Here is a 50,010-nt window from a genome sequence, read left to right on the forward strand (position 1 = left end):
TTATCCCATCATAAAGATGTGCTACCGACTCTCAATAAATATTGAACCTTCTTACATAATCTTAAATGCCTCTCATCAAATTTATCATTGAAGCAATAAAACGTCATAAGAAAATCCTAACGTGCAAAATATATACCTTTTGAAAGCCTTCTTCTTTAAAGAGGACGAACCTAGACACTTCGATCTAGGTTTGAAAATCCTTCTACGCACATTGAGATCAATCAAAAAATAACCATATAATTAGAAACTATAGCGTACACCTAAAATACCCTGAAGGGACTGTTTTGTTTTACGTCCTTTAATATAATGTGCCTCACCATATAACTTTAACTTCTCACTCACCAAACTGCTCAAACCTACTCCTAACTTACCTGCATTCCCCGATAAGTCTGTGGTAAATGAATGCCGTTGATTAATCAATGTATGGTTGTCATCTTTATTCTCACGCAACCATGCTGCTGTAATATACGCAACTGATGAGGAATCCATGCGAGATCCAAATTCATATCCCAAAGACAAGCCAACCTCACTGCGTAATGAAGTGAATGGACGCATGTCACCCATCATGTCATTCGATAATTTGATTTCTTTACCCTCAACTTGCAACCATGTAAATTGTCCATAAGGCTGCAACCAACTGCTCTTTGACGTCTGAACTCGATAACCTGCTTCAAAGGAAGTGCCCACCACCCATTGCCTATAACTTCCTTCAATTGCTAAACCATTCGTTGAAACTGCCTTTAGAGTATTCTGATAATGATTGTATTTTAAAATACCATCTAAATACCATCCACTATGATCCAAATAAGTGACATAAGCACCAATGCCATAAGTATTGATACCACTCATACCACCCCGTGCATGCGCAATGCGTGCGCGGTCATAACTGCCAAAACCACCTATATAAAATTCTCCATTTTCCCACTCGCTTAAACTATTGACCCCTAAAACAATACCTGTCTGATCCAACTTAAAATCTATATGCTCTGTAGCAATACTCTCTTTAGACTTGATCGCATAGCTCCATAAAGCTGCATGCTTTTTACTTTTATCTAGAATTCCTCTGCCCGCACGCACGGTTTGCATTTCATTGTGAAACACCATCGCTGGAGCCACAGACATAGACAATACCGCATCTGTAGAAGGCGTTGTTAAAAAATGAGAAACTGAAAGTGCCTCTCTCAATTGTGGAGAAGGTTGTTCTTTATGAACTGGACGCAAAATCATTTGATCAGCTAAAGATTGGAAAGATTCTGAAACAGCAATTTTTTGTTTTCCATCAGAAAGATGAAGAGGACTTGCTGGAGGAGACTTCACATGAGTCCGATTTTCTTCAAAGGAAGATACCGAAACACTAGAGACATTTTGTGTTTCTCTTAAATGACGTGGAGGTCGTGGTTTAGCTGGTTGTTTTGCAGTAGGTTTACGAGAGCCGGTATTTTTTCCTCTAGAAGAAGCACCTTGATCAGACAATACAAGAGGAATCTTCGTTTTCTTGTTTACACACTGTGTTTCAGTATTCGAACGTGTCGTACCTTCAGAGGCTGAACTTAAATACCAAATTGTAGAATAACCACTAGAATCAGCACACCTTTCTCTCTTTCGTAAAACATACTGATAGGCTCCACCATCGACAGCAGTAATGTCCGTACCCGAAAGATCTTCCAGAGTAAACCTAGCACCTCCAACTTTATCAGTAACTAAATTAATCTCTGTGGCCCAACCATTTTTCTGTGAGAGAAAACCTGTAATTTCACGACCAGAATCTGCAACGCTTATTTTGTGATTACCTGCGCCCTCATCAATCGACAAGTAATCACTCGAATCCCCCATAGCACTAATATTAAATCGAAAATGTAAATTCCCTGAAAGTTTCTCAACATGAAGTGAAATATGTCGTGGATCATACGGGATAGAAGTAAAAATAACAGTCCCATCTTGCCCCCCTAAATCTTCAATTTCAATCTGAGGTTTTTCTCCTATATTTCGTTCACCAACCTCAAATATTGTTTCTTCAGCTCTTCTTTCTATAGGAATTTTTTTCTTAGTCGTATGATTTGTCCTATCACCAGCAAATAAATAAAGTTCTCCGTGATCATTGACCCTTACTTCTCCAAGGACATCTTGTATCCCAACATGGAGCCACGATTTAGCAGAGCTGTTAATAGTCAGACCATCCACAAACCCTTGAGGGTATACGACTTGAATAGCGTGATCTTTCAAAGTAGTAGCATAAGATTCTCCTAACGCTAAGACGTGCTGTCTCCCATTTCCAGAGACCTCAGCATATATTGATTTCCCCCCCTCCTTTCTTTCTCCCGAGTAAAGATTTTGTTCTCCGTTATTTCCCACTTTCGTATTCCAAACCCACGCTCCATCATACACATTCTGCTGTCCCACTGCCCCTCCACCACCAGAAACTGTGGAATTATATGCACTACTTTTTCTCTCCTCGCTTGTAAGATCAAGACCTTTTTCTTCATGAACAAACTGCTTACCACCAAGGATTTTAGCATCTATTGCATTTCCTCCGCGTGTAACTATTTGCATCCCTCCTTTTTCAATAGTAGAATCTATAGAAGTTGCTCCATTTTCAACAATCTCAACACTGCCATCTCTAATTTTACTCTTACTCCTAGGCAAATTATTTGTAATCAGTGCTGAACCTTTTGGTATCTCTGCTCCATTTCCTACATGTTCTACTATTGTTAACTCTCCATTCCTGCTTTCAACTGCACTTGCAACTTGTACAAGACAACTACTGATCATCAATACTGAGAAACTTAACTTATGTTTATACTGCATTATCGACACTCCACTCTCAATTATTTAGAAAAATATCCCACGGCTACGTAGGTAACTCGCCCTAGATTGTATCGTAATGTGTTTTATTTATGTTTAAAAACACTTTTAAAGTGTATTTTTTAACATAAACAACTTTAAGTTATTTCTTTATGAGCAGTTAGAAAGTTCTAACTTAAGGCAGAAAATATGAATAAAATTCAAATTGTTAACTTGAGTTCAAGGAACAATTTGCAATATTTGAAGTTAGATGAAAAAAATGCTCGTGCCTAACGAGATCACGTCCTTCACGGAACACAGAACGCCATTGGGTTGTACATTCACGCGCTTGTTTTAAAGAGACACCTCTCAACGCACCCAAACCTATTTTGCGACGTCATCCATGAATGGGTATACCGGTAAAGCCATTGAGCCCCCAATCTTTACGCTTATGAAGAAGCGAGCCGATATCATCATACACTTTGTCATCCCAATGTTGTGACAGCCCTTGACACTAGAGACGATTCATAAGAGACATTTTTACTCCTTTCTTGTATAGTTTTTATCTACACGTTCATCCTGCTTGTGATGTGCCAAGTAATAATTTTGATTGATTCAACATAAACCGATTTGGAATAAGAGAATCCTATGATACTCGGGACTCTCATTCAACATGCATAGAAATGAATTATTATTATAAATTCAGTATGTTGCCTTCAAAGGCGAGTATAAAGATATCCTTACTGTTTGAGAAGATCTCTACACTCTCGAGAAGACAAAATCGAGCGTTATCTGTTTAATCTTGCAAAGCAATTACATTTGTAAAATTAATCAGCCGTGCACATACATATTTAGAAACTATAGCGTAATCCTAAAATACCTTGAAGAGCATTCTTAATCTTATGTCCTTTTAGATAATGTGCTTCCGCATAAAGTGTTAGTTTATCATTGACCGTACCGTTTAAACCAATTCCCAATTTACCCGCACTACCTGATAAATCTGTAATAAATTTATACTGGTTATTAATTGTCGTATAATTATTATTTATATTCTCACGCAACCAAGCTGCCATAATGTAAGCTGTTAATGAAGTTTCTGAATTCACAAAAAATTCATGCCCTGCAGTTAATCCAACTTCACTGCGGAATGAAGTTAATGGGCTTAGATCACCTATCATTCCATTGGAAAGTTTTATTTTTTTACCTTCAACCTGCAAACCTGTTAGCTTGATATAAGGCTGCATCCAAGTATTCTGTGCCGGTTCAAAATAACAACCAATCTCAAATGATCCACCTATCGCCCACTGATTGTAATGACTTTGAATAGCTAAATTATTCGTTGAGATGGCTTTCAAATTATCTCGGTAATAATTATATTTCAAAACACCATCCATATACCATCCACGATGATCAAAATAAGTTGCGTAAGTTCCAATACTATAGGAGCTCAAATCGCTGTCACCACCTCGTGCATGAGAAATACGTGCTTGATCATAACTACCGAAACCACCGACATACAACTCTCCATGCCTTAATTCATTCAACTGATCAGCACCAAAGACTAAACCTGTTTGCCCAAGCTTAAAGTGTGTATGGCCTGTCGCAACACGTTCTCTGCTCTTAATCCCATAAGTCCATAGTTCGATATCTTTCTTATTTCTGTCCCAAATTTTTCTACCATTCCGTACAATTTGCAACTCATTGTTAAAAATAAGTCCAGGAACTACGGACAATGTTAACACTGCATCTGTAGAGGGAGTTGTTGATGTTTCACCAGGGAAAAAAGGATTTTTCGGATCTGGAATAGAGGTTTCTGGTCCACTGAGACGATCTGCCGATAAAAACCAAACTTTTCCATTTTCATCCTTTCTTTCTTTCAAATCATACATATAAGTTCCACCATCAATGGCGTTAATTTTGTCACCCTTAAGATCTGTTAGTGTAAAATGCGCTCCACCACTTTTATCCGTAATTAAATCACGCTTATTTGAAAAAGGATCCGTGATTTCAACTCCAGAATCAGCAACACTTATTGTATGTCTTCCAGAGCCTTTCTCAACCAAGAGATAATCACCACGATTATGGGCAATCGTCGTATTGAACGCGAAATGTAAATTTCCTGAAAGATTATTCACATGAAGCTGAGAATAATATGGATCAGAACCTGTAAACGAAAAAATAACACTCCCTTCACCACTTAATTTTTGTATCAAAGAACTTTTTCCATCAAACTCATCAGTAATAGAGTACAGTTTTGTATCTTTTCCATTTAAAATAATATCTTCTACTGTGGTACGATGTTGATCATTCCCAGCATAAAGATGAATCTGCCCAGAATGGTTTACCTGTGTCTTGCCTTCTAATGTTGCTCCAGCATGCACCCATGATTTTGTTTGATCATTCATTGTTAGATTTTTTACAGATCCATCAGTATATATTTCCTGAATAGCACTCTCATTTAAAGTGACTCCAATAGCCTGACCGCCTTTTAAGATACGTTGTTTACCACCACCAAAAACTTCTGTGTCAAATGCAAAACCACCATTTTTCGCACTTTGAGATTTTTTGCCAACCTCTTGGACACCCCCTCGCATAACTTTCGTATTCCAAACTTTTCCGCCATCATATACTTTTTGTTGGCCTAGAGTTTCATCTTGACCATAAATGACAGTATGAGAAGCACTACTCCCTTTAACCTCTCCTCCAATATCCCCCTCGCCGAAAACAAGCTGCTCGCCACCATAAACTTTAGTCCCCTCTACTTTTCCTCCATTTCCAACACTTTGGTGCCCGCCTTCTTCAACAACAGCATTTTTCGAAAAACCTTGTTTCCCCTTTAAAGCCTGAACATTTTCAATTCCACCATGTTCAATTTTACTATTCTCACTGAGCCCTCCTGCATACACATAAAGCTCTGCACCATTCCTTACTGTGTTATTAATGGATCGCCCTGGACTATCACTCTCACCATCATTTGAAATGTATGCTTTACCTTCATTATCAAGGACATAATTTTCTAACATTGCCCCATCTTTAATAAAGATAAGTTCAGGTTTTTTAAGAAACGCAATATTTTGTTCTTGTGCATTATATCCAACATTGTCACGATGACTGCTGCCAAGCTCTTGTTGAATCGCAAACACTCTAACGCCCTTATCCTCAACAAAATCGCTAGGCTTTTTTAAAAAATCTAATTCATTGCGCGTTCTTATCATGGCATCATTAGAGGCTCCAAGTATGCATCTACCTGTTTTCATATCCTCATTGTATTGATCTTGAAATACTTTATCATTTTCATAACTTGAAGATTGACAAAAAAGTGCTGTATCACCCTCATTTGCAGCAGCAGCTTGCACAAAACAGCTGCTCAACATGAGTATCCAACAATGTCGTTTCCATTTATATTGTAGAGCCATATCCTCCCCCCTTCACGCCTGCATAGACACTAAACGTAATTAGCTCTACAAAACATATTTTCAACCTTAGATTGTAAACAATCCTTCTTAAAAATCCTCCTTATCTCGTAAAAAACTGTTCTTTACAGTTTTTTTAATACTTTTTTGATCAAGAATATAAGGGCGTTTTTATAGTGCTTCTTTAGCATTTTCTCGGAGTTTTCTTATCAAAGAAAAAAGCAATGCATAATAAAGTATATAAGGGTATACAGCTTATCATGAAAAGCGTACCTGCATGCTCTGAAAAATTGTTCTATGAGCTTTCATTAAAGACCTTTAAAAACAATCATACATTTAAAGATAACTAAAAAATAACCATATAATTAAAAACTATAGCGTACACCTAAAATACCCTGAAGGGACTGTTTTGTTTTACGTCCTTTAATATAATGTGCCTCACCATATAACTTTAACTTCTCACTCACCAAACTGCTCAAACCTACTCCTAACTTACCTGCATTCCCCGATAAGTCTGTGGTAAATGAATGCCGTTGATTAATCAATGTATGGTTGTCATCTTTATTCTCACGCAACCATGCTGCTGTAATATACGCAACTGATGAGGAATCCATGCGAGATCCAAATTCATATCCCAAAGACAAGCCAACCTCACTGCGTAATGAAGTGAATGGACGCATGTCACCCATCATGTCATTCGATAATTTGATTTCTTTACCCTCAACTTGCAACCATGTAAATTGTCCATAAGGCTGCAACCAACTGCTCTTTGACGTCTGAACTCGATAACCTGCTTCAAAGGAAGTGCCCACCGCCCATTGCCTATAACTTCCTTCAATTGCTAAACCATTCGTTGAAACTGCCTTTAGAGTATTTTGATAATGATTATATTTTAAAATACCATCTAAATACCATCCACTATGATCCAAATAAGTGACATAAGCGCCAATACCATAAGTATTGATACCACTCATACCACCCCGTGCATGCGCAATGCGTGCGCGGTCATAACTACCAAAACCACCTATATAAAACTCTCCATTTTCCCACTCGCTTAAACTATTGATCCCTAAAACAATACCTGTCTGATCCAACTTAAAATCTATATGCTCTGTAGCAATACTCTCTTTAGACTTGATCGCATAGGTCCATAAAGCTGCATTCTTTTTACTTTTATCTAGAATTCCTCTGCCCGCACGCACGGTTTGCATTTCATTGTGAAACACCATCGCTGGAGCAACAGACATAGACAATACCGCATCTGTAGAAGGCGTTGTTAAAAACTGAGAAACTGAAAGTGCCTCTCTCAATTGTGGAGAAGATTGTTCTGTATCAACTGAACGCAAAATCATTTGATCGGCTAAAGATTGAGAAGATTCTGAAACAGCAGTTTGTTGTTTTCTATCTGAAAAATGAAGAGAACTTTCTGGATATGCCCCTTCAATAACTTGACTTCCAAGAGTTAAAACAGTCAGAGATACAGAAGCTGGAGATTTTTGCCTTAATTTTTGGCGGTTTTTTCTTCGATGTGGCAATTTAATAGCATGCTCTTGTGATGCTGCAATCGTTGAAAGAAAAGAAACCTGTTGATTTTGATTTAAATGCCGCGCAGACCTGCTCCTACTACGTGGCAAACTATTGAGAAATGAAACATTATCAATAAATACTGCAGATAAATACCAAACCTTTTCACCCTCAGCCTCATCAATTCTCTGTTTTAAACCATACGTATAGGTTCCGCCATCAATGGTTTTAATATTTGCACCAGAAAAGCTTCTCAGGGTAAAATGTGCTCCTCCACTTTGATCAACAATTAAATCAAGTTCTGTTGAAGAAGGATCAACAATTTCAATACCGGAATCTACAATACTTATTGTGTGAGAACCACGGCCATTCTTGATAAAGAGATAATCACCCTCTCCTTCTGCAAGGCTGACATTAAAATCGAAATGTAGACTCCCAAAAAGATTATCAATATAAAGCTTAGAGTAATGTAAATCGGATTCTGTAGAAGTAAAAATAATATTTCCCACACCGCTTAGCTTCTTGATATAGGTTTCTGTATTTCCGTATCCAGTAGAAATAGAGTATAATTTAGCGTTTTCTCCCTCTAAATTAATATCGTCTACTGTTGTCTGATAATTGTTATATTCAGTATAAAAACTATTATTTCCAGCATAAAGATGGACTTGCCCCAAATCATGAATCTTTATTTTTCCTTCCAACATCGCACCAGCAAAAACCCATGAATTGGCTCCTTCTTTAATTGTTAGATTTTTTACAATGCTACCAGAATGAACTTCTTGGGCAGCATGGCGGTGTAAAGTCACAATATCCGCCTCTCCCCCTGTTAATACCCGCTGTACCCCACCCGCGAAAACCTCAGTATTCACGGCTAATCCACCACTCTTTTGTATAAAATCATCATCATCTGCGAACCATCTAGCAAGAGTTTGTATTCCTCCTCTCATCACTTTTGTCTCCATAGCCATCCCACCATCATATACATTCTGCTGTCCCGGCGTGTCACCTTGACCATAAAGTGTCGTGTTATAAGCGCTGCTCCCCACAATTCCACCATTTACATAACCATCTCCGAAAACAAGCTGCTCCCCACCATAAATTTCAGCTCTCAATGCAGATCCTCCTCCCTCCACTCTTTGTTTTCCACCCTCGTAAATAATCGTAAGTTCTGAGATCCCCTGTTCCCCTACAATCTCTGAACCACCATTTTCAATTGTTGTATTCTTACTAAAACCACCAGTCTCAACATAGAGTGTTGCAGTTTCTGGAACTGTATTATTAATGGATAATTTAAAATCATCCATTTCTCCATCACCAGCAATATAAACTATGCTATTGTCACCGAGTATGGAGTTTTGCAAAATTTTTTCACCTGTAGCAGTAATGAAATCCTCTGCATAAAAACTGAAATCACCTGTATCAAAATTGGCTATAGAATCTTCCGAAGGAGAACTATACTTTTCTTGCTCAAAAGATTTATCTATAGGCAACTCCGTATGAGATGGAGGAAAGATAGGAGTAGAAATTTTTTCCGATGTAGATGGTGTCGATAAAGACCAAATCTTTCCACCGTTATGATTTCTTTTCTTGAGAGCGTACATGTAGACTCCATTATCAACAGTAGCTATCTCCTCACCCAAAAAATCTATCAGAGTAAAATGCGCATTTCCGCTTTGATCATGAATTAAATCAAGCTCCAAAACTAAGTTCTGATTTTGTAGAAGAGAATTGGTCATTTCAACACCAGAATCGATAACGCTTATAGTGTGATGACCTGCTCCTTTTTTTATAAGAAGATAATCACCGCGCTGTTCTGCAAAATTAGTATTAAACCTAAAATGTAAATTACCTGAAAGATTACCAACCTCAAGTTTAGAATAATGTGGATTAAACACGGTAGAAGTAAAAATAACGCGTCCATTCCCGCTTAAATCCTCAATCAAAGAGCTTTCACCATCCATCTTGGAAGCAATAGAGTATAATGTGGTATCTTTGCCATTTAAAACAATCTTTTCTACTTCAGTACGAGATCGCTCAGCACCAGCATAAAGATAAATTCGTCCAGAATCATGAATAATGGTGTTTCCTTCTAATGTTGCACCAGAATGTAACCACGATTGTGCTTGATCCTTCATCGTTAAATCTTTTACATAGCCCCCTAAATCTATTGCTTGGAAAGCATTTCCTTGTAAGAGAACACCAATCGCGATTCCTCCCGCTAAAACGTGTTGTTCTCCACCAGAAAAGATCTTCGTATCAAATGCAAAACTGCTATAATGGTCTAGATCTTCTTCCACAAAAAGATTTTGTCCCCCTCCTTCCATGATCTTTGTGCTAAAAACCTCTCCATCATCATACACATTCTGGTATCCTAGCACTCCATTTTTACCAGAAACGACAGTGTCATAAGCGCTACTCCTTACCATCTCACCTTTGATATCAGACTTTCCTGAAACAAACTGCTCACCACCGTAAATTTTAGCCCCTTCAGCTTTCCCCCCATCTTCAACCTTTTGCTTTCCCCCTCTCTTAACTGTGCTATCCTGTGAAAGACCCTGCGTTCTGATAAGCTCAGTACCGCCTCTTTGAATTGTCGTATACAAACTAAAACCACCGTTATAAATGGAGAGCTTTCCACCATCTTTAACTATATTACTAATTGAAGTTTCTCCATTGCTATCAACTTTCTCACTGTTACTATTGAAGCTAGGATCAGCAATCGTAACAATCATTCCCTTTTCAATTGTGCGTTCTGTGAGATCATTTGATAATGAAGCCATAGCAGATGGTTGCAAGCTAAAATCAGAAAATAAAGAGGTATTTGTCTCATCAAGGGCATAATTCGCATCTAAATACCAAATTTTACCATTGCTCTCATTTTTTCTCTGTTTCAAACTGTACATGTAGGTTCCGGCATCAATAGCTCTGATTTTTTCACCAAAAGTGTTTGTTAGAGTAAAATGAGCGTTTCCACTATGATCGGAAATTAATTTAAGCTTTTTGTGGGAAGGGGCTGTAACCTCACCTCCAGAATCAATAATACTGACTGTATGATAACCTGAACCACTTTCTTTAATGACAAGATAATCACTAAGATGCTTGGCGAAGTTTACATTAAAATCAAAATGTAAAGAACCTGATAGATCATCAATATTAAGCTTAGAGTAATGCTTATCAGCTCCAGAAGACGTAAAAATAACCCTGCCACTTCCAGTTACATTCTGGATATTAACCTGAGATTTTTTGCCATTATCTTCAACAGCAATAATGTATAGCTTGGCATCTTCTCCATTTAAAATAAGCTTTTCTACTTCCGTAACCGCTTCACCATTCCCAGCATAAAGATAGAGGGTGCCAAAATCATTAACATTTGTATCCTTATCTAATATTGCACCAGCAAAAACCCATGATTGTGCTTGATGATTAATTGTTAGATTATCCGCGTATCCAGAATCATATATCTTCTGAGTAGCTCTATCATATAAAGTAACTTCGCTTGCATTCCCTCCTGCTAAGATATTCTGCGCACCATTTTTAAAAAGTTCGGTACTAAGTGCAAAAGCCCCCTCATTGATTGTAAAATCCTCATTTTCTATACCAGCTGTATCAGTGTCTCCTAAGAATCCATTATTAAAATTCTCTTTACCATCAAGATTCTGGATACCTCCTTTCATAACCTTTGTGTCAATAGCCATCCCCCCACTATAGACACTTTGTATTCCTAGCATTCCATCTTCAGCATAAATTTCGGTGTTATAAGCACTACTTTCTTTATCTTTACGTGACAAACCATCTCCCAAGATTCCCTTACCAAAAATAATCTGATCACCACCATAAATTTTAGTACCTTCTGAATTTGCACCACTCTCAACAATTTGTTTACCACCTTTTTTAACAGTGGCATATTCTGAAATGCTCAGGTTTTGTACAAACTCAATCCCACCACTCTCAATTGTCGTATCCCTGCTAACACTTGCTGCATCAATATAGAGTTTTCCACCTTCTTGAACCGTATTATTGATGGAATAGCCTGCATCTTCATAATTAAAGCTATTTACTTCAGAATTTTCAGAGTCACGGTCCGTAATATAGACAGTAGCACCATCACTTATTATTGAATTTGTGAGTACTTCAAAGAATAGGTTTTCTAATCTCTTCCTTTCCTCCTCTGAAAACGTCCTTCCTTCTACTATCTGTTTATTCTCTATCCTTTTTGATCCCCCCCTTTTTTCTTTTAATCCCCTCACTTCCGATAACAACTTTCTTGTCTCTTCTAGATGTTCACTGATACTTACTGGAATGAATAACTTTTCTCTTGGTATCGCCCCTCCATCTGCACTCGCAATCTTGATAAAAAAACCACTGGTCATTAATGCATAAAAACTTAATTTAAATTTGCGCTGCATTATTCGCACTCCATAATTTCAAATTTAAATTTCCCCATTTAGAAAAAAGTGCATAGACCAAAACAACATAATGTAATTGCTCAACCTCATGTCTTTTAAGATAACAAAGCATTCGATGGATTAAGCTCTGACAGATCAAATATACACCATGTGTTTTAAAATCCATACGCAACTAAAAGATTTAATTTGCTTTAGATACACTTTAAAAGTGTTGTAATTACATCCATGAAAAATTTTTTAATCTTTTGAGACACTAAACACTGATCTGCGAATAAGGTTGATTCTTTAATGGATAAAAATGGCATCAAGCTTTAAAGGAAACAGCAATGTGAATGAGAGCTGCATTTATGCCCATCTATTGCCATATGCTACAGCATTTAAAGCAGTGTCTTTATTTTATTCAATTTGGATAATATATAGAATACTTCTTCATACTCATCATCCATAATCTTTGTTCTAATATATAACGAAGTGTCATAATATTGACTCGACACTGATTTGAAATTTCTATAGTTATAGTCAGTTAACTCGTCATTTGATTTGTCATATACTGAAAGGGACATTCTATTCATGTCTATAAACTCAGAAATGAAAGCTACAAGCAACAGAAACTCCCCTCGTCGGATCTTATTTGCAAGCCTTATTGGCCCAACAATTGAATTCTTTGATTTCTATGTCTTTGGCACTGCCGCAGCTCTTATATTTCCTCATGTGTTTTTTCCAACACAAAATGATCAGACTGCCATTTTACAATCTTTCCTAATATTTGGAGCAGCCTTTTTTGCCCGCCCTTTTGGATCAGTTGTTTTTGGGCATTTTGGAGATAAAATTGGAAGAAAAGCGACACTTATCGCTTCTCTTCTCACAATGGGTCTCTCAACAGTCATTATTGGTTTTCTTCCCACTTATGAAATAGCTGGGTGGTTTGCCCCTTTCCTCTTAACCTTGTGCCGTATTGGACAGGGAATTGGATTAGGAGGAGAATGGGGAGGAGCTGTTCTGCTCGCAACAGAAAATGCCCCTCCAGAAAAGCGCGGCTGGTATGCGATGTTCCCCCAATTAGGCGTTTCAATAGGTTTGTTTTTATCTATTGCTGTTTATTTAGGTCTGTTGCATTTCCTTGATCGTGCAGAACTTTTAGCCTGGGGATGGCGTATTCCTTTTATTGCTTCAGTTGTTTTTATGATTATAGGATTATGGGTCCGTCTTTCAATCAATGAAACTGTTCAATTCAAAAAAACTCTTGAAAGCAAAGAGCATGTCAAAGTTCCTATCATAGATGTCTTTTTAAAATGTCCACGAATCCTATTTCTTGGAATCTTTTCTGGTATGGCAACTTTTGTTTTGTTTTACTTGGTTACTACATATTTATTAAGCTATTCAACAAACCATTTGCAATTGCCATTTCATCAAGCTCTTCAAATCGAAATTGTCGGTGCTATTTTTTGTGGGATTTTTACTGTCATCACTGGAAGACTCGCTGACCGTATTAGACGTAGAACTTTGATGATTTTGATTACAATCATCACCGGTATTTATTCTTTCGCAATTCCTTATTTCTTAGATTCTGGAGTTATAGGGGTCCTTGCAATGTCTGTTATTGGTTTGTCTCTCATGGGAATGATATACAGTCCTCTTGGTGCTGTTTTGGCTTCACCATACCCAACAGCAATTCGATATACCGGTTCTTCTATCACTTTCAATTTATCTGCTATCATAGGAGCATCTCTCGCTCCTTATATTGCAGAATATCTGGTGCAACATTTCGATACATCTTATATCGGTTATTATTTGCTTCTTGCTTCTTTTATTTCACTGATTTGCTTCGTCGGATTTACAGATGATGAAATATCCAACTAAAATATAATAACGAAAAGTAAAATAAGGACTGGCGGCAAAAATGCTGCCAGTTTCGTTTTTAAAGACAGGGGTTGCGGTATTTTCCACCACAATATTCCCGCGAACAAGGCACTCAAAAAGAAAAATAAAAAATCTGCAATATTACTCATATAAGCAACAGCAAACATTTCTGATAAGATATGCGTTGTCCCCAACCACGAAACGCAAAAGAAGGCCAACATCACAGCCCATAAAACAAGCAAAATTCGATCAATAATCATCATCATTATGGCGTTTCGTTTTTTTAATTATAGGCCATATCTTTAGCATGCCTAAAAGAAAAATCACAATAAAAACCCAACGCCCTCCCCCTGAGCCTTCCGTAATAAAAAGTGCTGGATTTACTATTCCCAGCAATCCTATAAAAATCAGAACAACAGAGATGAGACGCATTAAACCTGTTTTTCCCAACGACGATCTTCAGTCTGTTGCCAATACGTTAAATTATGATTTTCCATTTTATATTTTTTCCACTGTGTACGAACGAGATTCAACTGCTCTTCACTGCTACCATCAAATATCACGACAAGCCGTTGATAAGCATCAATATCCGAACAAACAGCTCCCTCTATGAGAAAACGAACCTTTGAATCATTCGGATTTTCTTGTCCTGTTGTCAGAAATACAGGCTGAAAGTTTGAATATTGATCACACTCAGTTCCGTGTCCAATAAATGATTCATCCGCATAAACCCATAAATGCATATCCATAGAATCGCGTTGTTCTTCACTTACACATTGTATTGTTACCTTACAAAAACGAGCCAATGCACGCTCTACAAGCGTCGGCAAAATATCTTTTAGCGTTGACTGCGTCAAATGATAGAATAAAATATCCAACCTCTTAAGCCTTCATCATTCTTTATAAAAAAGCTAACATCTTTTTAGAAAAACTTCTATATCCCTAATACAAAGGAAACGGTTCAAGATATAAACCCTCTTTTTTGATTAAGATGCATCACCTTTTTGCACGTGTCCTTTAAAAGACAAAAGTTTTTATTTTCAACGTTAATAAAAAAAATTAAGTTATTTTCTAGATTCTTTGTAGACTATAGTTGAAAATAAAATATAATGTGCGGAAAATTTAAAGAGGACCTCATAGGCAATTTTATATTATTTATTTGGTAAAATATCCAATTCATGAAAGGATATTTTTTCAAACTTTATTACATTTTAACCGAAAGCAGTAAAAATATTTGCTATCGAATTAAAAACTGAGGATTTTCCCCAATTTATGCGTATTATTGAGTTCTACATCCTGAAACGTGTCCTTGTTTTGTTTAGTTCTGTCATGATTGCTGCAGTGGGCGTTAGTTGGACTATACAAATTCTTGCACGGATAAACTTTCTCACAACAAGTAAACAAACACTCCTTACAGTCTTACAATTTTCACTCTCATTGGTTCCTTCTGTTATTTTTCTTGTCATTCCATTTGCATTAGTGATCGCAGTTACAACCATCCTCTCAGCAATGCATCAAGACTCAGAACTTGCTGTCATAAATGCCTCTGGTTTTCCTAAAAGTACTGTTTGGAAACCTATCCTTCTTCTTGCTATTGTTGCATCCTGTATCTCCTTTTCTATAGCTAATTTTGTTGTTCCTCAAGCGCGTCTTCATATGCGACAAATGCTAGCAAGCGCTCATTTTGATCTTATTAATCTATTCATTAGTGAAGGAAGCTTTCAAAAACTCGCCAATAACCTTTACATAGAAATTGGCGAACGAAATCCAAATGGAACACTTGAACGCCTTTTCATTGCCGACCAGCGTGATCCTAAGACTGATCTTTTTTATTATGCAACAGACGCATCCATTGTGAGCAATAAAAACGGCAGTTTTCTGGTTCTCAATAACGGTGAAATAGAAAGAGTCAACCATCAAAATAACAGTGTTTCAATCGTGCAATTTAGCTCATATACTTTTAGCCTAGGAGAGTTTATCCCCAGTGATAAAACACCTACTCTTTATCCAAAAGATCGGTCTCTTTCTTATTTACAAAACCCTGACCCAAAAGATCCCTACTATCAACGAAAACCACTCCAATATAAAGCTGAATTTCACCGCAGATTAACACAATGGCTCTACCCTATTGTTTTTTCACTTATTGCATTAGCAGCGGCAGGGGATGTACGCTCCCATCGACAAGCGCGTCATTCCGCAAATCTCTCGGCAATTGCCCTTTCTTTTCTGGTGTATTGGATGGGATATTTTTTCGCAGAAAAATCAAAGAACGATCTTGCATACGTTCCTCTCCTTTATATTATGCCCATAGGAACAAGTGCATTTGTCTTTTTTATGCTTTTAACGAATCATAAAATTGGGCTTCCCACAAAAGTTAATGAGATACTTCAAATCGCTTTTCAAAAAATAATGAACAAATTTGAACATCGAAAATCTCAAGATTCCTCGGATGAAATATCATGATTGGGTGGACACTTGGACGATATTTTTTTATACGTTATCTTAAAATAACTTGTTATTTCTGGGGAAGCATTTTTGTTCTTGCTCTTTTAATCGATTTCACAGAGAATTCCGGTAGGCTATCTTCCCTTCCGCATTATACAGCAAAAGATGCATTTTTCCTCTCTGTTTTACGCATCCCTTTTATCATGCAACAACTTATCCCTTTCATTGCACTCTTTTCTGCAATGGCAACGCTTATCTCGCTCAACAAAAAACTTGAACTTGTGGTGACTCGTTCAATCGGTGTTTCTGCATGGCAATTTCTTATGCCAGCTTGTTTTGGTGCTTTTCTTTTGGGATTATTTTCAATTCTTCTCATTAATCCACTTGCTGCATGGGGATTTTCTCAAGCAGAAAAAAAGATGACTGAATGGCGCAATAACAATGTACTAACACCTCTTCACAATACAAGTATTCACTGGTTAACACAGCGTACAAATTTAGGCAGAACAACCATTGGTGCCAAATCTATCACCGATCAAGGGCTTTCTCTTCTCGATGCAACCTTTGTACAATACAATGACAACGCAACCGTCAAAAATTGGATTAACGTCCCAAAAGCAACCTTGACTAATGGATTTTGGCTATTAACAAATGGAACAATCTATAAAATAGGGCATCCTCCTGAAAAGTTTACCGTGTTGCAAATAAAAACCAATCTAAAACCTGAATTTTTAACGGAACGTTTAGTGAATCCCGCAACCATTCCATTTTACCAATTGCCAAAAAAAATTATGATTGCACGTTCATTTGGCTATTCTGCTAATAATTTTGATATGTATTTCCAATCTTTGATTGCATTACCAGCATTGCTTGTAGCAATGACCCTCATTGCAGCAACTGTATCTTTAAATTTTACACGTTTTGGGCAATCTAGAATGTTGATTCTTGGTGGCGTAATAGCTGGGTTTATGCTTTATGTTATTTCCGTACTTGTTCAAGCTTTTGGTAATGCTGGATATATTCCACCAATTATTGCAGCTTGGACACCCGTTGTTATTGCGTTATTCTTAGGAATCTCTTTTTTACTTCATAAAGAGGATGGCTAAGTGAAAGCATTAACACTTAAAAAAACTATTTTAACAAAATTAGGTGCTCTCGCTTTTAAAAGTGCTATGGGGGTTATTTTAGGAGGTGCTTTGTCCTATTGTGCGCACGCTCAAAGCCTTCTATCTCCTTCTCAAAGTCGCCTTCAAAATCCGGAATCTCCTCTTTTGCTCTCTGCGGATGAACTCATCTACAATCGTGATGAAAACACTGTTTCTGCACACGGTAATGTCCAAATCGAATATGATGGCAATAAAGTTGTCGCTCAAAAAATTATTTACAATCAAAAAACAGGGCGGCTTATAGCACAAGGGAACGTTGAAATTACTCAAAAGGATGGTAATAAAATTTATTCCAACCAAATTGATATGACCAAAGATCTGGGCGAGGGTTTTGTAAATGCCTTACGTATTGATACAGCCAACAACGTTCACTTTTCAGCCCAAAATGCTACACGCAAACACAATCACATAACAGTCTTTGAAAATGCAACCTATACAGCCTGTGAACCTTGCTCTTATAAACCAGATCGAGACGTCCTATGGAAAATTAAAGCAAGAAAGATCATATGGAATAATAGCGTCAAAAAAATTCGGTTTGAAAATAGCAGTTTTGAAGTTTTTGGTGTACCAATTATAAAATTTCCAAATTTTGAGATCTATGATCCAACTGTCAGGCGTGCTAGCGGTTTGCTTACTCCTCACTTTTTTTATACTGATTATCTCGGTATGGGGATAAAGAATTCTTATTTTTGGAATCTCGCCCCTCATTATGATTTTACCCTTTCTTCTACCATTTATACCCAACAAGGGCTTTTAACCGAAGGGGAATGGCGTCAACGTTTTAAAATGGGGAGTTATAATATTCGCTTTGCTCATATATATCAAATGAAACCGCATAGATTCGATAACGACACGATTGATGCTCAACATAAAAACCGTTATATGCTGGCGACAAAGGGGGATTTTCGTATTAATTCACACTGGACTTATGGATGGGATATTCTTGCTCAATCAGATCGGCATTTTAGTCGTGCCTATAAACTTGAAAACTATAACAATCCTACACAACTTTCTCAGATCTATCTGAATGGTCTTGCAGGAAAAAATTATTTTGATATGCGTTTTTATCATTTTAAAGTTCAAGATTCAATATTGAATGATCCTCATTATGAACGTCACTCTCGGCAAGCATGGGTCCTACCACGCATCGATTATTTTTTCACACCAGATGAACCCATTTATAATGGAGAGCTTACCTTCCATAGTAATATGCAATCAATTTATCGTCGTCATGCTGACTTCAATTCACCCGACCAGAACGGAAACCCTCTCAACACAGTAAGACTTTCTGGTATGGCTGGAAATAGTTTGCGTTTAACAAACGAGCTTCAGTGGAAAAAGCGCATCAACACGCACAACGGACTCATCTTAACCCCCCTTCTCTCTCTACGAGCTGATATCATTACAACCAATGCAAACAAAAATCATACAGCTTCTATAGAAAACAATGCCTTATCCGCAATTCATGGTTCAAAAATTCGTGGCATGGCAACAGCAGGGTTGGAACTACGCTATCCCTTCCTCATTACAGCTGATCATTCTACACATATTATAGAACCAACCGCACAAATTTTTATACGCAATAATGAACAATATATTGGACAAATTCCTAATGAAGATGCTCAAAGCTTTGTCTTTGATGCAACCACTCTCTTTCAACGAGACAAATTTTCTGGTTATGATCGTGTAGAAGGTGGTACAAGAGCCAATATAGGTCTAAGATATTCTGGAAGCTTTAATGACAATTGGTCTCTTTATGGTCTTGTTGGACAATCCTTTCATCTAGCAGGAAAGAATTCTTTTGCAGAAAAGGACTTTCTCAATGTCGGTATTCATTCTAGCTTAGAGGCAAAACGTTCAGACTATGTTGCAATGTTTGGTACAACCCATAAAAGTGGTTTTTCCTTAGAAACGCGTGGACGCTTTGACAAAAAAACAGGAAAAATCCGCCGTAGTGAAATCGAAGCATCACAAAAATGGCAAAATTTTTGGGCGTCTCTACAATATGCCTATATCGCAAAGCAACCAGATTATGAATATTCTCAAGAGCGCCAAGAAATTTCTTTTCAAACAGGACTTAAATTGGCAGATTATTGGTCCATTAATAGCAACGCCGGTTATGATTTAGTATCTGGTACATTTATAAAGCGAGGAATTAGCTTGAGTTATCTGGATGAATGTTTCGGGTTAACATTCGGTTATCAACAGGTAACGAATCCAGGCAGAAAAACACCCTTGCAAAACTTTAATTTCTCTCTTTCATTGCGTACGATTGCAGATATCGGAAAAAAGATAGATTAATTTATAAAGGGAATGTATCAGTCATTTAACTTATCATTGTTTTTATGAAAGAAAGCGTGTATTTTAAGTTGTTGATGAGAATTAATAAACAATGCGAAAGCCTATTTACATGAATAAATTGAAAAAGCGTTTTCTTGCTTTATTTTATATTGCGTCTTTGAACGTAAGCAGCCTGCTAATAAATGGATTTTTGATTCCGACAGTCTTTGCGCAGACTTCTATTGTTGTTACAGTTAATGGCAACCCCATCACAAATTATGATATACAAAGACGCCTTGCTTTTCTTAGATTACAACAAAAGCAAGGCAATTTGGTGGCACAGGCTAAAAAAGAGCTTGTTGACGAAAAGCTAAAAAATATTGAAATAAAACGTCGTAATATTGAAGTAAGCAATGATGAAGTTGATAGAGCTTTTGAGAATTTTGCGACACAAAATAATATGACGATTGATCAGCTCAACCAGATTCTGATCCAAACTGAGATCACTGTGCAACACTTTAAAGATTACATCCGTGGACAAATAGGATGGGGGCGTCTTGTTAGCGCACGCTATCAAGCTGAAACCGGTATGATTAGCGAACAAGAAGCTGTACGCAGAATATTAAAAAATGGTGGTGTAAAACCTTCAACCAACGAATATACATTACAGCGAATTGTTTTTGTCATTCCTGCACATCGTCGTTCAGAGATCTTTGAAAGACGTCAAAGAGAAGCAAGTAATTTTCGCGCACATTTCCGTGGATGTGCCAATGCTCACAATCAAGCAAGAGGTATTTTAGACGTTACTATCCGCCACTTAGGAAAGTTTTTGGAGCCACAACTTCCTAATGCATGGGAACAAGCTATTCTTGAAACGCCTGCTGGAAAAATGACAAAATTACAAGAAACATCTGATGGAATTGAAGCAATTGCTGTCTGCAAAATAAAAAGAGTTTCTGATGATTATGTCGCTCGACTGATATTTTCTCTTCAAGATAGTAAAAAAAGAAGCCCGCAAAAACTTGAAGAATTAAGCAACAAATATTTAGGAGAGCTGCGGCGAGTGGCGCGCATTCAAAATTCATAATGGCTGCTCTTATTGTTAGCGGTGGTGATCCTGCCGGAATTGGTCCTGAAATAGTACTAAAAGCGTGGAATTTGCGTGTTACGCGCCAAATTCCACCTTTTGTACTTCTTGCTGATCCCGATGTTATTCGTTCACGCGCTCGTTTTTTACAGATTGATGTTGAGGTGCAATCTGTTCTAATCGATAATCCCGCAAAAAATTTTCAAAACGCTCTTCCTATCATACCGTTAAAAAACAAACAAAGTGATCAATTAGGTATACCTTCATCGAATAATGCAGCTGGAATCATTGAAGCAATTCAACGCTGTGTTCAATTGATTCAAAATGGCCATGCATGTGCACTTATCACTTGTCCTATTGCAAAAAAGAATCTTTATGATGCCGGTTTTCAATTTCCAGGTCATACAGAATTTTTAGCCGATTTAGCCCATAAAGCTTTTCATAAATATTATCATCCAGTTATGATGTTAGCAGGTCCTCGATTAAAAACAGTACCAATAACTGTTCATATTCCATTTAAAAATGTTCCTTCACAGCTTACCCGTGATTTGATTATTCAAACGGTACTTATTACTGAATGTGACTTAAAAACACGGTTTAAAATAACGTCACCCCGACTAGCTGTTGCTGGTCTTAATCCTCATGCTGGAGAAGGAGGTGCAATGGGAAAAGAAGATATTGAAGTTATCACTCCTGCCATTGAATTTCTTAAAAAGAAAGGACTCAAGATTGCAGGCCCGCTGCCTGCCGACACAATGTTCCATGAATGCGCAAGAAAGGCATATGACGTTGCCATTTGTATGTATCATGATCAAGCCCTTATCCCTGTTAAAACATTAGACTTTGATAGCACTGTTAATGTCACGTTAGGTCTACCTTTTATTCGCACGTCTCCAGATCACGGAACTGCTTTTGACATTGCTGATAAAGGGATAGCCTCTCCCGAAAGCTTTATTGCTGCTCTTAAACTTGCAAATCAACTTGCCGAAAATAGTTTAATACCATGCCAATAGATAATCTCCCTCCTCTGCGTGAAGTCATTGATATATATGGATTACAAGCGCATAAATCTTTGGGGCAGAATTTTCTTTTTGATCTTAATTTAACATCTAAAATTGCTCATCATGCAGGCAATATAGAAGGAAAACCTGTTCTTGAAATTGGTCCAGGTCCTGGAGGTCTCACACGTGCCTTGCTAGCAAAGGGTGCCATTGTAACAGCAATAGAACGCGATGAGCGCTGCATACCAGCTCTCTTAGAAATAGAAAAGCACTATCCTAAAAAATTAAAAATTATTTGTAATGATGCACTGAAGCAAGACTTCACAAAACTCTTTGAAATAAGCCCAGAAAAACCTCGCATTATTGCAAATCTTCCCTATAATATTGGGACACAACTCTTATTAAATTGGCTTTTGACTGAACCATGGCCTCCTTTTTATGAATCAATGACATTGATGTTTCAACGTGAAGTTGCCAAACGGATTACAGCTGAACCTCAATCTACTCATTATGGACGTCTTAGTGTTTTAACTGGCTGGCGTACCACTGCTAAAATTGCTTTTGACGTGCCCCCTCAAGCCTTCATACCAATACCTAAAGTAACTTCTTCCGTTGTTCATATTATTCCACGAACACAACCTCTTGCCTGCTCAGCACAAAAGCTAAGCCTCGTCACAAAAACCGCCTTTGGACAAAGACGAAAAATGCTTCGTCAAAATCTCAAAACACTTGGAGGTGAAGTATTGTTAGAAAAAGCTGGAATTGATGGAACGCGCCGTGCTGAAACGCTCTCGGTTTCCGAATTTGTAACTTTAGCGCATCTCGTGCTCTAAAAAATTGCACTTTTTGTTATGCAATCTTTTTTAATCAAGACATTTATCGATCTTTTCAGCAATAAGCCCATCAACAAAAGAACCAAGATAAGAACAGCGCTCGCGTTTTGCGGTTTCAGCCAAATAAATTGATTTAATAAAAGATAAAGACTGATCTAAATCTTCATTAATCACAACATAATCATAAGAACGCCAATGCTTTAACTCCGTTCGTGCATTTTCCAATCGTAAATTGATGATATCTTGACTATCTTCTGCTCGACGATGTAAACGCGAAACAAGCTCTTTCATTGATGGTGGAAGGATAAAAACAGATACAGTGTCCCCTAGCATCTTTTTTTGCAACTGTTCGGTACCTTGATAATCAATATCAAATAACATATCACGGCCAGTACTTAGTGCGTTTTCAACAGTTTCACGTAAAGTGCCATAATAATTTCCGTGAACTTCTGCCCATTCAATAAATTCATCTCTATTACGCTTATATTCAAACTCTTCCTTTGAAATAAAGTGATAATGCAGTCCATCTACTTCACTAGGACGCCTTTTCCTTGTGGTCATACTTACGGAAAGCTCTAATTGTCCATCTTTTAGAAGTAATCGAGAAATTGTTGATTTACCAGCACCTGAAGGTGAAGAGAGAATAAATAAAAAACCGCGGCGCTGATTTATTTTTATAGCACTCAATTTACTTTCAAAGACTGTCATTACATCACTCTACTTTGTTCATAAATGTTTCTCCAAAATTTGAATTATACATTATCTCAATCTTTCCCCTAATCAATGTGTTTTCTTAGCAATTCTCGATGTTATTCTGCTCTTTTTTGAGATAAGTTATTGAGCAGTATATTCACTGCTTTTTTAAATATTTTTATCCATATGCTAATCTCACTTATGACAGACAAGAAAATGATTTTTTATCATTCTCATAAAAAGTTTAAATAGAAAAATTTTACTATATTTTGGATTCTCATTTACGATGCAAAAAAAATGTGTTATCATTATAAATTCAATGTTTTGCCTTTAATTCTCGCCACTTGCGAACATTCATATTATGTTCCTCTAAAGTTCGAGAAAAAACATGCCCTCCTGAACCATCAGCAACAAAATAAAGTGCATCACTGCTTGGTGGATGTGCCACCGCTTTCAAAGAATCTCGACCTGGATTTGCAATAGCTGTTGGGGGCAACCCATTAATTTTATAAGTATTATATGGTGTTTCCTTCTCAAGATCTGAACGATAAATCGCACGACCGGATGGTTTTCCTTTTCCTCCAAAGAGACCATAAATTACTGTTGGATCCGATTGAAGACGCATATGCTTTGTAAGGCGGTTATAAAATACCGCAGCAACCATTGGTCTTTCTGCTGCAATGCCTGTTTCTTTCTCAACAATTGAGGCTAATATAACGAATTCATCAATTGATTTAATAGGTAAATCAGGGGAACGCGTAGCCCATATAGCATGAATTAATTTTGTCTGTCCTTCACGCAATCTGTTTACAATCTCTTTACGCGTTGTCCCCCGAATAAAACGAACAGTATCCGTCATTAAACAGCCTTCTGGAGGCAAAATGTTTGGAAGGTCTCCAATCAAAATTTCATTCGCAGCTAATCGATCAAAAACTTGCTGAACCGTTAAACCTTCAGGTACTGTAAATGTATACTCAATAGATTTTCCTTTCACAAGAATATCCATAATATCCTGCATCGAAGCATGAGCCGGAATTAAATATTCACCAGCCTTCAGATGCGTTGTTTTTTGGTGATAACCAACCCCATAAACAAAAATATCTGATGATCGAATGAAACCACGTTTTTCTAGCAATGAAGCAATTTCACGAATTCCGGTACCAGGATGGATAAGAACAATTTGTTCTTCCTCAATTTTTCCCTTTTCTTCAAAAATACTCTTTCCAATATAAAGAGGAATACTTATGGCGAAAAGAATAATCACAATCAGCATAAGAAAAAAATGACCGAGAATAACCAACGGATTACGGACGATAGATGATTTCTTTCGTTTTTTATGTATTAACATGTCATAACTATCTGCTCAATGGTTTGAAGAGGAATCACTTACGTCCTTTAATAATTTTCCATATTGGACATAACTCCTCAATAGCGATTAAGGACAATATTATAATTTCTCATTCACCTTATAATAAAGGTGAAAACTCAAAAGCAGAAATTAAATAAAAATACTTATTATCCCCTAAAACGTCGCATCACCAACGATGCATTTGTTCCACCAAATCCAAAAGAATTAGAAAGAATCGTATCAATCTTTCGTTCACGCGGTTTGTGTGGTACAAGATCGATTTTTGTTTCAATCGATGGATTGTCAAGATTAAGTGTCGCTGGGGCTATATTATCCCGTATAGCTAGAACAGAAAAAATAGCCTCAGCAGCACCGGCAGCACCAAGTAAATGCCCGATAGATGATTTCGTTGATGACATAGAAACTTGTGGTGCATAATTCCCTAAAACACGCTCAACAGCCGCTAGCTCTATGGAATCAGCCATCGTTGATGTACCATGAGCATTAATATAATCAAGTTCACTCACATGCACCTGTGCACGCTTAAGAGCAGCTATCATACTACGCTGAGCCCCTTCACCACTTTCTGAAGGCGCTGTAATGTGGTAAGCATCACCGGATAAACCATAGCCAATAACCTCAGCATAAATACGCGCTCCTCGTTTTTGGGCATGTTCCAGCTCTTCTAAAACAACAACTGCCGCTCCTTCCCCCATCACAAAACCATCACGATCAGTATCATAAGGGCGTGACGCCCGTTCAGGATCATCATTGCGACAAGTAGAAAGAGCTCTACACGCCGCAAAACCTGCAAGAGATATCCGATTTATCGGAGATTCAGCCCCCCCTGCCACCATGACATCTGCATCACCAAACATAATTAAACGTGCCGCATCACCAATCGCATGCGCCCCTGTCGAACAAGCCGTTACAACAGAATGATTAGGCCCCCGTAAACCATATTGAATAGACACATAACCAGAAGCAAGATTAATCAAACGACCTGGAATAAAAAAAGGAGAAACACGACGTGGTCCCTTATCACGAAGCGTATAACCAGCTTCAACAATGCCCTCAACTCCTCCAATTCCCGAACCAATTAACACACCTGTACAAATCTGATCTTCATCACTCTTAGGAAACCATTCGGCATCTGCAAGCGCTTGGTTGGCAGCAGCCATTGCATAAACAATAAATGCATCAACTTTACGTTGCTCTTTAGGTTCCATATACAAATCAGCATTATAGGTCCCCTCTGTTCCATCCCCTAAGGGGATGCGCGCAGCAATCTGGCATGGCAAATCTGACACATCAAACTCAGTGATACGTCGGACACCACTTCTTCCTTCAAGAAGTCGTTTCCAACTATATTCAATATTACCAGCTAATGGAGATACCAATCCTAAACCAGTAACAACAACACGTCTCATAACTTCTAACCTTGAACCAAACTTCATCTCTCAAAGCTCTCTTTTCAGAAGAGCTCCGAAGAATATAGGCAAAAGCAATTTATGCCTTTGCCCTTTAGTAATCACGCAGAAGCTTTATCAATGAACTTGACTGCATCGCCAACTGTGAAAATCGTTTCAGCAGCTTCATCTGGAATTTCTACCCCAAACTCTTCTTCAAAAGCCATAACGAGTTCAACCGTATCAAGGCTATCAGCCCCTAGATCATCGATAAAGCTTGCATTTTCTACAACTTTATCAGCATTAACCCCAAGATGTTCCACGATAATTTTCTTAACGCGCTCTACTGTATCACTCATGTTGAAATCCTCGAATTTATATTTTCCTATAATTTGGTTAACTATATCGGTTCATCTAATCAAGCAATAGATACATTACTTTAAAAGATTTTAGTAATGATTTAAAACATCCTGTGGATATCCCCTACAAAATGAACCAATCTGACATTTCGACATCAATTGATCAACGACCATATTAAAGAAATAGATGCATCTTTCTATTTCAATCGTTACTATCTAAAATAATACAACTCATAAATCAATGTGGAATAAAATAAATACTCAAATCATTGCCATTCCACCATTGATATGGAGTGTTTGACCTGTCGTATAGGCTGCTTCATCGCTTGCTAAATAAACAGCAGCAGCGGCTATTTCTTGCCCACTTCCCATACGCTTCATTGGAATTGCAGCCATAATGGCTTCTTTTTGCTTTTCATTAAGCTTGTCTGTCATTGCAGATTTAATAAATCCTGGAGCAATACAATTGACAGTAATGTTTCGCGAAGCAATTTCCTGTGCCAATGCTTTAGAAAAACCTATCAAGCCTGCTTTTGCAGCACAATAATTCGTTTGTCCAGGGTTTCCCACAACACCAACAACAGATGTAATGTTAATAATCCTTCCATAACGGCGGCGCATCATAGAATGTATTAATTCACGCGTCAAAAGAGAAGCAGCTGTTAGGTTAATTTCTAAAACATCATCCCAGTCTTTATCTTGCATACGCACAAAAAGACCATCCTTAGTGATTCCCGCATTGTTAACCAAAATATCGACGTTATCCATTTCTCTCTCTGCAACTTCAGCCAATTGTTTAATCGATTGGCGTTCAGAAAGATTAGCGGGAAACACAAAAACATTCTGCCCTAATTCTGCAGCCACTTCTCTAAGCTTTTCTTCACGTGTTCCATGAAGTCCAACAATGGCTCCTTGTGCATGAAAGCAGCGTGCAATTGCCTCACCAATTTCTCCTGAAGCCCCCGTTACAAGAGCTTTACGCCCTGTTAATCTAAACATTTTTTACTCCTTATAGATTAAATGCCAAGTATGCCTAGCGCTGATTCTATTTCATCAACTGTTCCAATTGTTACCCCCTTTATATCCTTGTTAATACGGCGCGTTAAACCTGTTAATACTTTTCCAGAACCAACTTCAAAAAGCGTATCAACCCCATTAGCAGCGATCCATTCTATCGTTTCACGCCACCGCACCCTTCCAGTCACTTGTTGAACAAGAAGAGTAGTAATACGCTCTGGATTGCTCTCAGGTGCAACAGAAACATTGGCAATCAAAGGAACAATAGGGGGAATTTTGTTAACAGTCAAAAGTGCTTTCTTCATGGCATCAGCAGCAGGTTGCATTAAAGATGAATGAAAAGGTGCAGAAACTGGAAGAAGAAGTGCACGTTTTGCACCTTTTGTTGATGCAATCTCTACCGCTGCCTCAACTGCTTTTGCTTTACCGGAAATAACAATTTGCCCACCACCATTATCATTGGCAATCTGACATAGTCCTTCTCCAGAAACAGTTTCGCAAATTTCTTCCACAATGTGCTCTTCCAAACCAATCAGTGCTGCCATAGAACCTTCACCAACCGCGACAGCAGCCTGCATAGCATTGCCACGAATACGCAAAAGTCTTGCCGTATCTGTGAGAGTAAATGTGCCAGCAGCACAAAGAGCCGAATATTCGCCTAAAGAATGCCCCGCAACAAACCTTACCTTTTCTTCTATACGAAGCCCTAATTGTTTCATCACACGAATGACCGCCATGGATACAGCCATTAATGCCGGTTGTGCATTTGCTGTTAACGTTAAAACATCTGCTGGTCCTTCAAAAATAATCTTTGATAATTTCTCACCCAAAGCATCATCAACTTCCTCGAAAACCATCCGTGCGGCAATAAATTGCTCTGTAAGCGCCTTTCCCATACCAACAAGTTGACTCCCCTGCCCTGGAAAAATAAAAGCTGCACCCATTTATCAACTCCTAAAATTGTACAATTAAATTATTTTCTTTTGACCTTATTCATCCGCACAAATCAAGATAAAGCCCTTTATTTAAAACGAATACCACACTTAAAATTATATTTTAAGGGCGGAATTTGATATAAAAACTTAGGAAAATAGGGTGCTATAAACTGAATAACACCCAAACTTATGAGACTTCCTAAAATTGCACCTGCTAAAATATCAAAGGGATAATGTACACCCACAAAGACGCGCGCCCAACAGATCAAGCACAAAAACACCGTGGCAAATTTAAAAGAAACTTTGTATTGGTAAAAATAAAAGTTAGCTGCATAAGACGCAATGGTCAAGGCATGATTACTAGGAAAAGAAGCTGTTGCACGATGTTGAATAAGCGGTGTCGTCAGCCCTACCACGAATGGGCGAGGACGAAAATAAAAAAGAGAAATGAGATAACCTGTGAAAAGAGCCGCACAAATACTCATGCAAATGCTTAGCGCGACACGTCGTTCTCTTTCCCCACCACAAAACCACAACGCACAAAGATGGAGAGGAATAATATAAATTAAAAACTTTGCACAAAAAATACTAAACGAAATCACAATCGACCAAGCTTGATGATCGTCGACAAACATTTTAAAGAGTGTAACATCAATCTGGTTTAAAAAGTCCATTTTTCTCTCCTTTATGTTACAGTGCTATCTTTTTATAGAAGAGGGAAATATATCAAGATTTAACAAATCAATTTTTTTATGTGCATAAACTTGCTATTTTAAAAGATAACCTGTAGATATGAAATATTCGTTGCCGGCACTTTAGCTGGAGGTTGAACGGAGGGCTGTAAAATATCAGTAGGAAATACAATGTTTCCGGCCTCCCGTGTCTCCGCTCTCGGATGTCTCAAATTGTAAACGCGTCCTTTCTTCTTTGGATTTCCCAAAAAGACAAGTCGCAGAGGCTTTGCGCTAAAACCGGTAAGATTTAATTGAAGAAAGGCAAAACAATGGCTCTTTATGAACATATGTTCCTTGCCCGACAAGACATTGCACCGCAGCAAGTTGATGAACTTTTGAGTCTCTACAAAGGTGTCATTGAAGCGCATGGTGGGAAAGTTGGGCGTATAGAAAATTGGGGACTTCGTCCTCTTGCTTACCGTATTCGTAAAAACCGTAAAGCTTATTATGTCTTGGTCAATATTGATGCACCAGCTTCAGCAATTGCTGAAGTGGAGCGTCAGATGCGCATCAATGAGGATATTTTGCGTTATATGACTATTCGCGTAGAAAAACACGAAAAAGAAAAATCTGCTATGCTCTCACACCTTGATCGCAATAGTCATATTGGACACGATGAAGAGCGTCCTCGTTTTCCACGTCGTCAACGTGAAAATGCTATAGAAGGGGTAGAATGATGACTGATACTAATCAAAACTCTGCACGTCGTCCCTTTAATCGTCGTCGTAAAACATGTCCTTTTTCAGGGACAAACGCTCCTAAAATTGATTATAAAGACATCAAGTTGTTACAGCGTTATATTTCCGAACGTGGAAAAATTGTTCCTTCACGGATTACTGCTGTTAGCCAGAAAAAACAGCGTGAATTAGCTAATGCTATCAAACGTGCTCGCTTTTTAGGCTTACTTCCGTACGTTATAAAGTAAACGATAATACGCTATGCAACTGGAGAGTTTCTCCAGTTGCCTTTCTTATATGGTTAAAAAATAGCTTGTTATATCCTATGTTAAGCTATTGAATGTCAAAGTTGGGGTATTGACATGCCCCTAACTGCAGAAAGCAGGACAGCAATAAATGAAAAAAAATCGTACCTATGAGATATTAACCGGTATTTTGGCAGGATTATTTGCTGTTGTGATAGGAATGGCAATCATCAGTGTTGCAAATGTCGTGCCCCCCTTTTCTCTTCTTCTTGGCTGCTTTCTTTCATTGCCAATTTTTATTGTTGCGTTCGGTCAAGGAACATTAGCCAGTCTCATTGCCCTCATAAGTGCCACTATTGTTCTTATCGTAACCACTAATGCCTATATTGCTCTTGGCTTTATGTTGTTATTTTTCCTTCCTGCTGTCTATGCTTCTTGGCTTCTTGGGCTTGCACGTCCAGCGCAAAAAGAAAACGAACTAATATGGTATCCATTATCATCGGTTATTTTTCATTTAACTAATTTTATCGCTCTTATAGCAACTTTCATTGGGCTCTATGTTCAAACCCGTCCTTCCACACCCTTCATTGCAAAAAAAATCACCGAAAACATAGCACAAACTCTGCAACAATCACAGACAATAAAAGAAGCCGATATACGCGCTTTTAGTGAGTTTTTAATAACGCATACAGCAACTTTTACTGCTGTTTCTTTGACTATTTATAGTTTGGTTTTTCTCATTGGTAACCTTTACTTTTCCATGATAGCAGCACAACACATGAAATGGCTGAAAAGACCCCGTGATGATTGGAGCCAAACTCTCCGCCTTCCAATTTCTGGAATTGTTATTTTCATTATTGTTTGCATAGCATCGATGGTTGAGTTGAGCGCTTCTCTTAACTTGAGTGCCTGTGTCTTTAGTACTGCATACACTGTCATCATATTAATTAGCGGTCTAGCATATCTTCACAATATTACAAAAGGGGTAAACGGTCGGATTATTATACTTTCTCTTGTTTATATTGCTATTTTAACAGTTGTTTTTACTCCACCTATTTCTTTCATGATGATTTTGATGGGAATTTGGGCTGCTATTCAATACAATTTTCAATCACGCAAAAAACTCCACTAAATTTATTTGTTCGAAAGGAAAAACTATGGATATTATTTTACTTGAGCGCATTCCTCGTCTTGGTCAGATGGGTGATATTGTCTCAGTTAAAGATGGTTATGCACGTAATTTTCTCTTGCCTCAAGGTAAAGCTTTACGCGCAAATGAAGCTAATAAAAAACATTTTGAAATACAACGTGCACAACTTGAAGCACGTAATCTTGAACGCAAAAGCGAAGCGCAAAAAATTGCTGAAAAACTTGATGGACAATCATTCATTGTTGTTCGTTCAGCTGGTGAAACAGGACAACTTTATGGTTCTGTCTCAACACGTGATATTGCTGAAATTATAACAGATGAAGGCTTTTCTATTGGGAGAAATCAAATAGAACTTAACCATCCAATAAAAATGATCGGTCTTCACACTATCACTCTTAGCTTACATCCTGAGGTTCAAATTTCTGTGATTATTAATGTTGCACGTTCTACCAGTGAAGCACAACGCCAAGCAGAAGGTGAAACTCTCACTTCGGCTAAAGAAATATATAATATTCAAGAAGAATTATTAGAAGAAAATCAGGAAGAATTATTGGAAGAAGAAATTAACGACAACGATATAAACAGTTCTCATCAAGAAGCTTAATTGCTATTTTTGCTTTCTGTTTTATATTTTTTATTCCATTTTAAATATTGCTCATAAAATACTCACACTTTAAAAGTGAGTATTTTATGGCTATCACACATAAAGAACCTAATTTTTATGAAGGAATTAGAAATATATTATTTAAAGGCATTACATGCTGAGAATAAATAATATCACTAAGAGGAAATATCTTTTTTTCCAGCATATAAAGCAAAAATAATTTAAAGTTCCACCTTTAAGGGTAAGGCTTGTATGAGCGGTAAGTTGATTGTATCCTCACATGATCTGAAATAATTTCAGTTATAAAAAAGTAATTCTGCTTACACAGATATTGGAATTTTTAGGTCATGTAACTTCAAAATACTTAAATTTAGAGTAGCAAAACTTCCACTTTAAAATCACGTATTATAAAATAAAATAGATAGACGTAACATAAATAATACACAAATGATCAATGAGCAACGAAACGAGGGGTTTGAAAAATTATATAATCTTAACTTAAAATGAAGATTTGTCGCTCTATTCTTTTAATTATACGATTTTCAATTTATCGCCTAAAGTAGCTAGACTTAGATTTTTAGTGGAAAAATATTATGGAAGAAACTAACGTTGTTAATGTAGGCTCTTCAAAAAAAGAAGATTCTCCTTCTTTTCGGCAACTTCCTTATAATATTGAAGCTGAACAGGCATTGCTTGGTGCCATCTTTATCAACAATGATTCTCTTGACCGCGTTTCAGATTTTCTGAAACCAGAACATTTTTTTGAACCATTGCATCAAAAAATTTATCATGTTTTATCTCACCTTATTAAAACAGGAAAGCGTGTAGATCCAGTTACAATAAAGCCCTATATCCAAATGGAAGAAAAAATTGGAGATATTACTGTATACCAATATGTTGTTCGCTTAGCCACAGAGGCAGTCACTATTATTAACGCTGAAGATTATGGACGCGTCATTTATGATCTTTTTATCCGACGGTCTTTGATTAACCTTGGAACTCAAGTTGTCAATACAGCTTTTGATGCTCCTGTGGAGCTCACGCCTACCCAACAAATTGAAACTGTTGAAAATCAGTTATTCGAGCTAGCAGAAAAAGGGAAATATGGAGGTGGATTTGAAAATTTTAATGAGGCTATCAAAAAAGCTATCGATATGGCAAGTGCTGCGAAAAAGCGCTCTTCACAATTATCCGGGATAGCCACCCATATTAAAACACTTGATGAAAAAATGGGAGGATTACAAGCATCTGACTTAATTATCCTTGCGGGACGCCCTGGTATGGGTAAAACCTCACTAGCTACCAATATTGCCTTTAATATTGCTAATGCTTATAATCGTAATGCCAATATCCAAGAAAATGAAGGTGGCATTGTAGGGTTCTTTTCACTTGAAATGTCCTCAGAACAGCTTGCAACACGTATTATTTCTGAACAAACAGAAGTCTCTTCTTCTGATATTCGGCGTGGTAATATTTCAGATGAACAATTTTCAAAAATTATTCGTGCGGTGAACCAACTACAAAAGGCACCACTTTATATTGATCAAACTGGGGGAATATCAATTACGCAATTAGCTGCCCGTGCGCGGCGTCTCAAGCGACAACATGGTTTAGATATCTTGTTTATTGACTATATCCAACTCATGACAAGCAGTTCAAAGCGTTCATCAGAAAATCGTGTTCAAGAGATCACAGAAATTACCACAGGATTAAAAGCATTAGCTAAAGAATTGAATGTTCCTATTATCGCTCTCTCTCAACTTTCACGTCAAGTAGAAAATAGAACAGATAAACGTCCACAACTCTCAGATTTACGTGAATCTGGTTCAATAGAGCAAGATGCCGACATCGTTCTGTTTGTTTATCGTGAAGAATATTATTTCAAAAACGAAGAACCAAAATTAGGCACTTTGGAACATACAAAATGGCAGGATGAGATGGATAAAATTATGGGAAAAGCTGATGTTATTATTGCGAAACAGCGTCATGGACCAACAGGGATCGTGCCCCTTGCCTTTCAATCTGATTTCACACGATTTAGTGATCTGGCAGATAGCAATTATCTTCCAGAGCAAATTGGTTAAATCAACATGGTGCGTAATCGTGTTCAATTTATCTGTCAAAATTGTGGAACTATCCATTCTCGTTGGGCGGGAAAATGTAGTGCTTGTGGAGAATGGAATTCCCTTATCGAAGAAACTATAAATGGCGGCATCGGAAGCGGTCCTAAGAAAAATGTTCGTAAAGGACGCATTGTCACACTCACATCTCTTTCTGGAAATATCGAAGATGCTCCACGTATTCACTCTGGTATTGCTGAACTTGATCGTGTTACCGGTGGGGGCTTTGTTCGTGGATCAGCACTCCTTGTTGGAGGTGATCCGGGTATTGGTAAATCAACATTGCTGACACAAACAGCTGCTGCTTTATCACGCAAAGGATATAATGTTATCTATGTTTCAGGTGAAGAGGCTATTGCGCAAATTTGTCTGCGCGCGCAAAGGCTTGAAGCTAACAATACAGAGGTGAAACTTGCTGCTGAAACCAATGTTGAAGATATTCTGGCAACCTTAAGCGAACATAAAAACCTTGATATGGTGATTATCGATTCGATTCAAACCCTATGGTCAGATACAGCAGATTCAGCACCTGGCACTGTCACACAAGTACGTATCGGTGCTCAGGCAATGATCCGCTTTGCCAAGAAAACAGGTGCTGCCGTTGTTCTTGTTGGGCATGTTACAAAAGATGGACAAATTGCTGGTCCTCGGGTCGTTGAACATATGGTTGATGGCGTTCTCTATTTTGAGGGTGAAGGAGGACATCATTATCGCATTCTTAGAACTGTAAAAAATCGCTTCGGACCAACAGATGAAATTGGTGTCTTTGAAATGTCTGATAAAGGATTACGCGAAGTGATAAATCCATCCGAATTATTTTTAGGGGAACGTAATGAAAAAGCCCCAGGCGCTGCTGTTTTTGCAGGAATGGAAGGGACACGCCCGATACTCGTGGAAATTCAAGCGCTTGTTGCTCCTTCTTCCCTTGGAACACCAAGACGTGCGGTTGTCGGATGGGATGGAAATCGTCTTTCTATGATTCTTGCCGTTTTAGAAGCCCATTGTGGCATTCGTTTTGGACAGCATGATGTCTATCTGAACGTGGCAGGTGGATATCGCATATCAGAACCCGCTGCTGATTTAGCTGTAGCCGCTGCTTTGGTATCTTCTCTTGCCAATATCGCATTGCCAACGGATTATGTATATTTTGGTGAAGTCAGTCTTTCAGGAGCTACCCGCGCTGTTTCACATTCAGCACAGCGCATCAATGAAGCAAAAAAACTCGGCTTTCAAGGAGCCTTTCACCCCACAACAACAACCGAAATGATGAAGTCGCCCAATTTTCAACAAAAAACTTTCTCCGACCTTCCCGAACTCGTTGCTACTCTTACCGTAAGTAAAAAATGATCTGCACCACAGATATGATAATATAGAAAAAACTCTATAAAATACAAAAGATCCTTGCTATAAGAACAAAAAATGGCATAACAAAAAACATATTTGCGCACAGACTTAAAAGAACACAATTTTATGTATAAGGAACAAACAAATGATCATAACAATCCTTGATGGAATTGTCGTAGTAATCATCCTGTTGTCCGCTTTTCTTGCTATGCTTAGAGGCTTTTCACGTGAAGTGTTATCGTTGATTTCTTGGGCAGTTGCAGCTGTTACGACACTGTTTTTATTCAAACCTGTCTTACCTTTCTTTGAACACTATCTCTCTAATAAAATGATTGCATTGATCACAACATTAGTCACAATTTTTATTATTGTTCTCATTATTACTTCAATTATTACAATGAAGATCTCTGATTTTATTATTGATAGTCGAATTGGTATCCTTGACCGTGCTATTGGTTTTATTTTTGGAGCACTTCGTGGTTTACTGATCATGGTCATCGGTATGTTGCTGATTAATGCACTGATTAAACCTGAGCTTCAAGCGAATTGGTTAAAAAATGCAAAAACAAGGCCTATTTTAGATTCATTGGGACAAAAAGTTTGGGAAATACTCCCAAAAGATATTGGATCTGTTCTTGAAAAGGCAGAAAATTTGTTTAAAGACAGCAATAAACATACGTATGAGAAACACTCTCATGAAAAGATAATTTTAAAAAATAGAGAATAGTTTTTCATGAGGAGAGAGAACTAAATGATGTAAAATGTGATATTAATGATTCCTCCGTATCACAACTGAAAGAATATGATGATAAAAAGTGATGTTTTCTGTCAAGAATTTTCATTAGATGATGATACCCTTCATGAAGAATGTGGAGTTTTTGGTATTCTTGGGCATGAAGATGCTGCAACATTAACAGCCCTTGGACTCCACGCACTTCAGCATCGTGGGCAAGAAGCGGCTGGGATTGTTTCTTACCATAATAAAATATTTCATCAAGAAAAGCATTTAGGTCTTGTTGGTGATCACTATACAAACCCCACAACACTTGCACGCTTACCAGGAAATCGTGCTATCGGACATACCCGTTATTCAACAACTGGAGAAGTGGCATTACGCAATGTTCAGCCCCTTTTTGCTGAATTAAAAGTTGGAGGTATTGCTATTGCGCATAATGGTAATCTTACCAATGGTCTCACATTACGCCGTGAACTCATCGCTTCTGGTGCTATCTGTCAATCAACGTCAGATTCAGAAGTTTTTCTCCATCTTATTGCCCGTTCACGTTATGAATCGTCCTCTGATCGTTTTGTTGATGCGATTAGGCAAGTAGAAGGTGGGTATGCTATGTTAGCGCTCACACGTACAAAGCTTATTGCGGCACGCGATCCAACAGGAATTAGACCTCTCGTGATGGGGGAACTTGATGGTAAGCCTATCTTTTGTTCTGAAACATGTGCTCTTGATATTATTGGAGCAAAATATGTCCGTGATGTTAAAAATGGAGAAATCATCATATGTGAAATACAAAAAAATGGGGAAATTACGAAAAAAATTATAAAACCAGAAAATACAAAACCAGAAAAACTTTGCTTGTTTGAATATGTTTATTTTGCCCGCCCAGACTCAATCGTTGGAGGGCGAAGTGTTTATACAACACGCAAAAATATGGGAATCCATTTAGCACAGGAAGCCCCTTGTGAGGGTGATGTTGTGGTTCCTGTTCCTGATGGAGGGACGCCTGCCGCAATTGGCTATGCACAAGAAATTGGAATTCCCTTCGAGCTTGGTATTATTCGTAATCACTATGTTGGTCGCACTTTTATCGAACCAACACAACAAATTCGCGCTTTTGGTGTCAAGTTAAAACATTCGGCAAACCGTCCTGTGATTGAAGGAAAACGTGTTATTCTGGTTGATGACTCTATTGTACGTGGAACAACATCCCTTAAAATTGTACGAATGCTTCGCGATGCAGGAGCAAAAGAAGTTCATATGCGCATTTCTAGCCCTATGATTTTTTATCCTGACTTTTATGGTATTGATACACCTAAAGCTGAAAACCTTTTAGCAAATCAATATCCAGATTTAAAATCTATGTGTGAGTTTATTGGAGCGGATTCATTAGAATTTCTTTCAACGGATGGATTATATCTTGCTGTAACAGGGGAAAAACGGAATAACGCCGATCCGCAATTTACTGACCATTATTTTACTGGATATTATCCTACGCATCTGGTTGATCAAGAAAATCTCTCCAAAATTCATCAATCATCTGTTCTTAAAACAAGAGATTAATGATGACAAAACGTGACTTTAGTCTCCATGGGCGTGTTGCACTTGTTACTGGCGCATCAAGAGGGATTGGTTATTATTTGGCACTCGAGCTTGCTGCACGCGGCGCTCATATTATTGCTCTTGCACGAACAGTCAGTGGACTTACTGAATTAGATAATCAAATCCGAGAAAAAGGGGCTCATGCAACCCTTGTTCCCCTTGACTTACATCATATGGAAAACATCGATACTCTTGCTATCTCAATTGCCAAACGCTGGAAAAAACTTGATATTATCGTTGCAAACGCAGGAATTCTTGGAACACTCTCCCCAATAGCGCATATAGAAAACACGGTATTTGAAGATGTTTTTCAAATAAATCTTTTCAGCCAATGGCGCTTAATGAAAGCCGTTGAGCCTTTATTACGTGAATCTGATGCTGGACGAGCCATCCTGTTATCCTCAAGCGTTGCGCATGCTGCGCGCCCTTTCTGGGGAGCTTATGCAGCCTCTAAAGCGGCTTTAGAGGTGATTGCCCGCTGTTGGGCAGAAGAACTTAAACAAACCCCTATTAAGATTAATTGTGTCAACCCTGGTGCCACACGCACTGCCATGCGCGCTGAAGCTATGCCCGGTGAAGATCCACAAACTCTCCCTTCACCACAAGAGGTCGCAAAAAAGATAGTACATTTGTTATCACCTGATTTAAATGAAACTGGAAAGCTCTTTAATGTCCATAAAAATCGGTTTGTAGATTATCACGTACCTGATTGATCATCATATGAGAAGTAAATCGTTTGACTCGCTCTTTTTCCTGTGCTTCTCGATAGAAGAATGAAGCACTTTATGATTCTTGGATAGCTTTAGCATCAGCCTTTTTCTCTTCTAAAGTAGCACGTTTATTATAAGCGATAAAACTACAGGGGAGAAAAATCATATAGCTAACAGCTGTAATCAATAAAGTTTCCCATGTGTAAGTCGCAAGAAAACCGACATAAATAACAATGACCAACATGCACGGTATAACGATATCGCGCCTTAAATTTTGATCAATTGTTTTTGCATTCCATACTGGTAAACGACTAATCAAAAGAAAAGCAATAATTACAGTATAAAGACTAAAAAATAATGCCCACCCCCAATTGGGAACCAAACCAAGAGTGCCTAAATAGGTAGGCAATAAAAGGAGTAATGCTCCTGCTGGTGCTGGAACCCCAACAAAATAACTTTTCTGCCACTTAGGTATATTGGTGTTATCCAACATCACATTAAAACGTGCTAATCGCAAACAACAAGCAACACAATAAACAAGGGCAGCAACCCAACCAATGTGATTTGCTTGATTCAAGATAAAGGAATAAACAATAAGTGCAGGGGTAACACCAAAATTTACAACATCAGCAAGAGAATCCATCTGTGCCCCAAAAGATGAACTACCATCTATTAAACGGGCAATGCGACCATCAGCACCGTCTAAAACTGCGGCCAAAAGCACCATTAAAATAGCAGCTTCATAGCGATGTTCAAAAGCCAAACGAATGCTGCTCATTCCTGCACAAATTGCTAAAATGGTAATGATATTTGGAATAACATACCGCATTGATGTAGGTGAACGCCGCTGATTTGCAACATCATCATGCGGGCCCTCAGGATCATCATGCTGCCCCTCAGGATTGAATGAAGAAAATGGCGAAAAATTTTTCATTGTGAGTCCTAATCGTATCTGAAGTCCGTTGTGGCACTCTTATCATCAAAAGAACCCAAAACTGTCTCTCCAGCAATTGCTGTCTGTCCAACTGCAACACGCAATTTCAGTTCGGTTGGTATATAAATATCAAGGCGAGAACCAAAACGAATCAATCCAAATCGCTCACCAGTTATAACGGCATCGTTTTCTTTTGACCAGCAAACAATCCGGCGTGCAACCATTCCTGCTATTTGTACGATACCAATTTTACCATGTTTGCTATCAATTACTACCCCATTACGCTCATTAAACTGACTAGCTTTATCAAAGTCAGCATTGGTAAATCGACCTGGATGATAAACGATAGACTCTACTGTACCACTGATAGGAATACGATTAATATGGCATGAAAAAACATCCATAAAAATGGAAATACGGATCATTTCATCTTTCCCTAATCCTAATTCTTCAGGTGGAACACATGATTCCACAAATGAAATACGCCCATCTGCAGGCGACATAACCCAATTTGAATTCAAAGGTATCACACGATCTGGATCACGGAAAAAGTATATACACCACACCGTGAGAATGAGACCAAACCAAAATAACGGACTCCATATCCAACCAAGAATGAGCGAAATAACAAAAAACGCTACAATAAAAGGATAACCTTCTTTGTGAACCGATACAAAGCTATTATGGAAAGATTGCAGAATACTCATATAATTTCCTATTCATCGTAAACTTAAACAAGCAACAAATCTTTTTGTTCCTCTTGTGTCTTTTTATGTATTTAATCAATCACTCCATATAAAGATATAGATTACATTTTGCTCTATTTATTTTTTACGATTAACAGCACTCGTCTCATCTTCTTCACGCATTTTACGTAATTTTTCTTCAGCTTTCGATGCTTCAAGCTGCTTATTCCACATTGAAGCATATAAACCTTTCTTACGTAAAAGCTCTGTATGCGTCCCATTTTCAATAATACGACCACTTTTAAGAACTAAAATTTCATCAGCATTGATAACAGTAGAAAGACGGTGAGCAATAATCAATGTTGTACGTCCACGGCTTACAATATCCAATGCTTGTTGAATTTCCTGTTCCGTCGCCGTATCAAGAGCTGCCGTTGCTTCATCTAGAATAAGAAGTGGGGGAGCTTTTAAAAGTGTCCGTGCAATAGCCACACGTTGTTTTTCACCACCTGATAATTTGAGACCTCGCTCCCCTACCATAGACTGAAAACCTTCCGGTAAAATTTCAATAAATTTTGATATTTGTGCCATTTCAGCAGCTTTGCGCATCTCTTCATCTGTAGCACTTGGACGCCCATAGCAAATATTATAGGCAATTGTATCATTAAATAACACCGTGTCTTGTGGGACCATGCCAATCGCTTCACGCAAACTCTTTTGTGTTACGTCACGAATATCCTGCCCATCAATTGTGATAGAGCCCGCATCAACATCATAAAACCGAAAAAGCAACCGAGAAATAGTGGATTTACCGGCACCCGATGGACCAACAATGGCGACTGTTTTTCCTCCAGGAACTTCAAAATCAATATCTCTGAGAATCTGACGTCTTGAATCATAGGAAAACTTTACCTGATGAAAACAAATGGTCCCATCGCTTATCTCTAACGGTTTAGCATCCGATTTATCAACGATCTCCTTCTGAACATCTAAAAGATCAAACATTGCTTCAATATCCGTTAGACCTTGTCGAATATCACGATACATTGAACCAATAAAATTCAGTGGAATGGAAAGTTGCATTAAAAGTGCATTAATAAAAACAAAATCTCCTAAAGTTTGTGTCTTATAAAAAACTTCATAAGCTGACATCAGCATCATGACCGTCATTCCAAGACCAAAGATAAGAGTCTGACCAAAATTAAGCCAGCTTAACGATGTCCAAATCTTTGTTGCGGCTTTTTCATAACCTACCATAGAAGCATCAAATCGATCGGCTTCTAGAGTTTCATTACCAAAATATTTGACCGTTTCAAAATTCAAAAGAGAATCAACAGCGCGAGTATTCGCCTCAGTATCCGCTGTATTCATTTTTTGCCGAATACGAATACGCCAATCACTCGCCTTAATGGTAAACAAGATATATAATCCAACCGTTGCAACAACGATGAGAAGATAATGCCACCCATAACTTATGTAAAATACCAGTGCCGTTAATATAAATTCTAAAACTGTCGGTACTGTACTAAGAATTGAAAATCTTACGATCGCTTCAATTCCTTTTGTTCCACGCTCAATCACACGAGAAAGCCCGCCTGTTCGGCGTTCCAAATGAAATCGCAAGGATAACTCATGCATATGTACAAAGGTTTTATAAGCTAATTGACGAACAGCGTATTGACCAACAGTAGCAAAAAGGGAATCGCGTAATTGATTTAATCCAGCCTGCATAATACGCGCGACATTGTATGCCAAAACGAGCATGATGGGAATAATCCAACTGGATGGAAACCATTCAGGTAGCTGAAAGCTTGAATCAAGCACATTCGTAGAATATTTAAAGAAATACGGTACAGATATGAGAACGAGCTTAGCCAAAACAAGATAAAATACTGCCCATAGCACACGCATTTTTAGATCACGCCGACCTGCTGGCCACATATAGGGCCATAAATTGTAAAGTGTGTGCAGAGTTTTCCCTGTATCTGATGATACAGTTTTTGTCATTTCATTGCGTTTCATAAAGTCCTTACTTCTCTATCATCCGCACAAACAGGCAAAATACCCCCTTGCGGTTGTTTATAGGCTCATCTCTTCATTACGCTTCCAATAAGCTATCCCCACTTGTTATTTGAAGTTAGACTGTTTTTGAAAAAGGAACAAGAAATAATCCACTATACAATTTATTATTTTGATCTGTATTTTCATACCACTCTGCTGCAAACAAATTTTCAACTTTTACATGCTTTTTTTTCAATTCTGCCTGAAGCCACTTTTTGGTTTTACCAATCTCTTTAAGTCCATCATCAATAACTTCACCATTTTCTATTAAAATCGTCGATTTCTTTCCCTCGTCCTTTTTAATGACAGTGCAATCACCATTGGTTTCCAAACGAACAAAAGCAGCTTCATGTAAGTGACACCCTTTAAGACGTAACATCGTAATGAGATCATTAATATTGATCCCTAAGTTCTTAATCTTATCCATTTGGAAAACTCCATCTAAAACTAATGTGACATTCCGCCCTGCAATAAGACGACGAAAAAAAACTGAATAGCGTGCAAAAAAATTAAAAGATGTAATCAAGGTTTGCCAGATGAATAAAACAAGCAATAATTGAAGGCTACTAATATTCTGATTATAAATAACGCCTCCAATAATACCTCCCATGACAAAATTACTGACCAAATCAACGGGTGTCATCTGACTAAGACTCCCCCGCCCCGTCGTTCTTAAAATAAATAAGAAGGCAACAAGACCTACAGCCAGCTTAAGCGCGATATATCCATAATGATATAAAAATTCCATCAAATTTTCTCCCTTTATTTATGTAAGCTGCTGGAATAGGAAAATTAGAATCGTTTTATTTCCCACAAAGTTATGCGCTCACCACTCTGCGGATCCTTACTGTCTTTTAAAAGAACCCCCTCGGCTGCAAGCTCATCACGAATTGTATCCGCAGCTTCCCACTCTTTATTATGGATAAGTCGTAGTCTTTCGGCAATGCGCTGATCAATAAATTTTGTATCAAGGAAAGTTTTTCTCATAAATAATGGGCAGTCTATTTCTTTAATCCATTCTTGTCGTAATAGTCCTAATAAATTCATCCCATTAGCAAGAGCCAAAGCATTCCCTCCTTTATAAAACTCTCGTAAAAGAGTTAGTGCTTTTGGAGTATTAAGATCATCACTGAGTGCATCTATCAAAGTATCATCAATTGCTTCATTGTTTTCCATCTCACTTTTTTTGCTGCGAAGCAATTCATACCAACGATACAGTTCGCTGCTCGATTGTATTAAACGCTGCGCAGTCCAATTTAATGGTTCACGATAATGCGTTTGCAACATCGAAAAACGCGCAGACAAACCAGCCCAATTTTGCTTCATTTCATCGGTTAAAATACCATTAAACTCCAAAAAATTATTCTCTAAAACAGAACGAATAGTTATGAAATTGCCAAAGCTTTTCGACATCTTTTTGCCTTCAACTTGTAAAAAACCATTATGCATCCAAAAATTAGCCATTCTCTCCGTCCCAAAAGCTGAACAACTTTGTGCAATCTCATTTTCATGATGAGGAAAAATTAAATCAACTCCACCACCATGGATATCAAAAACATTAGCGGTCGGATCATCACAGGTTAAACCACCGCCATAGGGCGCTAATAACTTTGCCATTGACATCGCAGAACATTCAATATGCCAACCTGGACGACCTAAAACAGGAATTCCGGCCGGCGATTCCCAACCCGGCTCCCCTTCCACAGAAGGCTTCCATAAAACAAAATCCATCTCTTCCCTTTTATAAGCAGCAACATCAATACGCGCCCCCGCCCTCATTTCGTCTAAAGAACGATTTGCAAATGCCCCATAATGGGGAGGATTTTTTATGCTACTTACAGAAAATAATATATGATTTTCCGCTTTATAAGCGTGCCCCTTTTCAAGCAATCTTTCAATTAAAGAGCGCATCTCCGCTAAATGCTCGGTTGCGCGTGGCTGGCTAGTTGGCAATAGACAACCAAGTGCTATTGTATCTTGTTGAAACTGGAAATATGTACGTTCTGTTAATTGACGAATAGCGTCATTCAGTGACAAGTTTGGATATTCGCAAGCTGCTCGTGCATTAATTTTATCATCAACATCTGTAATATTACGTGCATATAGAACATGCTCATTGCCATAAACATGACGCAATAAACGAAATAAAACATCAAAAACAATGACAGGGCGTGCATTTCCTATATGCGCATAATCATAAACTGTCGGGCCGCAAACATAAAGACGTACTCTTGTCGCATCTATTGGTGTAAAATTTTCTTTTTTACGTGTCAGCGTATTATAAAATCGCAACTCTTTCATTATTAACTCCATGGACGATATTATGCACCGCTCCTTTTAGATGTATCTTATCTCAACTTATCCTATTACGCGGTTTAGGCTCAAAACTTTTATCTTATAGTAAATTCTTCTTACCATTTTCCCATTAGTATTCACGGCTGTATTCATCATTTATCATAAAAACAATCTATTTTATTTGATCGAACAAAAGCATTCTATCATTAGAGATGCTTTTCCTCCTTAAAGAAAACGAGCTTAGAAAAAATTCTATAAGTAATACAATATAAATCTATGTGAAAAATAGATCGTTTGCAGGAAGCAAATCTTAAATTTTAAACTACACAAAGCTTCGTCAGTATTTTCAATATTCCACAATGGGTTCCTTACTACCTCTTACGCCCTATATTTTATAATCAACAATTGAGAATAATGCAGCAATTAACTCTATTTTTTTACATCGTTCTCATGACAAAATTATTTTATCTGTACAGAGTTTTATTCAAAGAAAGCGATCAAAATAATGCATAATAGATTGATGAACATCATTATTTTAATATTTCTTGTCATTTCAACGCCAACCTTTGCGCAACAACCTCCACCTTATGAAAAGAAATTACTCCGATTAGCAGAAATTTTGGGATCATTGCATTCTCTCCAAAATCTTTGCGAGCCTCCAACAAACCAATGGTATGATTATATGAATGCACTGATTGAAGCAGAACACCTCATTCCACAAAGACGTGCTTATTTTTATGAAGCGTTTAATGAAGCGTATCGTGCTTTCTCAGAAAATTATCACCATTGTACACAAGCTGCCATTGAAGCCAATCAAAGATACATTGAGGAAGGAAGAATTTTATCTGAAAATCTCCTCATGCATTATAAATAATTGATCTATACAAAAAGTATCTCCCTTAATTTTAGCGATATCAGTGATACTTCTCTCACAAATGCGGGGAGCAACAAACCAGCTCTGAAAATAGAAAGACTTTTAAAGAATAATGTCTCGATACGCTTTTATTCGTATGAGCGCCTTTTTCCCATACAAAATCGTTCTTTGGCTTCCTCCCCATACCTCAAAGGACGAAGATTTTTAACTAAATTTTCTCTGTAAATAATCTAGGTTCTTGTTGAACAAGGTTCCTCTTGGCTTCTAACGCATGTAATTTTCTTCATAATTTCTAAAAACAAGCCTACGAATATTCACCACGCATTAAAAACACTTATGTGCCAAAGAGGCTGACATACCCTATATCAACACTCTAAAAGATGGTATTTTACGGCATGCTTATAATTTTTAATCTGTTTACACCAAAGTTTCCATAAATTTAACAGGCTCTCCTTGTGAAGGTGTGACAATTTCACCTTCCCACATAACGCGCATACCACGGATAATAGTCCCAACAGGCCAACCTTTAACTTTTTGACCATCATAAGGTGTCCAACCGGCACGCGAACCAATTAAGCTATTCGTGATAATTTCTTCTCTCTTAAGATCAACAATGGTTAAATCAGCATCGTACCCAACAGCAATGCGCCCTTTACAGCTTATACCAAAAATACGACTAGGGCCATGTGAAGTGAGATCAACAAAACGTTCAAGAGATATTTTCCCTGCATTCACATGTGTTAACATAATTGGTGCTGTTGTTTGCACCCCTGTCATTCCTGAAGGTGAAGAGGGATAAGGTTTAAGCTTTTCTTCAAGAGTATGAGGCGCATGATCTGAGCCTAAGACATCAATAACTCCTTGTTGAACACCGTACCAAAGAGCTTCACGGTGGCGCGACTCACGAATAGGCGGATTCATCTGAATGAATGTACCAAACTTCTTATAATCATCAGCCGTGAGAGTCAAATGATGTTGTGTCACTTCAATTGTTGCAACATCCTTATGTTTTTTTAGAAAATCAATTTCTTCTTCTGTCGAAAGATGTAGCACATGAATCCGTGCCTTCGTCTCATGGGCAATTTTTACCAAACGCTGTGTACATTTTAATGCCGCAACTTCATCACGCCAAATCGGATGTGACGATGCATCCCCTTCAATACGCAATATTTTACGCTCTTTGAGTCTCGCCTCATCTTCAGAATGAAAAGCTGCACGACGGCGTGTATTCTTCAAAATAAGGCGTACACTTTCATCATCATCAACCAAAAGGTCACCGGTAGAGGACCCCATAAAGACTTTAATTCCAGCCGCCCCAGGAAGTCTTTCTAACTCAGAGATTTCATGGGCATTTTCACGCGTTCCTCCAACCCAAAATGCAAAATCACAATGCATTCGATGAAATCCGCGTTTAACCTTATCGCTTAATGTTTCTTCTGATGTTGTCAATGGATTGGTATTAGGCATTTCAAAAACGGCCGTAACACCCCCTAACACAGCAGAATACGAGCCACTTTCCAAATCCTCCTTATATTCATTTCCTGGCTCACGAAAATGCACTTGGCTATCAATAATTCCTGGTAAAATATGAAGTCCCGTACAATCAATGACCTCACTAGCCGATGCACATGTAAGGTCGCCTATTTCAGCAATACGACCATTTGTAATACCAATATCACGCTTGCTTTTTCCATCATGATTCACAAGTGTTGCACCTTTAAAAATTGTATCAAATGTTTTAAACATAGCCACGCTCCTTACATATTGCTCACTTATCGATTATGTAACTTTGAGCAGAAAGGCAAGAACCATGATTGAAAAACAAAATGCCATTTGCTTAAAAAACCGCGGGCTTATTCAAATTACAGGCGAAGAAGCAACAGATTTTCTACAATCCCTGATCACGACAGATGTAAAAAAAATCAGCCCACAGGAACTTTTTCCTGGAGCCCTTTTATCCCCACAAGGAAAGGTTCTTGCTGATTTTCTTATCGGAAAAAAAGAAGATGGTTACCTGATTGATATCAGAATGCCTTTAGCTGATACGCTTCACCAACGTCTGTTACTCTATAAGCTGCGAAAAAAAGTAGAAATTACACAACCATTACAAGAACTTGTTACAGTTTCTTTGAATAAAGAATCAGATGCTTTAAATTTTGATTCAAGTTTTGTTGATAAACGCTTCCCACAACAAGAAAAAATAATACGAATCTATGGCAAAAAACCTTTTTTGACTTCAGAATATCATGACACATGGAATCAATTGCGTATCCGTTATGCAATTGCGGAAAGTAGTCAAGACTATGAAATTGGTAAAGTCTTTCCTCATGATATTAATTACGATCAAATCAATGGACTCTCATTCAATAAAGGATGTTATATTGGACAAGAAATTGTTTCACGAATGCACCACCGCCGTGCAGCACGTCGCCGTATTTTTATTGTAAAAGGCCAGTGTGAATTGCCCCCTCAATCTAGCATTGAAGCAGGAACTAAAGTGCTTGGCTACTTGGGAACGTGTGTAGAAAATGAGGCTCTCGCTTTAATGCGTATTGACCATGTCAAAGATTCTATGGACCATAACATCCCCTTTACTGTAAAAAACATTCCTGTCACTATAAACGTTGCTGAAAATATGAATTTTACCTTTCCTTAAAATACTATAGAAAATACGCATGGCTAAAGCTGAATTATTAAAAAATGGAGAAGCACGCGCTTGGCAAAGAATGCTCTCTGGACGCAGACTTGATCTTCTCAACCCTTCTCCTTTTGATATTGAAATTGAAGATATTGCCCATGGACTTTCTCGTGTGGCACGTTGGAACGGTCAAACACGAGGAGAGCATGCCTATTCTGTTGCTCAACATTCACTTTTGGTTGAACAAATATTTCAAAAACTTTTTCCACAATCGGGAAGCAACGAATGTCTTTATGCTCTTCTTCATGATGCTCCAGAATATGTCATCGGCGATATGATTTCCCCCTTTAAAGCCGTCATAGGAAAACAATATGAAAGCATTGAAAAGGGCATCCAAGATGCTATCCACATGCGCTTTTCTCTTCCCGTTGATCTTTCTCAAAAACTTTTAAAAAAAATTAAACAAGCCGACCGTATCGCTGCATATTATGAAGCAATTACGCTTGCTGGATTTAATACAGGAGAAGCCCTTCGCTATTTTGGCTCTCCCAATAATATTTTACCCGATGATCTTGATTTATCCTCCTATTCTACCCAACAAATTGAAAACGCATTTTTAACGCGCTTTAATGACTTGGATGCCCAAAGATTATAGACTCTTCGCATTGTTGATTCCTCGTCATTACAGACTCATCACACTGATTTATAATAATAATTCATTGTTTGTTCATATTGAATTAGGCCCCCGAATAACGTAGGATTCTCTCATTTCAAATCTGTTTATATTGCATCAATCAAAACCATTTCCTTGCACGTCAAAAGCGGGGCTGGCGTGTGGGTAAAAATTTTTTAAAAAAGAATTAAAATGCCTCTTATGAAGCATCTCAAGTGCCAAGAACTGTCGCAACATTGGGGGGGCTGGCAAATATAATGATGGTGCTGGCTTGTTACTTCATAAGCGTAAAGATGGAGGTGCTCAATGGATTTTACGGTATACTCTTCACGGGCGCCGTCGCGAAATGGGCTTGGGTGCCTTGAGAGATGTTTCTTTAAAAAAAGCCCGTGAATGTGCAATGCAATGGCGTGCTGTTTTACGTGAAGGGCGTGACCCTATTAAAGAACGCAATAAACAAAAGCGTGAGGCAATAAGTAATCTCCATTATTTAAAAGATATAGCGTTGGATGCTTTTGAAAGTCGTAAAGCCGAATTAAAAAATGATGGTAAAGATGGGGATTGGTTTTTACCATTACGCTTTCATATTCTGCCCAAATTAGGCTGTCTTCCGGTTTCAGAGATTACACAAACAGAGATACGCAACACGCTTTCCCCTATTTGGCATTCAAAAGCTGGAACAGCTCAGACAGCATTGATACGTCTTAATCTTTGTCTCAAACATGCGGCTGCATTAGGATTGGATGTTGATTTACAAGCAACAGAAAAAGCACGTGCTCTTTTAGGTAAACAACTTCATAAAACTATTAATAGACCAGCTATGGATTGGAAAGATGTTCCTGCTTTTTATAAAACACTTTGCGAAAAAACAACTATGACGAATTTAGCTTTGCGTTTGCTTATTCTTACAGGGGTTCGTACCAATCCTTTGTGTCATATTCATAAAGATCAAGTTGAAGGGGATATATGGACAATCCGTGGCTCGAGAATATGAAAGGAAAGCGGGATGCTACAACAGAATTTCGTGTTCCTTTATCATCAGAAGCATTAGAAATCTTAAAACAAGCGCGCTTGCTTTCTCGCAATGATTTCTTCTTTTCTGCAACCGGTCGGGGTCCCCTCGCTGCAAATTGTATGGCTCAATATATGAGAGACAATAAAATTGAGGCATGCCCCCATGGATTTCGTTCTAGTTTACGTGATTGGCTCGCTGAAACAACCGATGCCCCTTATGAAGTCGCAGAAACTATTCTAAGTCATATAGTAGGTGGTAAAGTAGAGCGTGCCTATCGTCGGACTGACTATTTAGAACAGCGCCGCGTTTATATGGATAAATGGGCGGCTTATGTCACGGGTCAATCTTAAGATATGGG

At 37.9% G+C, this 50,010-nt stretch carries 37 protein-coding genes and 3 pseudogenes; 20 read left to right on the forward strand and 20 right to left on the reverse strand.

The annotated features are described in order from the left end of the window. Window positions 1-240: 240 nt before the first annotated feature. The 4 genes and pseudogenes from bafA (ACFIKU_RS04150) to bafA (ACFIKU_RS04165) all read right to left on the reverse strand — a co-directional run bounded on the left by bafA (ACFIKU_RS04150) (window position 241) and on the right by bafA (ACFIKU_RS04165) (window position 12,124). Entirely contained in the window at window positions 241-2,805 is a 2,565-nt protein-coding gene (gene bafA, locus ACFIKU_RS04150; protein WP_375656770.1) for a BafA family autotransporter, read from the reverse strand. 256 nt (window positions 2,806-3,061) lie between these two features. After that, window positions 3,062-3,319 (reverse strand): annotated as a pseudogene (locus ACFIKU_RS04155) (Arm DNA-binding domain-containing protein); the annotation flags it as partial. 313 nt (window positions 3,320-3,632) lie between these two features. Further along, on the reverse strand, window positions 3,633-6,197 hold the full coding sequence (bafA, locus tag ACFIKU_RS04160; protein WP_375656771.1) for a BafA family autotransporter: 2,565 nt from the start codon (window positions 6,195-6,197) through the stop codon (window positions 3,633-3,635). Window positions 6,198-6,559: 362 nt separating this feature from the next. Further along, complete coding sequence (gene bafA, locus ACFIKU_RS04165; protein WP_375656772.1) at window positions 6,560-12,124, reverse strand: BafA family autotransporter; 5,565 nt, start codon at window positions 12,122-12,124, stop codon at window positions 6,560-6,562. A gap of 570 nt (window positions 12,125-12,694) precedes the next feature. Here bafA (ACFIKU_RS04165) and ACFIKU_RS04170 point away from each other — a divergent pair. Beyond that, the gene (locus ACFIKU_RS04170; RefSeq protein ID WP_375656773.1) at window positions 12,695-13,984 is read left to right on the forward strand and encodes an MFS transporter; all 1,290 of its coding nucleotides are present in this window, start codon (window positions 12,695-12,697) and stop codon (window positions 13,982-13,984) included. Here ACFIKU_RS04170 and ACFIKU_RS04175 read toward each other — a convergent pair. Genes ACFIKU_RS04175 through ACFIKU_RS04185 form a run of 3 tightly spaced genes read right to left on the reverse strand, consistent with a single transcriptional unit; the run spans window position 13,981 to window position 14,862 of the window. After that, window positions 13,981-14,244, reverse strand: coding sequence for a hypothetical protein (locus tag ACFIKU_RS04175; protein ID WP_375641556.1), 264 nt, complete (start codon window positions 14,242-14,244; stop codon window positions 13,981-13,983). The two genes, ACFIKU_RS04170 and ACFIKU_RS04175, sit on opposite strands and share 4 nt — an antisense overlap. Continuing rightward, the gene (locus ACFIKU_RS04180) at window positions 14,234-14,416 is read right to left on the reverse strand and encodes a hypothetical protein (RefSeq protein ID WP_375656774.1); all 183 of its coding nucleotides are present in this window, start codon (window positions 14,414-14,416) and stop codon (window positions 14,234-14,236) included. Before ACFIKU_RS04180 ends, ACFIKU_RS04175 begins: the two co-directional genes overlap by 11 nt. Continuing rightward, entirely contained in the window at window positions 14,416-14,862 is a 447-nt protein-coding gene (locus ACFIKU_RS04185; protein WP_375641489.1) for a DNA polymerase III subunit chi, read from the reverse strand. Before ACFIKU_RS04185 ends, ACFIKU_RS04180 begins: the two co-directional genes overlap by 1 nt. A gap of 394 nt (window positions 14,863-15,256) precedes the next feature. On the opposite strand from ACFIKU_RS04185, the gene lptF reads away from it, so the two are divergent. The 6 genes from lptF (at window position 15,257) to rsmA (ending at window position 22,796) form a co-directional block, all read left to right on the forward strand. Further along, window positions 15,257-16,447, forward strand: coding sequence for an LPS export ABC transporter permease LptF (gene lptF, locus ACFIKU_RS04190; protein ID WP_375641490.1), 1,191 nt, complete (start codon window positions 15,257-15,259; stop codon window positions 16,445-16,447). Continuing rightward, entirely contained in the window at window positions 16,444-17,535 is a 1,092-nt protein-coding gene (gene lptG / locus ACFIKU_RS04195) for an LPS export ABC transporter permease LptG (protein ID WP_375641491.1), read from the forward strand. Before lptF ends, lptG begins: the two co-directional genes overlap by 4 nt. Continuing rightward, the gene (locus ACFIKU_RS04200; protein WP_375656775.1) at window positions 17,536-19,896 is read left to right on the forward strand and encodes an LPS-assembly protein LptD; all 2,361 of its coding nucleotides are present in this window, start codon (window positions 17,536-17,538) and stop codon (window positions 19,894-19,896) included. A gap of 109 nt (window positions 19,897-20,005) precedes the next feature. Continuing rightward, on the forward strand, window positions 20,006-20,962 hold the full coding sequence (locus ACFIKU_RS04205; protein WP_375656776.1) for a SurA N-terminal domain-containing protein: 957 nt from the start codon (window positions 20,006-20,008) through the stop codon (window positions 20,960-20,962). Then, the gene (gene pdxA / locus ACFIKU_RS04210) at window positions 20,962-21,975 is read left to right on the forward strand and encodes a 4-hydroxythreonine-4-phosphate dehydrogenase PdxA (protein ID WP_375656777.1); all 1,014 of its coding nucleotides are present in this window, start codon (window positions 20,962-20,964) and stop codon (window positions 21,973-21,975) included. Before ACFIKU_RS04205 ends, pdxA begins: the two co-directional genes overlap by 1 nt. Continuing rightward, the gene (rsmA, locus tag ACFIKU_RS04215; protein ID WP_375641495.1) at window positions 21,966-22,796 is read left to right on the forward strand and encodes a 16S rRNA (adenine(1518)-N(6)/adenine(1519)-N(6))-dimethyltransferase RsmA; all 831 of its coding nucleotides are present in this window, start codon (window positions 21,966-21,968) and stop codon (window positions 22,794-22,796) included. Before pdxA ends, rsmA begins: the two co-directional genes overlap by 10 nt. Window positions 22,797-22,826: 30 nt before the next feature. Here rsmA and gmk read toward each other — a convergent pair whose 3' ends face one another. From gmk to ACFIKU_RS04250, 7 genes and pseudogenes are all read right to left on the reverse strand, one after another. Next, on the reverse strand, window positions 22,827-23,504 hold the full coding sequence (gene gmk / locus ACFIKU_RS04220) for a guanylate kinase (protein ID WP_375641496.1): 678 nt from the start codon (window positions 23,502-23,504) through the stop codon (window positions 22,827-22,829). Between the two features lie 301 nt (window positions 23,505-23,805). Further along, a pseudogene (mltG, locus tag ACFIKU_RS04225) lies at window positions 23,806-24,918 on the reverse strand (endolytic transglycosylase MltG). An 86-nt stretch (window positions 24,919-25,004) separates the two neighbouring features. Then, the gene (gene fabF, locus ACFIKU_RS04230; protein WP_375641557.1) at window positions 25,005-26,267 is read right to left on the reverse strand and encodes a beta-ketoacyl-ACP synthase II; all 1,263 of its coding nucleotides are present in this window, start codon (window positions 26,265-26,267) and stop codon (window positions 25,005-25,007) included. Between the two features lie 101 nt (window positions 26,268-26,368). Next, window positions 26,369-26,605, reverse strand: a complete 237-nt coding sequence (locus tag ACFIKU_RS04235; RefSeq protein ID WP_004860281.1) for an acyl carrier protein — start codon at window positions 26,603-26,605, stop codon at window positions 26,369-26,371. 261 nt (window positions 26,606-26,866) lie between these two features. After that, a complete protein-coding gene (fabG, locus tag ACFIKU_RS04240) occupies window positions 26,867-27,604 on the reverse strand; it encodes a 3-oxoacyl-[acyl-carrier-protein] reductase (RefSeq protein ID WP_375656778.1) in 738 nt (245 codons plus the stop codon). Window positions 27,605-27,621: 17 nt separating this feature from the next. Then, window positions 27,622-28,566 carry an ACP S-malonyltransferase gene (gene fabD / locus ACFIKU_RS04245; RefSeq protein ID WP_375641498.1) on the reverse strand — a complete coding sequence of 315 codons (945 nt, stop codon included), beginning with the start codon at window positions 28,564-28,566 and terminating at the stop codon, window positions 27,622-27,624. A gap of 77 nt (window positions 28,567-28,643) precedes the next feature. Beyond that, entirely contained in the window at window positions 28,644-29,231 is a 588-nt protein-coding gene (locus ACFIKU_RS04250) for an undecaprenyl-diphosphatase (RefSeq protein WP_375641499.1), read from the reverse strand. A 329-nt stretch (window positions 29,232-29,560) separates the two neighbouring features. On the opposite strand from ACFIKU_RS04250, the gene rpsF reads away from it, so the two are divergent. The 9 genes from rpsF (at window position 29,561) to ACFIKU_RS04295 (ending at window position 38,479) form a co-directional block, all read left to right on the forward strand. After that, window positions 29,561-29,968 carry a 30S ribosomal protein S6 gene (gene rpsF, locus ACFIKU_RS04255; protein WP_273723850.1) on the forward strand — a complete coding sequence of 136 codons (408 nt, stop codon included), beginning with the start codon at window positions 29,561-29,563 and terminating at the stop codon, window positions 29,966-29,968. Next, window positions 29,968-30,216, forward strand: a complete 249-nt coding sequence (gene rpsR / locus ACFIKU_RS04260; RefSeq protein ID WP_375641500.1) for a 30S ribosomal protein S18 — start codon at window positions 29,968-29,970, stop codon at window positions 30,214-30,216. Before rpsF ends, rpsR begins: the two co-directional genes overlap by 1 nt. Window positions 30,217-30,364: 148 nt before the next feature. Further along, complete coding sequence (locus ACFIKU_RS04265; protein WP_375656779.1) at window positions 30,365-31,345, forward strand: hypothetical protein; 981 nt, start codon at window positions 30,365-30,367, stop codon at window positions 31,343-31,345. A gap of 25 nt (window positions 31,346-31,370) precedes the next feature. Then, on the forward strand, window positions 31,371-31,967 hold the full coding sequence (gene rplI / locus ACFIKU_RS04270; RefSeq protein WP_375641502.1) for a 50S ribosomal protein L9: 597 nt from the start codon (window positions 31,371-31,373) through the stop codon (window positions 31,965-31,967). Between the two features lie 593 nt (window positions 31,968-32,560). Beyond that, complete coding sequence (locus ACFIKU_RS04275; protein WP_375656780.1) at window positions 32,561-34,051, forward strand: replicative DNA helicase; 1,491 nt, start codon at window positions 32,561-32,563, stop codon at window positions 34,049-34,051. 6 nt (window positions 34,052-34,057) lie between these two features. Further along, entirely contained in the window at window positions 34,058-35,434 is a 1,377-nt protein-coding gene (gene radA, locus ACFIKU_RS04280) for a DNA repair protein RadA (protein ID WP_375656781.1), read from the forward strand. Window positions 35,435-35,576: 142 nt separating this feature from the next. Then, window positions 35,577-36,158 carry a CvpA family protein gene (locus tag ACFIKU_RS04285; RefSeq protein WP_375641505.1) on the forward strand — a complete coding sequence of 194 codons (582 nt, stop codon included), beginning with the start codon at window positions 35,577-35,579 and terminating at the stop codon, window positions 36,156-36,158. A gap of 75 nt (window positions 36,159-36,233) precedes the next feature. Further along, entirely contained in the window at window positions 36,234-37,727 is a 1,494-nt protein-coding gene (gene purF, locus ACFIKU_RS04290) for an amidophosphoribosyltransferase (RefSeq protein ID WP_375641506.1), read from the forward strand. A 2-nt stretch (window positions 37,728-37,729) separates the two neighbouring features. Then, on the forward strand, window positions 37,730-38,479 hold the full coding sequence (locus ACFIKU_RS04295; protein ID WP_375641507.1) for an SDR family NAD(P)-dependent oxidoreductase: 750 nt from the start codon (window positions 37,730-37,732) through the stop codon (window positions 38,477-38,479). 70 nt (window positions 38,480-38,549) lie between these two features. Here ACFIKU_RS04295 and pssA read toward each other — a convergent pair whose 3' ends face one another. The 5 genes from pssA to cysS form a co-directional block, all read right to left on the reverse strand. Continuing rightward, window positions 38,550-39,410 (reverse strand): CDP-diacylglycerol--serine O-phosphatidyltransferase, encoded by an 861-nt coding sequence (gene pssA / locus ACFIKU_RS04300; protein ID WP_375656782.1) that lies wholly within the window; start codon window positions 39,408-39,410, stop codon window positions 38,550-38,552. Window positions 39,411-39,418: 8 nt separating this feature from the next. Then, window positions 39,419-40,117 (reverse strand): phosphatidylserine decarboxylase, encoded by a 699-nt coding sequence (locus tag ACFIKU_RS04305; protein ID WP_375656783.1) that lies wholly within the window; start codon window positions 40,115-40,117, stop codon window positions 39,419-39,421. Window positions 40,118-40,234: 117 nt separating this feature from the next. After that, a complete protein-coding gene (locus tag ACFIKU_RS04310) occupies window positions 40,235-42,118 on the reverse strand; it encodes an ABCB family ABC transporter ATP-binding protein/permease (RefSeq protein WP_375656784.1) in 1,884 nt (627 codons plus the stop codon). 115 nt (window positions 42,119-42,233) lie between these two features. Continuing rightward, the gene (locus tag ACFIKU_RS04315; protein WP_375641511.1) at window positions 42,234-42,905 is read right to left on the reverse strand and encodes a DUF421 domain-containing protein; all 672 of its coding nucleotides are present in this window, start codon (window positions 42,903-42,905) and stop codon (window positions 42,234-42,236) included. Window positions 42,906-42,949: 44 nt separating this feature from the next. Beyond that, window positions 42,950-44,458, reverse strand: coding sequence for a cysteine--tRNA ligase (cysS, locus tag ACFIKU_RS04320; RefSeq protein WP_375641512.1), 1,509 nt, complete (start codon window positions 44,456-44,458; stop codon window positions 42,950-42,952). Between the two features lie 499 nt (window positions 44,459-44,957). On the opposite strand from cysS, the gene ACFIKU_RS04325 reads away from it, so the two are divergent. After that, entirely contained in the window at window positions 44,958-45,326 is a 369-nt protein-coding gene (locus tag ACFIKU_RS04325) for a TIGR02301 family protein (protein ID WP_375641513.1), read from the forward strand. 417 nt (window positions 45,327-45,743) lie between these two features. Here ACFIKU_RS04325 and ACFIKU_RS04330 read toward each other — a convergent pair whose 3' ends face one another. Further along, complete coding sequence (locus ACFIKU_RS04330; protein ID WP_375656785.1) at window positions 45,744-47,072, reverse strand: dihydroorotase; 1,329 nt, start codon at window positions 47,070-47,072, stop codon at window positions 45,744-45,746. A gap of 64 nt (window positions 47,073-47,136) precedes the next feature. Between ACFIKU_RS04330 and ACFIKU_RS04335 the strand changes: the two genes are divergently transcribed. From ACFIKU_RS04335 to ACFIKU_RS04345, 3 genes and pseudogenes are all read left to right on the forward strand, one after another. Continuing rightward, window positions 47,137-47,982 (forward strand): YgfZ/GcvT domain-containing protein, encoded by an 846-nt coding sequence (locus ACFIKU_RS04335; RefSeq protein ID WP_375656786.1) that lies wholly within the window; start codon window positions 47,137-47,139, stop codon window positions 47,980-47,982. A 19-nt stretch (window positions 47,983-48,001) separates the two neighbouring features. Further along, complete coding sequence (locus ACFIKU_RS04340) at window positions 48,002-48,619, forward strand: YfbR-like 5'-deoxynucleotidase (RefSeq protein WP_375641516.1); 618 nt, start codon at window positions 48,002-48,004, stop codon at window positions 48,617-48,619. A gap of 233 nt (window positions 48,620-48,852) precedes the next feature. Then, a pseudogene (locus ACFIKU_RS04345) lies at window positions 48,853-50,002 on the forward strand (tyrosine-type recombinase/integrase). Window positions 50,003-50,010 lie beyond the last annotated feature (8 nt).

Origin of the sequence: Bartonella sp. CM120XJJH (assembly GCF_042194715.1) — a bacterium.
Taxonomy (GTDB): domain Bacteria; phylum Pseudomonadota; class Alphaproteobacteria; order Rhizobiales; family Rhizobiaceae; genus Bartonella.

Coding starts and splice junctions, on each gene's coding strand:
- bafA (WP_375656770.1), bottom strand. CDS start 2,805: ATGCAGTATAAACATAAGTTAAGTTTCTCAGTATTGATGATCAGTAGT.
- bafA (WP_375656771.1), bottom strand. CDS start 6,197: ATGGCTCTACAATATAAATGGAAACGACATTGTTGGATACTCATGTTG.
- bafA (WP_375656772.1), bottom strand. CDS start 12,124: ATGCAGCGCAAATTTAAATTAAGTTTTTATGCATTAATGACCAGTGGT.
- ACFIKU_RS04170 (WP_375656773.1), top strand. CDS start 12,695: ATGTCTATAAACTCAGAAATGAAAGCTACAAGCAACAGAAACTCCCCT.
- ACFIKU_RS04175 (WP_375641556.1), bottom strand. CDS start 14,244: ATGATTATTGATCGAATTTTGCTTGTTTTATGGGCTGTGATGTTGGCC.
- ACFIKU_RS04180 (WP_375656774.1), bottom strand. CDS start 14,416: ATGCGTCTCATCTCTGTTGTTCTGATTTTTATAGGATTGCTGGGAATA.
- lptF (WP_375641490.1), top strand. CDS start 15,257: ATGCGTATTATTGAGTTCTACATCCTGAAACGTGTCCTTGTTTTGTTT.
- lptG (WP_375641491.1), top strand. CDS start 16,444: ATGATTGGGTGGACACTTGGACGATATTTTTTTATACGTTATCTTAAA.
- ACFIKU_RS04205 (WP_375656776.1), top strand. CDS start 20,006: ATGAATAAATTGAAAAAGCGTTTTCTTGCTTTATTTTATATTGCGTCT.
- pdxA (WP_375656777.1), top strand. CDS start 20,962: ATGGCTGCTCTTATTGTTAGCGGTGGTGATCCTGCCGGAATTGGTCCT.
- rsmA (WP_375641495.1), top strand. CDS start 21,966: ATGCCAATAGATAATCTCCCTCCTCTGCGTGAAGTCATTGATATATAT.
- gmk (WP_375641496.1), bottom strand. CDS start 23,504: ATGACAGTCTTTGAAAGTAAATTGAGTGCTATAAAAATAAATCAGCGC.
- fabF (WP_375641557.1), bottom strand. CDS start 26,267: ATGAGACGTGTTGTTGTTACTGGTTTAGGATTGGTATCTCCATTAGCT.
- ACFIKU_RS04235 (WP_004860281.1), bottom strand. CDS start 26,605: ATGAGTGATACAGTAGAGCGCGTTAAGAAAATTATCGTGGAACATCTT.
- fabG (WP_375656778.1), bottom strand. CDS start 27,604: ATGTTTAGATTAACAGGGCGTAAAGCTCTTGTAACGGGGGCTTCAGGA.
- fabD (WP_375641498.1), bottom strand. CDS start 28,566: ATGGGTGCAGCTTTTATTTTTCCAGGGCAGGGGAGTCAACTTGTTGGT.
- ACFIKU_RS04250 (WP_375641499.1), bottom strand. CDS start 29,231: ATGGACTTTTTAAACCAGATTGATGTTACACTCTTTAAAATGTTTGTC.
- rpsF (WP_273723850.1), top strand. CDS start 29,561: ATGGCTCTTTATGAACATATGTTCCTTGCCCGACAAGACATTGCACCG.
- rpsR (WP_375641500.1), top strand. CDS start 29,968: ATGACTGATACTAATCAAAACTCTGCACGTCGTCCCTTTAATCGTCGT.
- ACFIKU_RS04265 (WP_375656779.1), top strand. CDS start 30,365: ATGAAAAAAAATCGTACCTATGAGATATTAACCGGTATTTTGGCAGGA.
- rplI (WP_375641502.1), top strand. CDS start 31,371: ATGGATATTATTTTACTTGAGCGCATTCCTCGTCTTGGTCAGATGGGT.
- ACFIKU_RS04275 (WP_375656780.1), top strand. CDS start 32,561: ATGGAAGAAACTAACGTTGTTAATGTAGGCTCTTCAAAAAAAGAAGAT.
- radA (WP_375656781.1), top strand. CDS start 34,058: ATGGTGCGTAATCGTGTTCAATTTATCTGTCAAAATTGTGGAACTATC.
- ACFIKU_RS04285 (WP_375641505.1), top strand. CDS start 35,577: ATGATCATAACAATCCTTGATGGAATTGTCGTAGTAATCATCCTGTTG.
- purF (WP_375641506.1), top strand. CDS start 36,234: ATGATGATAAAAAGTGATGTTTTCTGTCAAGAATTTTCATTAGATGAT.
- ACFIKU_RS04295 (WP_375641507.1), top strand. CDS start 37,730: ATGACAAAACGTGACTTTAGTCTCCATGGGCGTGTTGCACTTGTTACT.
- pssA (WP_375656782.1), bottom strand. CDS start 39,410: ATGAAAAATTTTTCGCCATTTTCTTCATTCAATCCTGAGGGGCAGCAT.
- ACFIKU_RS04305 (WP_375656783.1), bottom strand. CDS start 40,117: ATGAGTATTCTGCAATCTTTCCATAATAGCTTTGTATCGGTTCACAAA.
- ACFIKU_RS04310 (WP_375656784.1), bottom strand. CDS start 42,118: ATGAAACGCAATGAAATGACAAAAACTGTATCATCAGATACAGGGAAA.
- ACFIKU_RS04315 (WP_375641511.1), bottom strand. CDS start 42,905: ATGGAATTTTTATATCATTATGGATATATCGCGCTTAAGCTGGCTGTA.
- cysS (WP_375641512.1), bottom strand. CDS start 44,458: ATGAAAGAGTTGCGATTTTATAATACGCTGACACGTAAAAAAGAAAAT.
- ACFIKU_RS04325 (WP_375641513.1), top strand. CDS start 44,958: ATGCATAATAGATTGATGAACATCATTATTTTAATATTTCTTGTCATT.
- ACFIKU_RS04330 (WP_375656785.1), bottom strand. CDS start 47,072: ATGTTTAAAACATTTGATACAATTTTTAAAGGTGCAACACTTGTGAAT.
- ACFIKU_RS04335 (WP_375656786.1), top strand. CDS start 47,137: ATGATTGAAAAACAAAATGCCATTTGCTTAAAAAACCGCGGGCTTATT.
- ACFIKU_RS04340 (WP_375641516.1), top strand. CDS start 48,002: ATGGCTAAAGCTGAATTATTAAAAAATGGAGAAGCACGCGCTTGGCAA.